We start from the raw sequence: 57,671 nt of genomic DNA on the forward strand, positions 1-57,671 counted from the left end.
ATCTTGGCTCAAGGGTGATGACAGGCAGCTCGGACTCAACGCCGACAATGCTTTGCACGATAGCGCGACACAATCCGACGCGCACCACCGCCACCAATGCGGCGGTATCTTGACTCTTGGCCGGGTTGTTGGCGATAGCCTCGGCAATGCTGCGAATATCGCGTACCGGAACCTGCTCGGCGAGCAATGCCTGCAGGACCTTGAGCAGCCCCGACAATGAAATGACGCTCGGCACCAATTCTTCGGCGAGCTTGGGCGAGGCCTTGGCCAGCACCTGCAGCAACTGCTGCACTTCTTCGTGACCGATCAGCTCGTGGCAGTGCTTGTGCAGGATCTGGTTGAGGTGGGTAGCGACCACGGTACTGGCGTCCACCACCGTGTAGCCCAGCGACTGCGCCTGGCTGCGCTGGTTGATGTCGATCCACACCGCTTCCAGGCCAAAGGCCGGGTCGCGAGCGGCAATGCCGTTGAGGGTACCGAACACCTGCCCCGGGTTGATCGCAAGCTCGCGGTCCGGGTAAATCTCGGCCTCCGCCAGGATCACCCCCATCAGGGTCAGGCGGTAAGCGCTGGGTGCCAGGTCGAGGTTGTCGCGAATGTGCACCGTAGGCATGAGAAAACCCAGGTCCTGGGAGAGCTTTTTGCGCACCCCCTTGATCCGCGCCAGCAACTGCCCACCCTGGTTGCGATCGACCAGCGGAATCAGCCGATAGCCGACCTCCAGGCCGATCATGTCGATCGGGGTGACGTCATCCCAGCCCAGCTCTTTGGTTTCCATGGCGCGCTGTGGCGACGGCAGCAGGTCCTGCTGGCGCTGCACCTCTTCCAGGGCCTTGACCTTGGCCTGGTTCTGCTTGCGCCAGACCAGGTAGGCGCCACCGCCGGCCAGCAGGCCCAGGCTCAAGAAGGCGACGTGCGGCATGCCCGGGACCAGGCCCATGACGATCATCAGGCCGGCGGAGACCGCCAGGGCCTTGGGCGAGTCGAACATTTGCCGGTTGATCTGCTTGCCCATGTCCTCGGAGCCCGAGGCGCGGGTGACCATGATCGCGGCCGCAGTGGACAGCAACAGCGATGGCAACTGCGCCACCAAACCGTCACCAATGGTCAGCAAGGCGTAGACCTTGCCGGCATCGGCAAAGGTCATGTTGTGCTGGAACATACCGACGGCCATGCCGCCGATCAGGTTGATGAACAGGATCAGCAGGCCGGCGATGGCGTCACCGCGGACAAACTTGCTGGCACCGTCCATCGAACCGTAGAACTCGGCCTCCCCGGCCACTTCCGCTCGGCGCGCCTTGGCCTGGGCCTGGTCGATCAGACCGGCGTTGAGGTCGGCGTCGATGGCCATCTGCTTGCCGGGCATGGCGTCGAGGGTAAAGCGCGCGCTCACCTCGGAAATACGCCCGGCACCCTTGGTGACCACCACGAAGTTGATGATCATCAGGATCGCGAAGACCACGATACCGACCACGTAGTTGCCGCCGATCACCACCTCGCCGAAGGCCTGGATCACCTTACCGGCGGCTTCGTGGCCATCGTGACCGTGGAGCATCACCACCCGCGTGGACGCCACGTTGAGCGCCAGGCGCAGCAAGGTTGCCACCAGCAGGATGGTCGGGAACGCGGCGAAGTCCAGCGGACGCAAGGCGTAGACGCAGACCAGCAGGACCACGATCGACAGGGCGATGTTGAAGGTGAAGAACACGTCGAGCAAAAACGGCGGGATCGGCAACATCATCATTGCCAGCATCACCAGCAGCAACAGCGGCACACCCAGGTTGCCCCGGCCTAGACCGACCAGGTTGCTACGGGCACTGTTGATTAACTGAGAGCGATCCACCGGTATTCCTCGTTAGCTCAAGCAAAACTTTGACGCCTTTGAGGCGCGCTGCGCTGCCTTTGCAAGAAGCTTTCCAACTTTGCTGAACGAGGTGGCTTGAGTGGCTCGGGGCTGCTGCGCAGCCGTCGCCGGCTCCCACAATGAGCCTGCATGCACAACCCCTGTGGGAGCTGGCCTTGCCAGCGATGAGGCCAGCAATGTCGATCAGGAATCGCGCCGCAGGTCTGGCGGGATCGGCAGGTCCTTGAGCGGCTCCGGCGCCTTGCCCTTGCCGGCGCGGTGCTGGCGGATCTGGTAGACATAAGCCAATACCTGGGCCACCGCCAGGTACAAGCCGGCGGGAATCTCTTCCTCAAGCTCGGTGGAGTAGTAGATCGAGCGCGCCAGCGCCGGCGATTCGAGCACCTGGATCTTGTGCTCGTTGGCGATCTCGCGAATCTTCAGGGCAATGAAGTCGGCCCCCTTGGCCAGCAACAGCGGCGCCGAGCCCTTCTCCGGGTCGTACTTGAGCGCCACCGCATAGTGGGTCGGGTTGGTGATGATCACGTCGGCCTCGGGGATCGCCGCCATCATCCGCCGCTGCGAAGCTTCGCGCTGCAACTGGCGAATACGCTGCTTGACCTCGGGCTTGCCCTCGGAGTCCTTGTACTCGTCACGCACTTCCTGCTTGGTCATCAGCAGTTTCTTGTGCGCCTGCCAGAGCTGGATCGGCACATCGACGGCGGCAATGATCAACAGGCCGGCGGCCATCCACAGGGCACTCCAGCCCACCACCTGCACGCTATGAATGATGGCCTGCTCCAGCGGTTCGTTGGCAATCGCCAGCAGGTCATCGCGATCGGCCGAGAGCACCGCCAGGGCGACGATGAGAATCATGAAGAACTTGGCCAGGGCCTTGAGCAGCTCGGACAAGGCGTTGACCGAGAACATCCGCTTGATCCCCGAGAGCGGGTTCATGCGGCTGAACTTCGGCGCCAGCGAGCTGCTGGAAAACAGAAAGCCGCCCAGCGACACCGGGCCGATGATCGCGGCAATCAACAACACCAACAGCACCGGCTGGGTTGCCAGCAGGGCCATCTTGCCGGACGCCATGAGAAAGATCCCCATGGAGCGCTCATCGATGAGCACCTCGCGCGACAGCGTGAAGTTGATGCGCATCAACTCCATCAGGGTTTGCGCCAGACCACCGCCAAACGCCAGCAATGCACCCGCCCCGGCAAGGGTCACCGTGACAGTGTTGAGTTCCTTGGAGCGGGCGATCTCACCCTTCTCGCGGGCGTCCTTCTTGCGCTTCTCGGTGGGGTCTTCTGTCTTGTCCTGACCGCTTTCGCTCTCTGCCATGCTCAGCGCGCCCGTGCCAGCTCACGCAGCCATTGCAAGGCCTCGGAGGCCAGCGAATGGTAGTGAGGAATGATATCGGCCAGGGTAATCCAGAAGATCACCAACCCCAGCACCAGGGTCAGCGGAAAGCCGATGGAAAAGATGTTCAGTTGCGGTGCTGCACGCGTCATCACACCAAAAGCAATGTTGACCACCAGCAGCGCGGTAATCGCCGGCAACACCAGCAGCATCGCCGCACCCAGCACCCACCCCAGGCGCCCGGCCAGGTCCCAGAAATGATTGACCAGCAAGCCGCCGCCCACCGGCAAGGTGGTAAAGCTTTCGGTCAACACCTCGAAGACCACCAGATGGCCGTTGATAGCGAGGAACAGCAAGGTCACCAGCATGGTCAGGAACTGGCTGACCACCGCGACGTTGACACCGTTGGCCGGGTCGACCATGGAGGCGAAGGCCATGCCCATCTGGATCGCGACGATCTGCCCGGCAATCACGAAAATCTGGAAGAACAACTGCAGCGCCATGCCGAACAGGGCGCCGATGATGATCTGCTCGGCAATCAGCAGCAGGGCCTTGAGGTCCAGCGCATTGACCTCAGGCATGGGCGGCAGCCCAGGGACGATCACCACGGTAATCGCCAGGGCGAAATACAGGCGTATGCGCGCCGGCACCAGGGTGGTGCCGAAGATCGGCATGGTCATCAGCACAGCGGTGACGCGAAACAGCGGCAGGATGAAGCTGGCCACCCAGGTACTGATCTGCGCATCGGTGAGCTCGAGCACGGCCAGGTCAACCAATCAGCTGCGGAATACTGCCGTACAACGACAGGATGTACTCCATGAACTTCTGCACCAGCCAGGGCCCGACCACGATCAGGGTGATCAGCATGACCAACAGGCGCGGCAGAAAGCTCAGGGTCTGTTCGTTGATCTGCGTGGCGGCCTGGAACATGGCCACCACCAGCCCCACCAGCAGGCTCGGCACCACCAGGATGGCCACCATCAGGGTGGTCAGCCACAGCGCGTCACGAAACAGGTCGACAGCCACTTCAGGGGTCATGGACTACTTCTCCTCGCGGCGTCAGACGCCGCCGAAACTGCCGGCCAGGGTACCCATGATCAGCGCCCAGCCATCGACCAGGACGAACAGCATGATCTTGAACGGCAACGAGATGATCAGCGGCGAGAGCATCATCATACCCATGGCCATCAGCACACTGGCGACCACCAGGTCGATGATCAGGAACGGGATGAAAATCATGAAACCGATCTGGAACGCGGTCTTGAGCTCCGAGGTGACGAAGGCCGGTACCAGGATGGTCAGTGGCGCCTGATCAGGGCTGGCGATGTCGGTGCGCTTGGACAGGCGCATGAACAGGTCCAGATCACTCTCGCGGGTTTGCGCCAGCATGAAGTCCTTGAGCGGCACCTGGGCCTTGCTGATGGCATCCTGGGCGCTGAGCTTTTCGCTCAGGTACGGCTGCAGGGCATCCTGGTTCACCCGGTCGAACACCGGCGCCATGATGAACATCGTCAGGAACAGCGCCATGCCGGTCAGGATCTGGTTCGACGGGGTCTGCTGCAGGCCCAGGGCCTGGCGCAGAATGGAGAAGACGATGATGATGCGGGTGAAGCTGGTCATCAGCACGACGAACGCCGGGATGAAGCTCAGCGCCGTCATGATCAGCAGGATCTGCAGGCTGACCGAATACTCCTGCTGCCCGTCTGCCCCACTGGACAGGGTGATCGCCGGGATCGACAACGGATCAGCCGCCAAAGCCATTGGCGCCGCCAGCAACAGCGCCAGCGTCAACATCATGCGCAACGCGCCCATCACGACCTTCCCTTCTGATCCTTGCCCATCAGCTCCATCAAGCGCTGGGCGAATTCTGGTGTTGCCTGACGCGCGCTGACGGGCACTTCGACTGGCTCGGCCAATACATGCAAGGCCTCGATTGTGCCTGGCGAATGACCGATGAGGATCTGCTCCTTGCCAACCTGCACCAGCAGCAAGCGATCACGCGGCCCCAGCGAACGGCTGCCAAGGATCTCGATGACCTGACCACTGCCCGGTGCGGCGTTCTGCACCCGGCGCAGCAGCCAGGCCAGGAAAAAGATCAACCCCAGCACCAGCAGCAGGCCAAGCACCAGCTGCGTCAGCTGCCCAGCCGCGCTGCCGCTCGCCGCCGGCGCCACCACGGCAGCGGCCGGCTGCGTGACGGCGGCCAGGGCGACATCCACATACAGGCCACCACACAGGGCCAGGCCGTTGCGCAGGAGCCTGCTCACTCAGCGCAACTTCTTGATGCGTTCGCTTGGGCTGATCACGTCAGTCAGGCGGATACCGAACTTTTCGTTGACCACGACCACCTCGCCGTGGGCGATCAGGGTGCCGTTGACCAGCACGTCCAGCGGTTCGCCGGCCAGGCGGTCGAGTTCGATCACCGACCCCTGGTTGAGCTGCAGCAGGTTGCGGATGTTGATTTCGGTACTGCCCACTTCCATGGAAATGCTCACCGGGATATCCAGGATCACGTCCAGGTTCGGGCCATCAAGGGTCACCGGCTCGTTGCTGCGCGGCGAGCTGCCGAACTCTTCCATGGCCAGGCGATTGGTCGCCGATCCGTTGCCGGCATCGGCAGCCAGCAAGGCGTCGATATCGGACTGCCCAGCGTCGCCGGTTTCTTCCAGGGCCGCAGCCCACTCATCGGCCAGGGCCTGCTCCTCCGGGGAGGTGATATCGTTTTCGTTAGCCATTTTGTCCTCGACGGGCAATCAATTCGGAGTTGGAACCACAAGCGCCTCAGCGGCGCTCGATCGGATCGATAATCTGCAGGGCCAGGTTGCCCTTGTGCGAACCCAGCTTGGCCTTGAACGACGGCACGCCGTTGGCCCGCAGGATCAGCTCTTCCGGCAGCTCGACCGGAATCACGTCGCCCGGCTGCATGTGCAGGATGTCGCGCAGCTTGAGCTGGCGACGGGCAACCGTGGCACTGAGCGGCACGCTGACGTCCAGCACGTCTTCGCGCAGGGCCTTGATCCAGCGCTCGTCCTGGTCGTCCAGGTCGGACTGGAAACCGGCGTCGAGCATCTCGCGCACCGGCTCGATCATCGAGTACGGCATGGTCACGTGCAGGTCACCGCCGCCGCCGTCGAGCTCGATGTGGAAGGTCGAGACCACCACCGCCTCGCTCGGCCCGACAATGTTGGCCATGGCCGGGTTGACCTCGGAGTTGATGTACTCGAAGTTGACCGGCATGATCGCCTGCCAGGCCTCCTTGAGGTCGACGAAAGCCTGGTCCAGGACCATGCGCACCACGCGCAGCTCGGTCGGGGTGAACTCACGCCCTTCGATCTTGGCGTGACGACCGTCGCCACCAAAGAAGTTGTCCACCAGCTTGAACACCAGCTTGGCGTCGAGGATGAACAGCGAGGTACCCCGCAGCGGCTTGATCTTCACCAGGTTGAGGCTGGTGGGCACGTACAGCGAATGCACGTATTCGCCGAACTTCATCACCTGCACGCCGCCCACCGCCACGTCGGCGGAGCGACGCAGCAGGTTGAACATGCTGATGCGGGTATAGCGGGCGAAGCGCTCGTTGATCATTTCCAGGGTCGGCATGCGTCCGCGGACAATCCGATCCTGACTGGTCAGGTCATAACTTTTGACACTGCCGGGCTCGGCATTGCTTTCGGTTTGCACCAGCCCATCGTCGACGCCATGCAGCAAGGCATCGATTTCATCCTGGGACAGCAGGTCCTGCACGGCCATCTGGGGCTCCTACTGCAATACGAAATTGGTGAACAGCAGCTGGTCGACGACCGGCTTGCCGACTTCCTTCTGCGCCACTTCCTGGACACTGGCAGTGGCTTTCTGACGCAGCATCTCCTGACCGACCGGGCTGGCCAGGGTGTCGAACCCCTGCCCCGAGAACAGCATGACCAGGTTGTTGCGAATCACCGGCATGTGCACCTTGAGGGCATCCAGTGCAGCCTGGTCGCGGCCTTGCATGGTGATGCTCACCTGCATGAAACGCTGGCGGCCGTTCTGGTTGAAGTTGACCACGAATGCTGGCGCCAGGGGCTCGTAGATGGCCGCAGGCTTAAGGTTGGCCAGGGCCGGGTCGACGGCCGGCTTGCTCTCGGACTGGTGCAGGAAGAACCAGGTGGCACCAACCGACAGACCGACGGCCAGCAACAACGCCAGTACCAACAGCAGGATCAGCTTGAGTTTGCCTTTTGCGGCGGGGTCTTTCTCTGCTTCGCTCTTCGCCATGCCAATAATCCGTCATTCATCGGAGATTTCAGTCACATGGCGAGGGTTGAGCAAGTGTTATGCCAGATTTGCCTGGAGGGTGATTGATCGCGAATCAAGCCCGCTCCTACAGACCCTGTGGGAGCGGACCTGACCCGCGATGAGGCCAGTACGGTCAGCGCATCAGGCGTAGTAATCCACGGCGCTAGAACCGACAACGTTCTGCTGCTCGACGGGCATTGCACCCGGGGCGATATCGCCGGATTCGCCAGCCTCATTGCGCCGCGCCGCCACGCCACTGAACTTCGGTGCATCCTGGGCGCCCTGCTGCTGCCCGCCACGAGACTGATCGGCGACGTTGACGTCCGGCTGCCCCAACCCCTGCTGGGCGAACATTTCCTTGAGCCGGTGCACCTGGTTCTCCAGCGCTTCGCGCACCCCGGCATGACCACTGACAAAGGTCACCTGGGCCTGCTGTTCCGGCGCCAGGTTGACGCGGATGTCCAGGCGCCCCAACTCGGCGGGCTCAAGTTTGATATCCGCCGACTTGAGGTTCTGGCTGGACAGGTACATGACCCGGTTGACCAGGCCTTCGGTCCAGCCGCCCTGGTTCATCGCCAACGGCTGGTTGAGCGGCGTCGCCACCGGCACGGCATTGGCAGTCTTGGCCGTGGCCGCCTGGGTCAGGCTGCTCAGGCGCTCGGCAAAGTTGTCGACGCGGGTATCGCTCGAAGCACTTTTCAGGTCCTTGAGCCCATCATCGATCAGGCCACTGAAGGCTTTTTCGCCCGGCTCACCCTGTTCGGTATCGGCACCCGGCTTGTCCAGCAGGGCCGCCAGGGTATTGACGGCAGGCTGGGCAGGAGACGCCTCAGACTGGGCAGCAGCAGGCTTGGCCGCGTGAGTGGAGGTGGTTCCCTGGGCCTGGGCACTCTGCTCCAGGGCCAGGCGCAAGGCCGGCAGGTCGGCCAGAGGGTCTGCCTCCGGATCAAAAGCAGCCTGCGGATCAAGCACAGCTTCTGCTGCCGGCGACGCCACGACCGCAGGCTGCACCTGAAGCTGCGCAGCAGCCTGCACCACTGGCGCCACCGCTTCGGCCTGGGCCTGAATCAGTTGGGCGCCCGGCTGCGCATCGGTCACCTGGCCAGCTACCAGGCTGGAGTCGAGCAAGGTCGGATCTGTGCTCAGCGCCGGATCCGTTTCAGCGCCATCCTGCTCCTCAGGCAACTTTTTGCCGCTATCGGCAACCTTCGCGTCATCCCCGGTGGTTTGCTTGCCGTCGTTGACGGAGGCAGGCGTGGCGCTGGCGTTTTCGCGCAGCGGCGGGTCGCCAGCCGTAGCGTTCGCCTCGCGAGACTCCTTGGCGTACACCTGAGAAAAGCCGCCAGCCTTGTCGTTGGAGGCCTGCGGCGATTTTTCCGGCGCGCCGGAAGCGACGCGCGATGGCTTTGCCGGCGCACTGGCTTGCAGCAGGGAATTGGAAGCGACGGGCATGTAGGCGTCTCCACTACAGGGGTCGAAAGCGTAAGTTGGCGAAATTCACGCAAAAGTCGCGCCAGGTTCCATTACTGACGCCACAATTTGCTCAGCCGATCAATACGCGCCGACGCTCTTCGCGATACAACTGACGCACTGCCGAATACTCGCGGTCGATCTGATTGATCAGATCCTCGATCCCCTGCAGTGGCCCATTATTGACCCGGTCTTCCAACTGCCGGCACAACTCGGCCAACGCCAAGGCGCCCATGTTGCTGCTACTGCCCTTGAAGCTGTGCGCGGCATGCGCCAGCTCGTCGGCGTTTTTCGCTTCATGCAACTGGCTGAGGCGTTTTTCGGAATCGTCAAGAAAGGTTTCCAGCAAGTACAGGTAGCCATCTTCCATGACCTCCTGCAAGTCGCTAAGCACCTTGCGATCGATGTGAATGTCGGACACTTGCTCACTCCTTGATCAAGTTGGATTATGCCTGAGCCTCCCAGGCGAACTCCACGCATGCGCGGCGCCCCTCGTCGGCCCATTCGGCACGCCGACTCAAGCGGCGCACGAGATTCAGCCCGCGCCCGCACAACCCTTGCTCGGACACAGGCCTGGCCAGCACTTTACTCACATTGAAGCCCTTGCCGCTATCTTCGACCTCGATAATCAGACGCCCGCCCTGGCCAAGAGGTTCAACCCGCAGGTGCACGCGGATGAAGCCTGCGCTCAGCGCCTGTAGACGCTCGTTGCGCATCTGGTAATAGATGGCAAAGCTGCGCGCATCGCGTTTGAGCGCAGAATCCAGGCCCAGCACCCCGTGCTCCAGGGCATTGGAATACAGTTCGGTCAACACGCTGTGCAGCGCCCCGCCCTGAGCCCGCAGGCCGTGAATTTCCTGCAGCAACTGCTGCAGGTAAGGCAAGGGGTTGAAGCGCTTGAGCGTCTCGGCACGAAACTCGAACTGCAATGACCAGTCCAGCGGGCTGGACTGGCCACTATCAGAATAGATCACAGGCAACGGCGACGACAGTTGCGGCTCCACCACCTCGATATCCAGCAGGCTGACGTCGTCGCGCGAGCGCCCGCGAAAGCCGTCGAGCGCCTGCAGCACCTCTTCGAACAACAGCGCCGGCTGACGATTGGCCGCCAGCACCCGGCGCAAGCGCTCGACGCCGAACAACTGGTCGTTTTCATCACTGGTATCGACCACCCCGTCCGACAGCAAGAACAACCGCTCTCCCAACGCCAGCGGCAGCACCTCGGTGGTTTCGTCGAACTGCTCAGGCGCCAGGATGCCCAGCGGCAGGTGCCGCGACACCAGCGGCTGCGGCTCACCCCCGCTGGCCGGCAACAGGTAGCCGTCGGGCATGCCGCCATTCCACACTTCGACCATCCGCCTCTGGAAGCTCAGGTTCAGCAGCAGCGCACAACAGAACATGTCCACCGGCAGTATGCGCTTGAGCTTGGCGTTCATCTCCCGCAGGGTTTCGGCCAGACCGTAGCCCTTGGCCGTCATGCCATAGAACACTTCGGCCAGGGGCATGGCGCCGACCGCGGCCGGCAAACCATGTCCGGTAAAATCTCCCAGCAACACATGCATGTCGCCAGCCGGTGTGTAGGCGGCCAACAGCAAATCACCGTTGAACAAGGCATAGGGCGATTGCAGGTAGCGGATGTTCGGCGCACTCAGGCAGCCGGCATGGGCCACCTGATCAAATACCGCCTTGGCTACCCGCTGCTCGTTGAGCAGGTGATTGTGATGCCGGGCAATCTGGTCACGTTGCTCAAGCACCGTTGCCTGCAGCCGGCGCAAGCGGTCCATGGCCTTGATTTTGGCGGCCAGGATCACCGGGCTGTAAGGCTTTGCCAGAAAATCGTCGCCACCCGCCTCCAGGCAGCGCACCAGCGCCTGCTCTTCGCTCAACGAAGTCAGAAAGATGATCGGCACCAGCGCCTCACCCGCCAGGGCCTTGATTTGCCGGGCCGCCTCGAAGCCGTCCATCACCGGCATCATGGCATCGAGCAGGACGACATGCGGGCGCCGCTCGGCGAACAGGGCAACCGCCTGCTCGCCGTTCTCGGCAGTGAGCACCTGGTGCCCCTGCTTGCGCACGATGGTGGCGAGCAGCAAGCGATCGGCCGCACCATCTTCGGCGATCAGTACGCTGAGCGCCTCGACATCAGCACAGACCTGGTTCAACTGATGTCAAACAACTTGTCAAAGTTGGAGATAGCCAGGATTTTGCGCACGTCGGAACTGGCATTGACCACCCGCACATCCGACTCGTCACCCCCGGCATGATCACGCAGCAACAGCAGCATGCCCAGCGCTGAACTGTCGAGGTAGGTCGCCTCCTTGAGGTCTACCACTACCGAGTCCGGCCTGGCTGGCTTGTGCTCATAGGCATTGCGAAACTCCTGATGCTTGCCAAAGTCAAAACGCCCTTTGACCTTGATCGTCAGCTTTTTCCCATCCTGGGACACCACAGATTCAACTGCCATGTAGGCGATTCCTTCCGTTACGACGATTACAGACAACTAGAAGGTTTAGCAGCCCGGCCGCCCAGCGGCAACCCTTGGCGACCAATACCAGCCTCAGTAGCGGTCGTGACGCGGCAAACGCTGGGACAGTTCGTCGAGCAGCTTCTGCTCACGTTTGTCTTCGACCATTCGCGCTTCATCGATATAGCGCTGCACCAGCTTGCGCAAGCCCTCGACCCGGGCGTAAGCCTGCTGCCAGGTGCCCCGGGCGTTCTTCAGGTTGCTCTGGTGCCAGGCCAGGCTTTGGCGCTGCTGGGTCATGGCAGCTTCCAACTGACCAAGGAAGCTCTGGTAGTTGACCAGCCAGCTACCGGACACGCCCTGCCCGCCACGGTTGATCCACTGCAACTGGTAATCTTCGCGAAAGCGGTCGAGCTCACTGAGCTTGGCCTGGGCCATGTTCACCTGCTGCTGGAACTGCCCCAGGCGCTGGGCAGCCTGACGCTCGGCGTTTTCGGCCATTTCCACCACCGGCGCCAGGCGCGCGGCACGACTGGGCTGGGCCATGGCCTATCAGCCGCCAGTCGCAGGCTGGGCGAACACGCTGGCCAGATGCTCGCGGCTCTGTTGCATACCAACGTTTTCGTTCAGGCCCTGGCGCAGGAAATGCACCAGGCGTGGCTGCAGGGCAATGGCCAGGTCGGTCTCGGCATCGCCGCCGGCCACATAGGCACCGACACTGATCAGGTCGCGGCTTTGCGACAGGCGCGACCACAGCTGCTTGAACTGCTGCGCCTCGGTCATCTGCTCGGGGCTGACCACCTGCGGCATGACCCGGCTGATCGAAGCCTCGATATCAATGGCCGGGTAGTGCCCCTCCTCGGCCAGACGCCGGGACAGCACGATGTGGCCATCGAGGACACCCCGCGCCGAGTCGGCAATCGGGTCTTGCTGGTCATCGCCTTCGGACAACACGGTATAGAAGGCGGTGATCGAGCCACCTCCGGCCTCGCCGTTACCGGCGCGCTCCACCAGCTTGGGCAGCTTGGCGAACACCGATGGCGGGTAACCCTTGGTGGCTGGCGGCTCGCCGATGGCCAGGGCGATTTCCCGCTGGGCCTGGGCAAAACGGGTGAGTGAATCCATCAGCAACAGGACGTTCTTGCCCTTGTCGCGAAAATACTCGGCGATGCGCGTGCAGTACATGGCCGCGCGCAAGCGCATCAATGGCGCGTCATCAGCAGGCGATGCCACCACTACCGAGCGCTTGAGGCCTTCCTCACCCAGAATGTGCTCGATGAACTCCTTGACCTCACGCCCGCGCTCACCGATCAGGCCGACGACGATGATGTCCGCCTCGGTGAAGCGGGTCATCATGCCCAGCAGCACACTCTTACCCACGCCGGTACCGGCAAACAGGCCCAGGCGCTGACCGCGGCCAACCGTCAACAAACCGTTGATGCTGCGAATACCGACATCCAGCGGCTGGCTGATCGGGTCGCGATTGAGCGGGTTGATGGTCGGACCGTCCATTGGCACCCAGTCTTCAGCCTTCATTCCGCCCTTGCCATCCAGCGCCCGCCCGGCGCCATCGAGCACCCGCCCGAGCATGCTCATGCCCATGGGCAGGCGGCCACTGTCGGCCAGCGGTACCACGCGAGCACCGGGTGCGATGCCGGCAACGCTGCCAACCGGCATGAGAAATACCTTGCCGCCGGCAAAGCCCATGACTTCGGCCTCGACCCGCACCGGGTGATAGCTGTCGTCGTTGATCACGACACAGCGGCTGCCAACGGCCGCACGCAGGCCCTCGGCTTCCAGGGTCAGGCCGACCATGCGCAGCAGGCGGCCTTCGACCACTGGCTGGGACGGTAAATTGACGGCATCGGCGTAGGCGCCAAGGCGCTTGCCAAAACTGGTTCGCTCAAGGCGCATCGGCGTTGCCCAGGTCAACCTGCAGGTCTGGCGCGGCCGGGTGCAGGCCTTGGTCATGGAGCTGATCAAAGAGTTGCGCGATGGCTTTCTCGATACGGGTTTCCATGGTCGCGTCGATGCGGCTGTGATCGGTTTCAATGCGGCAGCCGCCCGGCAGCAACGCCTCGTCTTCGAGCAGCTTCCAGCGCTCTTCGTGGCGCTCGCGCAGGGCCTTGGCCAACTCGAAGTCCTGCGGGTTGATATGGATGCGGATGTTCTCGGCGCCCATTGGCAGCAGTTTCAGCGCCTCACGCAGCACCTGGCTGATCTGGCTGGAATCGCTGTGCAGTTCGCGGCCAATGACCTCGCGGGCGATATGCCCGACCAGGTGCACAACGGCCTTTTCGATCTGGCTGTCCTGTTCGGCGATGGGTTCGAGCAAATGCCCCATGAGCTGTTCAAGGCTGGCCAGCTTGGCGCCCAGGGCCTCTTCGGCTTCCTGGCGGACCTTGAGCTGGGTGCTGTGAAAGCCCTCGCGCTCCCCCGTGGCAAAACCTTCGTTGTAGGCTTCCTGGCGGATGCTTTCGAGCTCTTCGAGGGTCAGTGGCTGGACTTCTTCCAGCGGCACTTCTTCGATTTCTTCCTGAACCTCTTCAGGTTCCGGCTCTGGCGCAGGTTCTGGCTCGGGATCGAAGCTAGGCAGCGCCCAGCGATCGAAGCCATCGAGATCGTTGGCGCGAATCAGCTCACTGAGGTGCTCGTTGGTTGACATGATTTCACGCACTCGTAAAACAGTTCTGTGGGAGCTGGCTTGCCAGCGATGCGGACACCTCGCCCCCAGGGTTACTGCGTCGATTCCATCGCCGGCAAGGCCAGCTCCCACAGGGGCTGGTGCCAGCAACGAGATCCGCTTAGATCATCTCTTCGCCGCCCTTGCCACCGAGGACGATTTCTCCGGCTTCGGCCATACGGCGGGCGATGGTGAGGATTTCCTTCTGTGCCGTCTCGACATCGCTGACCCGCACCGGGCCCTTGGCCTCGAGGTCGTCGCGCAGCAGCTCGGACGCACGCTTGGACATGTTTTTGAAGATCTTCTCCTTGACCTTCTCGTCGGCGCCCTTGAGCGATACCACCAGCACGTCGGAAGACACTTCGCGCAACAGCGCCTGGATACCACGATCGTCGACATCGGCCAGGTTGTTGAAGACGAACATCAGGTCTTCGATCTGCTCGGAGAGTTCGCCGTCGATGTCGCGGATAGCGTCCATCAACTGGCCTTCGACGGAGCTGTCGAGGAAGTTCATGATGTCCGCTGCCCGCTTGATACCACCCAGGGTGGTGCGCGCGGCATTGGAGTTGCCGGCGAACTGCTTCTCGAGGATCTGGTTCAGCTCCTTGAGCGCCGCCGGCTGCACGGTGTTCAGCGACGACACGCGCAGGATGATGTCCAGGCGTACCTTGTGGTCGAAGTTGCCCAGCACTTCACCGGCCTGATCCGGGTCCAGGTAGGCGACTACGATGGCCTGGATCTGCGGGTGCTCGTAGCGGATGACATCGGCCACGGCGCGCGGCTCCATCCATTTGAGGCTGTCCAGGCCGCTGGTGTTGCCACCCAGCAGGATGCGGTCGATCAGGCCGTTGGCCTTGTCCTCGCCCAGGGCCTGGGTGAGCATCTTGCGGATGTAGCCGTCGGAGCCAACGCCCAGGCTGGTCTGGTCGCCGACGATCTCGACGAACTCGCTCATCACCTGCTCGACCTGCTCGCGATGGACGTTGCCCATCTGCGCCATGGCCACGCCGACCCTCTGCACTTCCTTGGGGCCCATGTGCCGCAGCACTTGCGCGGCATCGGTTTCACCCAGCGACAGCAGCAGGATCGCGGCCTTGTCGACGCGGGTCAGTTTGGCGGTAAGGGCTCGGTTATCACTCATCGGCGTTGATCCACTCTTTCACGACCTGGGCCACACGACCCGGGTCTTCGGCCACCAGGCTCTTGATTGCATTGAGCTGTGCGTCATAACCCTCGCTCGGGCTTGGCAGCAGAATGCTTTGCGGACCACCCAGGCTGACGCGGTCGTTGGCCAGATCGCCATCCAGACCGAGCATGCCGCCCAGTTCCATGTCGCCATCGGCACCGGCGCCTTGCTTGCCATTGCCGGTGATGTTGTTGAGGACCGGACGCAGCACGCCGAACACCAGGACCAGGATGAACAGCACACCCATGACCTGCTTGATGATGTCCCAGAACCATGGCTGCGAGTAGAACGGAATTTCGCTGATCACCTCGCCACGGTCGGCGGCGAACGGCACGTTGATCACGCTGACGCTGTCACCGCGGCTGGCGTCGAAGCCCACCGCGTCCTGCACCAGGCGGGTAAAGCGCGCCAGGTCCTCGGCAGCCCACGGCGTGCGGGCGGCATCGCCGGTGGCCGGGTCGACCTTGAGCTGGTCATCGACCACCACGGCCACCGACAGGCGGGTCAGACGCCCCTGCTGCTGGCGGGTATGGCTGATGGAGCGGTCCAGCTCGAAGTTCTTGGTCGACTGCTGACGCTTGTCGGCCGGGTACGGCGCGAGCATCGGCTGGCCGGTGGCCGGGTCCATGATCTGCTGGCCGTTGGCATCGAGCAGCGGCTGACCCGACTGAATGGCGCTGGCAGCGGTTTGCGCGCCGCCGGTGGTCTGCGGCGCCGAGGCCGGGCCGGGTGGCTGGTTGCTCAGGGCACCGGGCACACCTTGCGGCCCCATGCTGCTGGAGCGTTGTTCGTTGACCGACTGCTCGCTGCGCAGCGCCGGCTGGTCAGGGTTGAACTGCTCGGAGGTCGACTCGACCGCGCTGAAGTCAACATCGGCCGACACTTCAGCCTTGTAGCGATCGTTGCCCAGCACCGGCTGGAGGATGTTGTGCACACGCTGAGTCAGCAGGCCTTCCATGCGGCGGCTGTAATCGAACTGCTTGCCTGCCATGGTCAGCTCGGAGCTTTCCGCCTGATCGGACAGCAGGTTGCCCTTCTGGTCGACCACGGTGACCTGGGACTTGTTCAGCTCCGGCACGCTGGTCGCCACCAGGTTGACGATGGCCATCACCTGACCGGCTTCCAGGGCGCGGCCCTGGTACAGCTCGACCAGTACCGAAGCGCTGGGCTTGCGCTCGTCACGTACGAACACCGAACTTTTTGGAATCGCCAGGTGCACGCGGGCACCCTTGACGTTGTTGAGGCTGGAGATGGTCCGCGCCAGTTCGCCTTCCAGGCCACGACGGTAACGGGTGGCCTCCATGAACTGGCTGGTGCCCAGGCCCTGCTCCTTGTCGAGGATCTCGAAGCCGACATTGCCATCGCTCGGCGCCACGCCGGCGGCTGCCAGTTTCAGGCGGGCACGGGAAATATCGTCGGCCTTGACCAACAGGGCCCCGGAATTGGGTTCGACGTTGTAGGGGATGTCGGCAGCGGCCAGGGTGTCCATGACCTGCTTGGTGTCCATGCCGGCCAGGCTGCCGTACAGCGGCCGGTAGTCCGGCTGCTGCGACCACAGCACCACGGCAAAGCCGATCGCCACGCTCGCGGCCAGACCGACCAGCAGGCCGACCTGACGCAGCATCGGCATCTGCGAGATGTTTTCCAGGAACGACATGCCGAACAACGGCGGTTTGGGCGCTGACCCGCTGCTTTTGGCGGGCACGTTATCGACGACTGCTTCGGCCATGACTCAATCTCGCCCTTATACCGGCATCTGCATGATGTCTTGATAGGCCTGCACCAGCTTGTTGCGCACCTGGGTCAAGGCCTGGAACGACACACTGGCTTTTTGCGAAGCGATCATCACGTCGGTGAGGTCTACGCCGCTTTTACCAATTTCGAAAGCATTGGCCAACTGCGTGGAGGCCTGCTGGGTATCGCTGACCTTGTTGATGGCCTGCCCCAGCATGTCGGCAAAATTGCTCGAACCGAGCTCTGGCGCAGCCGCAGCCTTCGGCATCGACATGGCGTCCATTTGCATGGCCCGCATGTCCAACATCAATCGATTAAATTCAACACCTTGGCTCATGGACTTCTCTCTCCGACGGCCCGCATTTTTTTGACACTCACGCAGCGGATAGGCAGGACATAGCAACAAGAGTGCCAGCTCTGCCCGCGGCCCGAACAAAAACTCTAATTCAACACCCTGTCAGCTCGCGTACAGGCTGGCCTCGACATCCATGCCGGCATCACGCATCTGCGCCAGCTTGTAACGCAGGGTGCGCGGGCTGATACCCAGGCGCTCGGCAGCCTCCTTGCGGCGGCCCCGCTCGGCGCGCAGGGTGTCGACGATCATCTGGAATTCGTGGCGGCGCATGTCATCGCCCAACCCGCCTGCGGCCTCGACCTCAACCTCGACCGGCGCAACCGCCATGACGGGCGTTGCGGCAAATACCGGCAAGGCACCGGCAAGACAGAAATCCGCCGCTTCGATCACCCCGCCCTGCTGCAGGATCAAGGCCCGCTGGATGGCGTTGTCCAGCTCGCGCACATTGCCCGGCCAGGCATAGCCCTGCAGGCAGGCCTGCGCCTCGGCCGACAGGCGCACCGGCGCGTGCTTCATTTTATTGACGTGGCGCGCCAGCAAGCGTTCGGCCAGCGGCAGAATATCGGCGCTGCGCTCGCGCAACGGCTTCCAGGCCAGCGGGAACACCGACAGGCGATAGAACAGGTCCTCACGAAAGCGCCCCGCCGCCACTTCGCCCGCCAGGTCGCGGTTGGTGGTGGCGACCACGCGAATGTCCAGGGCAATCGGTTTGCGCCCACCGACCCGTTCCACTTCACGCTCCTGCAGCACCCGCAGCAGCTTGGCCTGCAGCCCCAGGGGCATCTCGGAAATCTCGTCGAGCAGCAAGGTGCCACCGTCGGCCTGCTCGAACTTGCCGGCCTGGGCGGCAATCGCGCCCGTGAACGAGCCTTTCTCATGACCGAACAGGGTCGCTTCGAGCATGTTGTCGGGGATGGCTGCGCAGTTAATGGCCACGAACGGCTGATTGGCCCGTGGCGACTGCTGGTGAATGTAGCGTGCCAACACCTCTTTGCCGGTTCCGGACTCGCCCGAGATCAATACGGTCGACTCACTGCGCGCCACTCGCGCCGCCAGCTCCAGCAACTGCGCACTGGCCGGCTCGCGAGCCACCGGCCCTTCGCCGTCAGCGGCACCGGCCACCCCCAGGGCGTGACGCGCCACCAGCTCAAGCAATGCCTTGGGTTCGAACGGCTTGACCAGGTAATCCGCCGCCCCTTGGCGCATGGCCTCGACCGCACGCTCGACGGCGGCATGAGCGGTCATCAACAGCACCGGCAAGTACGGCTGGCGAGCACGCAACAGGGCGAGCAACTGATGCCCGTCCATCCCCGGCATGTTGACATCACTGACCACCAGGCTGAACGCCTCGTTGGCGACCACTTCCAGCGCCTCCTCGGCCGAGCCCACAGCCTGGTGGGCAAAGCCGCCCAGCTCAAGCGTATCGGCCAATGCCTGACGCAGGGCGCGGTCGTCTTCGACCAGCAGCACCTTGATTGCTTTCATGACTCTGTCTCCGCCTGCTGCGCGCCGATCAGCGGCAGGCTGATCCGGGCACAGGTGCCGCGACCCGGTCGCGAACGTAATTGCAAACTGCCCTGATGGGCGCGCACCACCGCCTTGACCACCGCCAGGCCCAGCCCGGTACCGGTGGCCTTGGTGGTCAGGAACGGTTCGCCCAGGCGCGCCAGCAAGGCGCTGTCGATACCGCCACCGGCATCGCTGATGCACAGGTGCAACACCTGCTCGCGCCGGTACAGGTGAACCTTGAGCCGCGCAGGCTCGCCACTGGCCTGCACCGCGTTTTCGACCAGGTTGAGCAGGGCGCCGACCAGGGTGTCGCGATTACACAGCAACTCGCCCAGGTGGCCGTCGCACTGCCAGCGCACGGCATGCCCCTGGACATGGGTCTGCGCCGCCTGCTGCAGCGCCTGGAACAGGGCCTTGGGTGTCAGCCGATCGGTCAGCGGCAACTCGCCACGGGCAAACACCAGCATGTCACGCACCTGGTGCTCCAGCTCATGCAGGCGCTCCTTGAGGCTGCCGGCAAACCGCTGCTGGGTTTCAACCGGCAGGCTTTGCTCGGCCAGATGGCTGGCATAGAGCATGGCCGCCGACAACGGCGTGCGAATCTGATGGGCCAGGGAGGCAACCATGCGCCCCAGGGACGACAGGCGCTCGTGCCGGGACAGTTGATCTTGCAGGCGACGGGTTTCGGTCAGGTCGTTGAGCAGTACCAGTTGCCCAGGCTCGGCATCCAGCGAGCGCGTGGCGATCGACAGGCGCCGGCCATCACGCAGCGACACCTCGTGACCGTCATCCTCGCGCGGGGCAAAACTGCGGGCAATCACCTGGCGCCACAGCTCGCCCACCAGCGGCTCGCCGAGCAGGTCACAGGCCGCTGGATTGGCCTCGCGCACACGACCCAGGCCATCGATGACAATGACCCCGCCCGGCAACAGGTCGAGCAGGTTCTGCAAACGGTTGGCCAGGCGCTCCTTCTCGGCAAGCTCGGCCATGCGCTGGGCACTGACCACTGCCAGCTCACCCTTGAGTTCGGTGACCCGGGCTTCGAGCAGGTTATAAGACTCACTGAGCCGGGTGGACACCTGATCGAACAAGGCAAAGGCCTGCTCAAGGCCGAGGCGGCTTTCCTGCTCGGCGGCGTTCGGCCCCTTCGGTTCAGGGACACAGGAGATGGTGGCGACCTGGGGCATCGTGCTCTCTCGCGTGACTGACCGTCATAAAACGGTATGGTGTCAGCGATATAGCAATAGCCGTGCCGGATAGTTTCAGAGTGGCTGCGAGCAACGCTGCAGGGCGCTGGCAAAAGCCGATGGGGCGGGCGTTACAGCCCTTCGAAAGATAGGGTTATTGGCCATGATGAGCGCGCTACGCGACTCATCATGGCGACACAGGCGTCAATCCTCCGCCTGTTCATCTCCCTCGCGACGGCTCATGCCGTACTTGCGCATCTTCTCCACCAGGGTCGTGCGGCGAATGCGCAGGCGCTCGGCGGCGCGGGCGACGATACCGTTGGCATCATCCAGCGCCTGCTGGATCAAGCCCTGCTCAAGCCCACCGAGGTAGTCCTTGAGGTCCAGGCCTTCAGGCGGGAGCATGGCGTGGCTGGCGAAGTTCGGCGTATGGCCATTGATAGCCACGCGCTCTTCCAGGTCCGAGCGCAGGCTGTCGACCAGTTGCTCGTCTTCGTCGTCGACGTAGCGGAACTTCTTCGGTAGCTCCGACACACCGATGACCCCGTACGGATGCATGATCGCCATGCGCTCGACCAGGTTGGCCAGCTCACGGACGTTGCCCGGCCAGCCATGACGGCACAGCGACATGATCGCCGCCGAGTTGAAACGGATCGAACCGCGCTTCTCGTGCTCCATGCGCGAGATCAGCTCGTTCATCAGCAACGGAATGTCCTCGACGCGCTCGCGCAGCGGGGCCATCTCGATGGGGAAGACATTGAGGCGGTAATACAGGTCTTCGCGGAAGGTACCCACCTCGATCATGCTTTCGAGGTTCTTGTGGGTCGCGGCGATGATGCGCACATCGATGCTCTGGGTCTTGTTGCTGCCCACGCGCTCGAAGGTGCGCTCCTGCAGCACGCGCAACAGCTTGACCTGCATCGGCAACGGCATGTCGCCGATCTCGTCGAGGAACAGGGTACCGCCATTGGCCAGCTCGAAACGCCCGGCACGGCTGGTGATCGCCCCGGTAAAGGCGCCCTTCTCGTGGCCGAACAGTTCGCTTTCAAGCAGCTCGGCTGGAATCGCGCCGCAGTTGACCGGCACGAACGGCGCTTCGCGGCGCTTGGAATGGTAGTGCAGATTGCGCGCGACCACTTCCTTGCCGGTCCCCGACTCGCCGAGGATCAGCACGCTGGCGTCGGTGTCCGCCACCTGCTGCATCATCTGCCGGACGTGCTGAATGGCCCGACTGGTACCAACCAGGCTGCGGAACAGATTGGGTTCGCGCTGGCGACCGCGCTCGCGGGCCTGGTCGTACATCTCGCGATAGACCTGGGCACGGTGCAGCGAATCGAGCAATTTGCTGTAGCTCGGCGGCATTTCAAGGTTGGAGAGAACGCGACGGCGCAGGTCTTCCGGCAACTCGGCAGAAGAAATTTCGCCCAAAAGCAGAACCGGAAGGAACTCATCCCACCCAGCCACTGTCTTAAGCAAGCCCATCAGACTTGCCGGAGCATTTACGGCCCCGATCAGGACACAGAGCACTTCACGACTGGATGACAACGACTCGACAACCTGCTGCCAATCATGGCTCGAGCAGGGCAAATTTTCTTCACCAAGAAAATTCAACACTACTGCCAGATCACGGCGGCGAGCGCTATCGTCATCGATCAGGAGAATTTTGGTTTCACGCCACATGCAATAACAACTTCCCTAGTCATCTCGGCGCCCTTGTAAGGGCAAGCTCGACATCATTCCGACTGAACGGTCAGTGTTCGGACGTCTGAAATTAGAAAACAGCCACTAGTTAAGTCAAAAAACCGTACATAGTCAAATTTATGGCGCACTGCTTTTTGTTTTGCCCAGTTTCAGCTGAACAAATGGTATACCTTTGCCGCGTTTTTGGCTTGTCGGATCTGCATCATCTCATCGACTATTGATTGACGCTCCCCACTTGCAACCTCGATTAATTCCTTGTAAACGCCCAGCAACTCTTCAAGCTTGCTGCGCAGCGTCAGCTCATCGACCGACGCCTCGGCCAGCACGTCATCGACACACAGACGGCAACTGACGTCGAGCTCGCTGATCGCCTCCCAGTCGCGACTGGCCAGGGCCCCGAGCAATGCCTCGCGGGTTTGTTCGATACGTTCGAGCACGACACTCATGGCAATCTCCTGTTCAGACGTCGGCGGGCTGCTCGCCGATAGCGTCCCAACCTTCCTTGACAGTAATCAACAACCGGGCCACCTCGTTGAGGATCTCCGGGTCGTTCTGCACGTTCGCCTCGACCAGGCGCTTGCTCATGTACGAATACAGATTATCCAGGTCGGTCAGCGAGTCGGCATGGTTTTCCAGGTCCAGGCCTTCGCGCAGGCCACCAACGATACCTATGGCCTTGCCGATCAGGATGCCGCGCTGGGCCACATCGTTGCGCGCCATGGCACCCTTGGCCTGGGCGATTCGATCCAGACCACCCTGCATCAACATCTGTACCAGACGGTGCGGGCTGGCCACGGAGGTCTGCGCCACGCCGTTGACTTTCTGGTACTGCCGAAGGGCCAACATCGGATTCATGCTCTACCTCGTCACCACAAAAAAGGTTTCATATACCGCTTGTATCGCCTGCGCGTCAAAAAACTTTAGCGCGTGTACGGCAAAAAGCCCGGAGTCCCCCTAGGGATACTGCCGGGCTTGTGCGACCGCGCTGAATCAGGAGTTTTTCTGCTGCGCCTCGATCGAGGCGAACATCGAGGTGATGTTCTTGCGCTGCGCCTCGAGTTTGCCGACCAGGGTATCCATGGCCACATAGCGCTTGGTCAGCGACTCGGTGAGCGAGGTGATACGACGGTCAAGCGCCAGTTGCTGATCGGACAAGTCCTTTTGCAGCTTGTCCAGGCCGGCCTTGCGGGAGTCGAGGATGCCGCCCGTCTGCAGGTACGGCTCGACAGCCTTGGTCATGTTCGCGAACACGCCATTGGTGCCGGTGAACAGCTCCTGCACGTCAGGGCCGAGCTTTTTATCCTTCATCGCCGCGTCGTACTTGGTGGAGTTGAACTCCAGGGTACCGTCCTTGGCCGTATTGATACCCAGCTGACTGAGCGTGGTCAGGCGACCACCCCCCGACGGGGTAGACAGCTGCTTGCGCAGTTCGGACAGCAGCGAGCGAGTGGTCGGATCGCTGGTCAGCGGCCCGAGTACGGTTTTGCCGTCTGCATCCTTGGACACCGCGCTCAGCGCATTGGCGGCCTTGACCAGCGTATTGTAGGCATCGACAAAAGCCTTGACCGATGTCTTCAGGCCTTCGGTGTTTTCACCGACAGTAACCTTGATTGCCTTGTCCTTATCAAGCCCGGTGACCTGGAGCAGCTCCAGGCTGATGCCGCTGATTGCACCATCAACGGTATTGGTCTTGCTGGTAACCGGCAGACCATCGATGGTCAGCTTGGCGCTCTGGGCAACGCCGTCGATATAGCCGGCACCGTTACTCGCCATCGAGACAGTGCCGTCGATCTTCAGCTCGGCAATGCCATCGACCGAGATGTCGGTACCCTCACCGGTCTTGGTCGAACTGAACACCAGGCGCGAGCCGTCCTTGCCGTTGACGATGTTGGCACTGATGCCCTTCTCGGCCAACGAGGTGTTGATCGAGTCACGTACCGTCTGCAAGGTCGCCCCTGGGCCAACCTTCACGGTATGGGTCACGCCATCCTGGGTGATGGTCAGGTCACCTTCAGGTATCGACGTGCTGGCACCGCCGGTAAAGTTCTGACTGGCCACCTTGGACGAGGTGGCGAGTTTTTCGACCAGGACCGAGTAGGTACCCGGTACCGCGGTATTGTTCGAGGTCGCCTTGACCGTGGCGTCGCTACTGGAGGTCGCGGTATAGGCGTTGAAGGACGGAGCCTTCGGATCGTTGAGCTTTTTCATCGCTTCCTGGTACACAGAAAGCGCACTCTTGAGCGACGCTACCCCGGAAAGCATGGCCGTGTTGTTGGCGGTCTGGCGCTTGATCTGATTCGCCTTGGGATTGGTTTCCGCCTTGACGAGCACATCAACGATCTTGTTGATGTCTACGCCGGAACCCAGACCGACACTCGGTAAAATTGTACTCGCCATAACTACTCCCTCATGGTTACGCGCCGCCCCAGCCTTGCCAGGCTAGCGAACTTGCTGCTCAACTGCCAGGTCAGCTTCAGACCTTGACGTTGAACAGCAGGCTGTTTACATCGCTCAGACTGTGAGCGATCTTCAACGCCTCTTCCGAAGGAAGTTGGCGGATCAGCTCTCCGGTCTCACTGGCGATGACTTTAACTACAATTCGGCCGGACTCTTCATCCGTAGAAAATTCAAGGTTACGTCGCGATGAAGCAAGGAACTTCTCGATATCCTTGACCGCGCTCTTCACCTTCTCAGCTTCGGACAAGCCTTTGTCGGCAGCATCCTTGGCCGGCGTGATGGCTTCAACGCCCGCTACGGGCTTCGCCGCAGGGCGTTCGGTGGTCGCTTCGACCGGCTTCACCGTCGGGTACGACAGGTTCAGCTTGACACTCATATCCATGTCACCACCTCTCAATGCAAAAGGCGGAGGAGTGCCATAGTTGCACTCCTCCGCCGATAACCACTAGGAGATTAGCCCAGCAGCTTCAGTACCGCCGACGGCAGTTGGTTGGCCTGGGCCAGAACCGAAGTCGAAGCTTGTTGCAGAGTTTGCTGCTTGGTCATCTGAGCAGTTTCAGCGGCGAAGTCGGTATCTTGTACACGGCTACGAGCAGCTTCGGCGTTCTCGTTGATGTTTTGCAGGTTGTTGATGGTGCTGGTCATACGGTTTTGAATAGCACCCAATGCAGCGCGGGAGTCACCAATGGTGCCGATGGCCTTGTCGATTGCAACCATGGCAGCCGAGAAGTTGGTTTCGGCAGTGGCGCTGTCGCTACCGGCGATGGTGATGGCGCTGGTGATACCCAGGTCGCTGGCCAGGAACTTGCCGGTCAGGTCCATCTTGATCTGGTTTTCGCCACCAGTGTTGGAACCGACCTGGAAGGTCATGACGCTAGCCGAACCGTCCAGCAGGTTCTTGCCGTTCAGCTGGGTGGACTGGGCGATACGAGTCAGTTCCGCAGTCAGCTGCTTGAACTCGCCGTCCAGCGAGGTACGGTTGGTCGCGTCGTTCGAGTCGTTTCGCGACTGTTGAGCCAGTTCACGCATACGCTGCAGGATGTTGACCTGCTCTTGCATCGCGCCTTCAGCGGTCTGGGCGATCGAGATACCGTCGTTGGCGTTTTTGATTGCCATGGTCTGACCGCGGATCTGCGAGGTCATACGGGTAGAGATCTGCAGGCCGGCGGCGTCGTCTTTGGCGCTGTTGATTTTCAGGCCGGAGGACAGACGGCTCATCGAGGTGCTCAGAGCGTCGGAAGCGCGGTTCAGGTTCTTCTGAACGCCCAGGGAGGTAGTGTTGGTGTTAACGGTTAATGCCATGACGAATTCCTCGTGTTTGGGATACTGCGGCTTCCGGCCCTGGCATCCGCCGGGTGTGGCCTAGAGAACCTTCGTAATAGTTATCGTCGTCTGGCGCGGTTGCTTTAGGGCTTTTTATAAATTTTTTAGTGGCACCCTGCCACCCCAATGAAATCAAGGGTTTGACGCCAGAAAAATCGCTTACTGGCCAACACCTGGTTTGAAAAAAAGGTTCTTCACGGAATTTCGGGGACTATGATTTTGGGGATGAGATGGGATGTTGAGGTTGCGGGCTTATCCATTTTGGATGGCGCTGCTGCCGGCCCCTTCCAGAATGGATAAGTCCACAGCCTGAACAACCCAACCCAAGGATCATGGTCCCCAGGATTCCGTAAAGCCCCCCCCAAAAAAAAGCGCCACCGGTGAAACCGGCAGCGCTTTTTTACCGCAAGGCTCTATATCAACCCTTGCGCTCGATGATCGCCGAACCCCATGACAGGCCAACACCAAAACCGCTCAGGGCAACGCGCTGGTGTTGCGAACCCAGCACATGCTTCTCCAGCAGCAGCGGAATGCTCGACGACACGGTATTACCGGTTTCGACCATGTCCTTGACGAATTTGTCCGGGTCATCCTCGAACCGACGCGCCACCGCATCGACAATTGCCGCACTGCCCTGGTGAATGCAGAACAGGTCGATATCCGCCGGTGCCAACTGGCTTTCGCCCAGCAACTCATGCAGGTGCGCCGGCACCTTGAGCAAGGCGAAGTTGAACACCTGGCGGCCATTCATGAAGAACACCCCGTCGCTGACCTTCAGATGCGCGGCGCCACCACCATCGGTACCGAACTTGGCCTTGCCCAGCTGCCAAGGGGCGCCCTCGCCCATCCAGGTCACGGTCGCCGCATCACCAAAGAGCATGGTGGTGTTGCGATCTTCCGGATCGACGATCTTGGAGTACGGGTCAGCAGTGATCAGCAGGCCGTTTTTCAGCCCTGCTGCTTCCATGAAGCCTTTCATGGCGTAGAGGCCATAGACATAGCCCGAGCAGCCCAGGGAAATATCGAAGGCAGCGACATGGGTCGGCAGGCCGAGCTTGTCCTGAACGATGGCAGCGGTGTGCGGCAACCCTTCTTCGTCGCCATTCTGGGTAACGACGATCAAGGCATCGATGGACTCAGGCGCCAGGCTCGGATTGGCAGCGAACAGGGCCTTGACCGCCTCCACACACAGGTCGGAGGTTTCCTGGCCTGCTTCTTTGCGCGGCAGGAAGGTCGAACCGATCTTGCCGAGAATGAACTCTTGGTCCTTGGCGAACTTCGCACCCTGGGCGTAGTTGTCCACACCCTCGACAGGTACGTAACTCGCAATGCTTTTGATGCCAATCATTGTGGCTTCCCGATAGATATGCGGATTTTCACGGGCACTGGAACCGGATAACCCGGGGTGTTGCGAGCCTGCGCAGACCCCGCTCGCCAGTACCGCCCGACGACTCAATAGATTAAAGATGCCCGTTTCGACTGCCAAGTCACTGTTGCGCAATCATTACTCAATACAAAGCGACGGCCAACCGGAAAAACCAGGCCAAACAGCAGGGAAAGGTGAGGTGTCGCGCAGAAGTCCAAGGCGTATGTGCAACATTGTCAGCCAGCATGTGCGCGGGGCATTGCACCCCGACTGCCTGCTGCTGCGAACAGCAAAAAAAAAGCCGGGTCTATGACCCGGCTCCTGTACACGGTGTTCAGGCCAGTTCGGCCAACCACTCCAGCTCAGCCGGCTTGCCGACCGTTGGCGAACGCGAGATATCGACCGCGTTGCGCACATCGACCACTACCCGAGTGCTGAACGCGGCGGGCCAGCGTGCGCTCAGCGCCTGTGCGTCCAGGGTCGGCACACCCGCATTGAGCATTTGCGCTTGCGGTGTCCACAGTACCAGCTGACCGGCCTGGCCGACCTTCAGGCACAGATCGACATCGGCCCCTTCAATGGCATCCAGGCCAGCGCACTGCTCAAGCAACGCCTTGCCGATCATCAGGCAATCATCGGATACCGCCTGGCAACTGCGCACCGCCGCCAGCCCCAGCGCCGCCACAGCGGCCTGGCGCGCCACGCCTTGCCAGGCCCCACGCACCTGCCGGCTGGCCAACAGCTCATAGCCGCCATGGGTGATCAAGCCATCGGCATCATGCATCTGGCAACCCACGACCCCCACTTCAGGGCGCTGCGCCTGGTTGAGCAAGGCTTCAATCCAGGCCGGCGTCACCACCTGGCAGCGGCTGGACATCAGCACCAGGTACTCACCCTGGGCCTGCTTGGCCGCCATCTTGACCATTTGCGCGCGGGTGCCGGCGAACTCACTGGCCATCAACTTCACCCGGCCACCCAGCCCCTGGAGGCTGCCAAGGCTTGCCGCCGTCGCTTCAGCGCTGGCTGCATCGGTCATTACGATCACTTCGTAGCGGGCATAGCGGGTCCGCTGGACGATGCTCGCCAAGCTGCGCTTGAGCTGCTCAAGGTCAGAGTCGATCGACAGCAGAATGCTGACCTGAGGGGTGGTCGGGTGACGGAAATCGATCTGCAAGGCGCCATCTCGCCCCTCACTGACCTGCCCCCGGTAACCGAGCACGCTCAAGTGGCGCTTGAGCGTTGCCTGCGCGTCGGCCTGCATCGCCTCGCCCGCCTGCTGGCCGATGACCAGGTACTCATCCAGATGGGCCAGGCCTGCAACGCCATTGCGCTCAATCAGGCGCAGCAGGACATCGAACTCCAGCGCCGCCTGGCAGGTTTCGCTGTAGCCACCCAGCTCGACAAGGCTTTGCCGACGCACCAGCCAGTGGCGAGACATCAAGTCCGGACGCGCGCGCAACAGGTCCAGGTTGGCCCCCGGACGCACCACACTGAGCAAGCGGCCCTGCTCATCGCGCTGGACTTCATTGGCACAGATGGCCTGGCAGGCTTGCGCCGCAGACAACTCCACCTGCAGACGCAACAGCCCGCCTGGCGCCAGTACATCACCCGCCTGCAGTTGCAGCAGCCAGGCACTGGACAACTGCTCCACCACCTGATTGAGGTGAGCGACCAGGTTGCTGGCAGTGACGCGGATGAAATGCAGCGTATCCTTGGCAGTGGTAATGGCGGGCAACGCACCGGCCTTGAACACCACTATCTTGAAATCACGCAAACCGCTGGCCAGCAAGCTGTCGAAGGTGGCTTGCAGGGCCGTGTCGTTGTTCTCCAGATCCACCACCAGGAAGGCGATCTGTGGCGACTGGATCGAGCCCAGGTGGGCCTCAATACGCTGACGAGCGTCGCTGTCCGGGGTTGCAGCAGCAATGGCCGCGAGCACTTGCCCCGAAGGTGATGCCGCCAGCCGTGCTTGCAGATCGGTCGCCGGCAACTCATCGAGCTGCGCCACCCAGTGGTGCAGATGGGGGACGAAGTCCTGCTCTTCGTCACTGCCCAATGCACCGAGCAGGTTGTGGCAGACGCCCGGATTGAAAACGCCCAGCTCAAAGGCCTGCCAATAACGCGCCTTGAGACTTTCAGCGCTGTCATTCGGATGCCGGACCATCAGCGCCTGCTGCTGGACCCAGACCCCCTCCAGCGCCTCAGTGTGAACCTTGCCAGCCGGCCAGGCGTGGAGGAAAAACTCCAGCTGACGCAACTGCTCGAACAGCGGCGCGGTGTAGTACGGCATCTCGACATACTGCACAGGTTCGAATACGCACTGCGGCGCAGCCACTATGCTGATCCAGCGCGAGGTGACCACACGCGGCGCCTCGAGCCCCGCCCAGGTGCTGGCGACGAATGCCGTCAGCGCCTCAAAGCCCTTGGCATCGGCGCACACCGTGCCCTGCTGGGCATCCCACTGACGAATCTGGCGCACGGCCAGGGCCTGCCGCTCTTCGCGTGCAAGCTGCGAAAGCGCAGAGGGACTGTACTCGGCGACCAGGGTGGTTTGCTCGACGAGCTTGGCCACACCTTGGGCCAGCAGGCCAAAGGACACCGCCACACACCAGGCTTCGAAGCCCAGGTCCACCGGCACACTGCGCAGCAACGCTTTCAAGGCCTCGACCCTGACGACCGAGCGCCAGGCCTGCAGCCCGTTGTCACCGTACAGGGCAATACGCTCGCATGCGTCGCCGACCACCGCCGCCGGCGCAATCGCGCCACCCAGCTTGTGGTAGGCAACTTCACTGTTACCAGGCCGGTAACCCAGCGCGTAGCCGTGGGCCATCAGGCAGTGCGGGGCATCGCGCAGAGACTGCACCAGCGATGCAGTGGCATCGGCCAGGAGAAAGTCGCTGTCTGGCGTCAATACCACGAACGGTGTGCTCAAGCGCTCCAGGGTATCGAGCAGTTGCGCCTGCCAGCCCTCGGCATCGACGCCTTGCACCGCAACCTCGAACAGCGCATGGCCCGGGAAGTTCTGCCGGTAGTAGTAGCCGGCGCGCTCACGGTAAATGGCGTCGCCTTGGCCCAGCAGTACGATACTGAGGTCTTGCGCCCCGGCAGTCGAATCGATCATTTTTTCGCCCATAGCGCACCCAATACTCTCGTTGTTCTGGTTCGGGCCGGCACAATTGCCGGCCGCATTCATCAATCGGCCAACCAGGCGTTGGCCCAATGCTGCAGGTTGTCCTGGGTCAACACGTAGTCGCGCAACACGACCTCGCGCAGTTCATCCCCCATGCGATAGCTGGCCTGCGGATCGGCCAGGTGCATGCGTATCGCCTCCAGCCACGCCTGCGGCGAATTACCCAACACCCGGGTGCAAGGCAGGTAGCCCTGGTACGCCTTGGTATCGGCACACACCACCGGAAAACCGCAGGCGCCATATTCAAGCAGGCGCAAGTTGCTCTTGCAGTCGTTGAACAGGTTCGACTCCAGCGGCGCCACTGCCAGGTCCAGGTTGAGGCCGGCAAGTTTTTGCGGGTAATAGGCCAGCGCGATACCGCTATGAAACTCTTTGATATAGGGCCGCAGCAGGTCCGGACACATGCCGAAGAACACCCAGTCCACCTCGTCGGCCAGCGCCTTGACCACGTCGGCGATCAGTTCCAGGTCGCCGCGGTGACTGGTGCCGCCGGCCCAGCCCACGCGCGGCTTGATCGAGGTCTGCCGGCGACTTTTCAGTCCGCTCCACAGGTGCGAGGCGAGCATGTTCGGCACCACGCGAATATCGTGGTGCATGCTCGACAAGGCATCGGCCAGCGGCGCGGTCGACACCACCACCCGATCGCACAGGGCAATCCCGCGGCTGACCATTTCACGCATGTTGCCCGGCATGTGGCGGGCGTGCGCGTTCTTCTTCGGCACATCAATGATGTAATCGTCGATCTCGTAGATGCGCCGCGCATTGGAGAAGCGCTTGATTCGCTCAAAATCCTCAAGTGAGCGCGGCATGTAGCGACACTGCAGAATCATTACGTCGGGTTGATGACGCCCCAGCGCAATCGTGTTTGGCGTTCCGTAGTCCATCTGCCCCTGGATCCAGCCAGCGTTCTCCAGCTCGGTAAAGGGCTGCGCGACGCGGTAATGGCCAACGGCAGTGTTGTTGATCGGCAGTGCCATCACATACGGCAGGATGCGTTTGCTGAACGGATCCCAACCGCTGCGTAACCCAGGGTCGAGGTTGTAGCTGGACATTCTCAGGCTGAGGTTGCGGTTGTAGGCGCTGTCATTGGCCACTTTCGGCAACCAGCGCTCATAGAAGGCGTCTTGGTCATGTTCCTTGCGCACCGGGCTCGACAGCCCAGCAACAGGCAGCCGGGCGATCAGTGCATACGGGGTCCAGACCACCAGATAGCCATGGTTGCGAACCCGCAGGCACAAGTCGGCGTCGAACAGCGTGGACTCGAACGCCGCGGCATCCAGCCCCCCAAGCTCAGCGAAGATTTCCCGACGCACCAGCAGGCAATCGGCACTCACCGCACTCAGGTTCTGCACGGCAATCAGCCGATTCATGTAGCCACTGGAATCGGACGACTGACCAACGAATGGCGTGCTGGCCGCCCCATACAAACCGAGCACCAGCCCGGCATTCGCTACAAAGCCTGCCGTGCTGACCTGCTTGGGCCCTACCACCCCCACTTCCGGGCGCTGGGCCTGGGCAAGCATTTCATTCAGCCAGTACTTGTCGAAGAACACGCTACCGACATCGGTCAGCAACAGATAACTGCCCTGGGCGTGCTCACTGGCTTGGTTGAACATCTGCGGGCCAGCTTTGGCGACCACCGGCACGATCCGCAACTGATCGCTACCAAGGTGACGCATGGCCTCGAGCCATCCCTGGACATCCGCAGGCTCATCACCAGTGACTGCCAGTAACACTTCATAATTCGCGTAGGCGGTATGTTCGAATATCGATTCGACGCAGCGTATCAGGGCACGCAAATCCTGCCCGGCAGCGATGAGGACTGACACCAGAGGGGTCTGCTCATGCAGATACTGAACCCGGGCAAGCATCGAGCCCTCGGCACTGATCACCTCGGCAGCTACCCCCAGGCGCTGCAGATGCGCCTTGAGGACCTTGGGTGCCTGGTCTATGCAGCCTGGATCGACCTGCCACTGGGCATAACCGTCACGGCATTGCACCAGCAGCTCGGCGACATGCTCGACAACGTGCAAGCCATGGGCTTCGACCAGCCGCCAGAGCATGTCTTGAGGTGCCAAACCTTCGAATTCGGTGGCAAACCCGCCCACTTCAAGCAAGCGGTTTCGCTCGAAAGCCAGCATGCGCCCGACATAGGGGAAGGTGCGCATCAGGTCGAGGTTGAAGTCCGGCTTGAAAATGGGCTGGCCAGCCTGCAGGCCATCGTCGGTACCCTCATCGGTGTACAGGCAATAGCGGTCAGCATGCAGGGCCATGCGCTCGGCCATGATCACCAGGGCATGCGGATGCAGGCGATCACCCGCTTGCAGCAGGAAGATCCAGTCAACGCCATTGGCCTGCACAAGGCGCTGGTTGAGTTGCTCGAAAGCGTTGCCGCGCAAGGCAATATGTTCGACCCCGGGGTGCGCCAGGCCAGTACCGAAAACCCAGACCTGGCTGGCGGCATAAGACTGCTCGCCAACGCTGGCCAAGGTCGCTTTCAGCGCCGATGCATTATCCTGGGGATCGAAGACCACCACGGCGATGCGCGGCTGCAGTGGCCATTGCTCGATACGCTTGGGCAACAAACGGGTCTGAGCCGGCGACAGCGTGCGGCAACTCAGCCACTCGCTATAGAGCTCGGCAAAGCTCGTACTGTACGTACCCACCTGCTGCTGGAACCCGGCAATCTGCCCGGCATAGAACCGCGTCAGCTCGAACTCTTCCCAGTCCTGTTCTTCACCAGCCTGGTATTCCTCGATCGGCTTGAAGCGCAACCAGCCGGCCGCTGGCGCCGGCTCGCTGGTGCGCGAGAGCAGCATCTGCGAAAGCCATTCGGTTTCACTCTTGAACGCCAGGGTCATGCTCGCATGGTTGCTCAAACGCCCTGGATGCATCCGCTCCATGCTGAGTAACGAGACCAGATACCCCAGGTGACCGCGGCGCAACAAGCAGATGAACAGGGCGAAATCCAGGCGCGCCTGGAAACCACCCTCCTCGACCAGCATTGGCAAGAGCTCTTGCACCTGATCACGACGCATCAGGGCATGACTGATACCCCCGAACAGGTTCGACACGTTGGCCTCGATGGCCTCAAGCAAGTCCCCACCCTTGATCACCGCGCTGCACTGCGACAGCAGACAGTTGGCCGGACGCGGCGGCAGCAGCGTTTCATCAGCGGCGCAGATCAGCCGATGGTTGACCACCAGGCTGACTTGCGGGCAATCGATCAGCGTCTGTGCCTGCTGGCTGATACAGCCGTCGACCAGCCAGTCATCATCGCAAAGAAACTTGATGAAGGCCCCGCGCGCCTGCGCCAGGCCGCTCAGCAAGTTACGGGCAAACCCCAGGGTGCGCGGGTTGCGTACATAGCGCAGCTCACAGCTCGCCTGCCCGGCCCACTCATCGAAAATGGCCTTGATCTCGTCGCCCTGACTGTCATCACAGACAATCACCTCAAGATTGGAGTAACGCTGGGAGATGGCACTGATCAGGGTGCGGGTCAGGAATTCGGGATTGAAGGCGGGAATGACGATGCTGACGAGAGGCAGTTGGTTCATGAGGACAGACCTGGAGAAGGCCCCGGGTGACGGCTGGCGTCACCCGGGTGAATACAACGCGAAAGGATCAATCAGAGGCGGTTGAACAAGCCAAGTCCGGCAAGCTTGCTGAAGGCCAACTGCGAGGCTTGCAGCATGTTCTGCTGAAGGTTCAGACGAATCAGCACTTCAGCCGGATCGGCTTCACGGATCGAACTCTGCGTGATGGTATTGGCCGATTGCAGCGCTTCGTTGGTCTCCGCCTGGACGTCCAGCGCCGCGCCGCGCCCACCGACCGAACTGATCGATTCAGCGACCTTGTCCGCTGCACTGGCCAGGTTGGCAATGGCCGAGTCCATCGACGCGAGGAAGTTCTGACGCGCGACCGGATCCTTGTCGACCGGGCTTTCCAGCGCGGTACGCAACTGCTTGATGGTGTCCAGGACGTTCTGGTTCTGGTGGTTGTTGACCTGCACCGAGAACTGGTCGCCCGTTGCCGGTGCGCCGCTGAACGAGAAGTCGACACCCATGACCCGCGTCGGGCTGACCGTTGTATCGCCGCTGCCCAAGGGCCGGCTGTCGGCGGTCATCGGCTGAGCGTAGACATCAAAGGTGGTGGCGGTCTTGAACTTGATGACCGCGCCACCGCCTGGGAATGCGGCGTCATACTTGGCCTTGTCGCCAATCACCACGTTGCCCAGCTGGGCCATGGAGGTGTTACCCGGGCTGCGCGAGCCGCCGATCTCGTCCGGCTTCGAGCCCAGGGTGAAGGTATGCCCGGCGATGGCGGCATCCGGGTTGGCTTCATCGCCCGGCTTGAAGGTAATGCCCAGGCGCAGGTCGACACCGCGGAAGCTGATGTAGTCGTCGTCACCCTTGGGATCAAAGGTACCGCCCTTGCTGGCTTCCAGCGTCACGTCGTTACCACCGGCGTCAGTGACTTTGAACTGGGTGCTGCTGGTGAATTCGATCGTGTACGGTTCACCACTGCGGAAGCGGTCGTTATAGATGGTGCTGCCCGACACCTGGCCATTGGACAGGCTCACGCGTCCGTCATTCGGGGTCGGCGCGGTCATCGTAGTCTGGCTGCGACTGGTATTGAGCGCTTGTTCGAAGACGCTGTAGCCGCTCTCATTGGAAGCAACGCTGAGCATGTCGCCAACCTGCAGGCTGGTGGTGCCCTGGTCACCCTTGTACGAGTACGTGCCATCGGCGTTGCGTTCGAACGGCTTGGTATCGCCACGGGAGCCGGAGAAGATGTACTTGCCGTTCTCGTCGCGGCTGTTCATCAGGCTGAACAGCTGCTCTTCGAGCTGGGTCAGCTCTTGCGCGTTGGCCAGGCGATCCTTGTCGGTCATGCTGCCGCTGCCGGAGCTGATCGCCAGCTCCTTTACCCGCGCCAGCACGTTGGTAACGCTGTTGAGGGTGGTTTCAGAGGTGCTCAGGCTGCTGCGAAGGCTGGCGATGTTGCCGCTGTACTGGTCGATCATGTTGCTTTGCTGCTCGAGTTGCAGCAGGCGAGCAGCGCCGACCGGATCATCGGCGGCAGTGCGGATGCGCAGCATGTCACTGGCTTGCTGCTGGGATTCGACAGCCTTGGCGAAGTTACGCTGATAGTTCGAAGTACTGTTGTTATAGAACTGGGCGGTAGAGATACGCACGGTCTACGTCTCCTTAAAGGCTGTTGATCAGCGTGCTGAAAGTTTCCTGGGCGATCTTGATGATCTGCGACGAGGCCGTGTAGTACTGCTGGTACTTGATCAGGTTGCCGGTCTCTTCATCCAGGTCGACACCCGACACCGAGTTACTGGCTTCGCTGGCCGACTTGCGCAGGGCGCCGGTCGCATCGCTGTCGAGCTTGGCCTGGGCAGTCTTGCCGCCAACGTTCTCGACCAGCTTGCCGTAGGCATCGGTGAAACTGACGCCCCTGCCGTTATCGCCCAGGTCGATGGTCTGTTTGGTCTGCAGGTCGATGACCGCCTGGCCGTTGCGGTTGTCGGCAGAGCCGGCACCGGTCATGGCCACGGTGTAGTTGTCACCCTTCTTCGGCGCACCGGCCACGGTCATGTCGAAGCTGAAGGTCGCCGCCGGCGTGACGGCGTTGCCATTGGCATCGACGATTGGCACGTTGATCTGCAGCTTGTTTTCCTGCCCCGGAATGATGGTCCCGCTCGCGATCGGGTCACCCTTGGCGTTGTGCACGGTGTAGGTCTGCGGGACGGTCTTCTCATCGCCGAACACCAGCTTGACCGGCGTCGAGTACTTCAGACCGTTCTCCAGCGCCAGGCGCTGGGTCGAATCGTAGATATCCAGCTTGGACGTCAGGTTGGGCTGGCCGATGATCCCGGTCCCCTGGTTACCCGCGCCACTGGTGGCATTGAGCGACGCCGCCAGGGCAATGCGCTTGGGATCGGTGAGCACGGTATCGATGCTGCCGGCCGCCCCGCGGGTCGGGGTGATCTTGAACGAATCGCCGGCCTGCACCGCACCGCCATTGAGGTTCAGGCTAAAGCCATCGATCACCTTGGGCGGATTGTCGTTAAGGTCGAAGGTCCCCATGTCGGTACCGTCAGGCAGTTTCTTGACGCTGTAGCCGGTAGCGCTGGTGAAGGTCACCTGATAGTCGCTGGTGGTCAGCTTGCCGGTGTTCTTGATAGTCACATCAAGGTTGCCCGAGCCTGCACTGTTCCCGGCCTTGGCAATGCTACGCTGGCTGATCAGGGCCGCGCTGTTGATGTCATTGAACATCGACGCGCCGAAGTTGCCGTTCTTGTCGATACCCTGGGCCAACTGGCTGTTGATCTGATCGGCAACCACCAGCGCGACCCGACCCAGCTCGTTCAGGCTCGGGTCGAGCACATCGGTGCGGTAGCGCAGCACGCCGCCGATTTCACCACCGGTGACGCTGGCGGTGATGTCGATCTTGGTAGTACCGCGATTGAGCTGCAGGTTCATCCGCGTCGGATCGGTCGGGCTGGCGACCGTGGACAGGGTATTGGTGCTCGTACCCAACACCAGAGACTGGCCATTTTTCAGGTAGACATCCAGGTTGCCTTCGCGCTCGGTCACATCCACGCCCACCAGCTCGCTGAGCTGGCGCACCGCTTCGTTGCGCTTGTCGAGCAGGTCGTTGGGGCTGCCCTGCACCACCGAGACCCGCGAGATCTGGTCGTTGTACTGGGCAATGGCCGAGGTCAGGTTGTTGACCTGGGTGCTCATCGACGACAGGTTGCCGTTGAGGTTGCTGTTTTGCTGGTTGAGCTGCGCGGCGATGGTATTGAAGCGCTTGCTCAGGGCCTGGGCACTGGTCAGCAGCAACTGCCGCGAAGCATCTTCTGTAGGTTTGGCCGCGGCATTTTGCAGCGACGAGAAGAAGCTTTTCAGGGCACCGGTAACACCGGTGTCCTTGTCCGACAGGAGTTTGTCGATCGGCCCGATCTGGTCCAGATAGGCATTGCTGTCGCTGCTCAGCGACGAAGTGGTCCGCAGTTGGTTTTCCAGGAAGTTGTTGTACACCCGGCGCACGTCCGCCAGGGTGGTACCGGTTCCGATGAACACATGGCCTTCGCGAATCGAGCCTTTTGCGCTCTGGATATTCTGCTGGCGCGAGTAACCGGCGGTATCGACGTTGGTGATGTTGTTACCCGTGGTGTGCATGCCGGATTGGGCATTGCTGGCACCGGATAAGCCGATATTGATCAAACTCGCCATGGTTCAAACCTTATAGTTTCGTTGTAGTACCGACAGCCGCATAGCTCTCGTACGACTTCATCTGTTTTGCGATCTGCGAAATCTTGCTGGCGTAGTCCGGGTCGGTTGCGTACCCGGCCTTCTGCAGCTCCCGCACAAACTGTTCTGGCTTATCGGCCGACTTCACCGCTTCTTTATAGCGCGCGTTGTTCTGCAGCAGGCTGACCAGGTCATGGAAGCTGTCCTGGTAGGAGTCGTAGGAACGGAACGCTGCGGTCTCCTTGACGAACTGGCCGTCGCGGAACTCGCTGGTGATCGCCCGCGCCTGGCCGCCCTGCCAGTTGCCGGTGGCCTTGATGCCGAACAGGTTGTGGCTGCTGCTGCCATCGGCCTGACGCATGACCGACTTGCCCCAGCCGGTTTCCAGCGCAGCCTGGGCCACCAGGTAGCGCGGATCGATACCGATGCGCTTGGCGGCTTGCTCGGCCATCGGCAGCATGGTGGCGACGAATTCATCGGAGGAGCCGAATGCGCGCTTGGCCGGCGCCAATGGCGGCTGGGCCACGGCACGACCATAGATGCGCATCGAGCCCGGCGCGGCAAAACTCTGCGCCGACTGCCAGTCACCCTTGACCACGGCATCGGTCATCGCCGTGGTGCGCTGCGGCAAGGCCGCGGTGTTGGTGGTGGCTGCGGCGGCACCGGCCGACGGCACGATGCCGGCCAGCAGGCGATCGGTCAGCTTGCCCGGCAGCGCCAGGCGCCGCGAATTGAGTGCGGCCATGTCGTTGCGTGCGGCTGTGGCGTGTTCACCGCGCTCAGGCTCGGCCACCTTGGCCGCCCACAACGGACGCTGCTGGATATCCACCCGCGGGAACGGGCTGTTGTTGCTCGCGGCACTGGCCTTCTGCTTGGACAGCTGACGCATCAGCACTTCCTGCAAGCCGATACCACCACCCTCGCGGGACATGCTCACCGCCAGTTGCTGGTCGTACATCTGCTGGTACTGCTTGGTGGTCTCGGTATTGAGCGGGTTGTCCTTGGCCAGCACATCGCTGGCCGAGCGCATCGACTTGAGCATCTCGTTGAGAAACAGCGACTCGAATTCCTGGGCCACCTTGCGCAGGTTGGCGTCGCTGTCGCGATCGCCGACCTTCAGCGAATTCAGGCGATTGAGGTCGGTGTAGGCGCCACTGTCGGCAGCATTGAAGGCGCTTTTCGGCATATCCATGGTCCGCCCCCTCAGATCACGATCAGGTCGGCTTGCAACGCGCCGGCCTGTTTCAGGGCTTCGAGGATCGCCATCAGGTCACCGGGCGCTGCGCCCACCTGATTCACCGCGCGGACGATTTCATCCAGGGTGGTACCCGGGCCGAACTTGAACATCGGCTTGGCTTCCTGCTCGGCATTGACCCGCGAGCGCGGCACTACGGCAGTCTCACCGTTGGAGAACGGCCCAGGCTGGCTGACGATCGGGTCTTCGGTGATGGTCACCGTCAGGCTGCCGTGAGTCACCGCCGCCGGCGAGACCTTGACGTTCTGGCCGATGACGATGGTGCCGGTGCGCGAGTTGATGATGACTTTGGCCACGGCCTGGCCCGGATCGATTTCGAGGTTCTCGAGAATCGACAGGTAGTCGACCCGCTGGCTTGGATCGAGCGGCGCAGTGACTCGCACCGAGCCACCGTCCAAGGCCTGGGCCACACCCGGGCCGAGCAGCTCGTTGACCTTGTCGACGATGCGCTTGGCGGTGGTGAAGTCCGGGCGATTGAGGTTCAGGGTCAGGCTGTTGCCCTGGTTGAAACCGCTGGGCACGGCACGCTCCACCGAGGCACCGCCTGGAATGCGGCCAGCCGACGGGACGTTGACGGTGATCTTCGAGCCATCGCGGCCTTCGGCATCGAAACCGCCAACCACCAGGTTGCCCTGAGCGATGGCGTAGACGTTACCGTCGATACCCTTGAGCGGGGTCATCAACAGGCTGCCGCCGCGCAGGCTCTTGGAGTTACCGATCGACGACACGGTGATGTCCACCACCTGCCCCGGCTTGGCGAACGCCGGCAGGTCGGCATGCACCGACACCGCAGCGACGTTTTTCAGCTGCACGTTACCCGACCCCGGCGGCACCTTGATGCCGAACTGCGAAAGCATGTTGTTGAAGGTCTGCAGGGTGAACGGCGTTTGCGTGGTCTGGTCACCCGTACCATTGAGCCCCACCACCAGGCCGTAGCCGATCAGCTGGTTGGTGCGCACGCCGGAAATGCTGGCGATGTCCTTCAGACGCTCGGCCTGCACGGCGAACGCAGTGGACAGCAGAATCGTAGCGGCAATCAGCTGCTTGAAGTTGAACATGGTCATCCGAACCTAGAAAGGCCAAAGCGGGCTGATGAAGAACCGGTCAAGCCAACCCGGCTGGCTGGCATCGGCGAACGAGCCGGTGCCCGAGTAGGTAATGCGCGCATCGGCAACACGGGTCGAAGGCACGGTGTTGTCGGTGGCAATGTCATCGGCACGGATCATCCCGGCGATGCGCACCAGCTCGTCGCCGGTGTTGAGGGTCAGCCACTTCTCGCCGCGCACGGCAATGATGCCGTTGGGCAGCACGTCGGCAACGGTGACGGTGATCGAACCGGTCAGGGTGTTGCCCTGGGCCGCCTTGCTATCACCCTTGGTTGAGCGGTCGCCGCTGTAGCCGGCGCTGAGGCTCAAGTCGCCATCACCAAACGGATTGTTGGTGGTCACGCTGCTGCCGAACAACGAGGTCAGGCCGAGTTCGGCCTTGCTGTTCTTGCCTATCTGCGAGTTGGCGTTCTTGCTCGCCTGGGTGCGCTCGTTGAGGGTGATGGTGATGATGTCACCGACCCGGAAAGCCTTGCGGTCGCTGTACAGGTTCTGTTCGAAACCGGCCTGGTAGATCGAGCCGTTGTTGGCCGCCGCCGGCAATGGCGTGCGCGGCAATACCGGCGCGTAGTAGGGATCGTTGGGCTTGGGCGTCGGCGCGACGCAACCGGCCAGCAAGGCGACCCCACTCAGGGCTAGTACGCAAAACAAACGACTCATGACTCTGACCTCACGGTGTAACAGGCGCCGTTCAAGCGACCTCGAAGACTTCACTTACAGGTTCTGGGTAACGAACGAGAGCATCTGGTCGGCAGTGGAGATGACCTTGGAGTTCATTTCGTAGGCACGCTGGGTAGTGATCATGTTGACCAGCTCTTCCACGGTGCTGACGTTGGAGTTTTCCAGGGTCTGCTGCTGCACCACGCCAAAACCGTTGAGGCCCGGGGTACCGATTTGCGGCGCGCCGCTGGCGGCGGTTTCCAGGAACAGGTTGCTGCCCATGGCCTGCAGGCCGGCCGGGTTGATGAAGTCGGCGGTCTGGATGTTGCCGATGATCTGCGCCGCCGGGTTGCCGGCAGTGGTGATCGACACGGTGCCGTCCTGGCCGACGGTGAAGGTCTGCGCCTCAGGCGGCACGACGACCGCAGGCTCCAGGGCAAAGCCGTTGGCAGTGACGATCTGGCCATCGGAGTTCAGGTGGAAGGTACCGTCACGGGTGTACGAAACAGTGCCGTCCGGTTGCAAAATCTGGAAGAAGCCACGGCCATTGACCGCCATGTCCAGCGGGTTCTCGGTGGTCTGCAGGCTACCGGTGCTGAAGTTCTTCTGGGTGCCGACGATGCGCACACCGGTACCGACTTGCAGGCCCGACGGCAGTTCGCTGTCCTGGGTCGACTGGGCACCCGGCTGACGCTTGATCTGGTAGAGCAGATCCTGGAACTCGGCGCGATCACGCTTGAAGCCGGTGGTCGAAACGTTGGCCAGGTTGTTGGAAATGGTGGTCAGGTTGGTGTCCTGGGCGGACAAACCGGTTTTACTGACCCAAAGAGCCGGAAGCATGCTGTTCTCCTCGCGCGCCTGTTTTACGGCGCTACGTCTGTGTAATTAGCCGATTTGCAAAACCCGAGCCATGGCTTCGTCGCCTTCCTTGGCCGTGGTCATCATCTTGACGTGCAATTCGAATTGACGGGACAGCGCCAGTACCGAGGTCATTTCCTCGACTGCATTGACGTTGCTTGACTCCAGGAAACCGGAGACCACCTGGACGTTGGCATCGGCAGCGGCAGGCTGGCCGTTCTTGGTATGGATCATGCCGTCCAGGCCCTTGGTCATGTTCTTCAGGTCCGGGTTGACCAGCTTGATGCGGTCCACCTCGGCCATCACCCGCGGGCCTTCGCCCATGGCGCGAATACTGATGGTGCCGTCCTGGCCGATCTCGACCTTCTGCTCTGGCGGCACGGCAATCGGACCGCCGTTGCCCATCACCGGCATGCCGTTGCCGGCCCGCAGCACACCCAGGCCGTCAATGTTCAGGCTGGCGGTGCGCACATAGGCTTCACTGCCATCCGGGGCCTGCACGGCGATAAAACCGTCACCGCCGATGGCGATATCCAGGTCACGGCCGGTCTCCTGCATCGAGCCCGGGCTAAAATCGGTGGCCGGGCGCTCGGTCATGGCATAGGCCCGCGCCGGAAAGCTGTCACCAAACACCGGCATCGAACGCGCCTGCTCCAGGTCGCGCTGAAAACCGCTGGTGGAAATGTTCGCCAGGTTGTTGGCATGGGCCTTTTGCGCCAGCGCGTTCTGGCTGGCGCCGGTCATGGCCACGTATAGCATCTTGTCCACAGTCATCCTCCGCTGCGCTGGCGAACACTTGCCGTCCGCCGCTGCTCTGCAGTGCCTGTAGCAAGTTTCAAACCAACTTTTACAAACAACGGCAAACGCCCGGCAGGCAAGGGCTTGAGCGGTGCGCAAAGAGAACCGCAAGAGAAGCGCCGTCGAAAATACGGCGCCGGTTTGCCGCTAGCGGCAAGTTTCAGTAGTCACGGCAACCGGCATTGTTGAACGGCCCGGCGAACAGCTTCCAGCCCGGACCCGGGGAAAACTGCGCGCACACCAGGCGACCGTCGGCCTGGCTTTCCCAGCGATACCAGGGCGCCATGTCGGCCCAAGCCTGAGCGCCCAGCAACCCCGCAACCAGCAAGGCAACACTTAAACGTCGCAGCATGATCCTTACCCTTGAAACGACAGACCCCTTCCGAGAAAGGGGTCTGTCCACACTCAATTCACGCCACCCGAATCAGGTCATCTGAATGATGGTCTGCATGATGGTGCTCTGGGTGGAGATGGTTTTGGCGTTGGCCTGGTAGTTGCTCTGCGCCTTGATCAGCTCGACCAGCTCGTTGGTCAGGTTGACGTTCGAGGCCTCCAGCGCGTTGGACTTGATCGCGCCCAGGGTGCCAGTGGTCGGCGTATCGATACCCGGAATGCCCGAGGCGAAGGTTTCTTTCCAGCGCGTACCGCCCATCTGCTCCAGGCCCTGCTCGTTGGCGAAGCTGGCGATGGCCACCTGGCCAATGGCGCGAGACTGCTGGTTGCTGAAGCTGGCGAACATTACACCAGTGGAGTCGATGCTCAGGCTGGAGAGAATGCCGGTGGCATAGCCGTCCTGGGACTGGGACATCCGCGCCGTCTCAGTGTTGTAGGAGGTGGTGCTGTTCATCGACAGACGCATGCCATCCGGGTTGCCGCTCGAACCGTTAGGACCCCAAGTATTGGTGGTCTTGTTATACACCGCCGGAATCCAGCCCTTCATGGTGAAGGTGTTGTTGGACACACTGAACTCGTACTGACCTGGCGGCGTGGTCGGCACACCGGCGGCACTGGTGGACATGGCCTTGATGCTGCCATCGGAGTTGAAGCTCATGGTGCCGGTCAGTGGCGTGGCGCTGGTCGGATCGTAGGGGTTGCGACCGTCGACCAGGGTGTACATGGTCCACTCGTTGGTGTCGGTCTTGCGGTAGTACTGCTCCATGACGTGCTCGTTACCCTGACTGTCGTAGACCTTGGTCGGGAACGACTTGGTGTAGGTGCTTTCGTCAGTCGGGCTGAACGGCGCGTTGGGGATAGTGGCAGCCGGGTTGCTCGGATCAGGCTTGGTCAACGGAATCGGCGATGCCGACGAGTTCAGGTTGATACCCTGGTCGATCAGCGTGGTCGACTTCGGCGCCAGCGCCGAGGTGTCGATCTTCAGATCGGTCAGCACGCCCTTGGCAATCTTGCCGGTGGAGTCAGCGGCGTAACCCTGCAGGCGGATACCGTCCGCGGTGACAACGTAGTTGTCCTTGTTGGTCTGGAACGCACCGGCACGGGTGTAGCTCAGCGAGCCATTGTCGCTGAGGACGAAAAAGCCCTGCCCCTGGATACCCATGTCCAGCACGTTGCCGGTGTTGTTGACATCACCCTGGCCAAACTGCTGCGACACCGCTGCCAGGGTCACGCCGTTACCGACGGTCTTGCTGCCGACGCCGAGCTTGCTCGCCGAATAGGCGTCAGCGAACTCTGCACGGGACGATTTGAAACCAGTGGTGGCAACGTTGGCGATGTTGTTGCCGGTCACGTCCAGTTGCTTGTTGGCTGCATAGAGACCGCTAAGGCCGATATTGAAAGACATCTTTCCACTCCTTGTGCCGCGTTAGCCGGCTCTATATACCGATGGTTTGGACTTTGGACAGGGCAACGCTGCCCAGGCCGGCGAGGTTGAGCATCAGCTCGCCGCCCGTCTGGCTGATAGTGACGCTGCTGACCGTGGCCGGCAGCAAGGTGTACATCTCCACCTGCTTGCCCTCGACCTTGGTCTTGGCGGCAAAGCTGTAGGTGCCCGGGTCGACTTTCTGGCCCGCATCGTTGGTACCGTCCCAGATGAACTCGGCGTTGCCCGCCTTGGTTTCGCCCATCTGCAGGGTCTTGACCACCTTGCCATCCTTGTCGGTGATGGTGATGGTGGCGGCACTGATGCTCTGCGGCACCACCACGGAGCCGGTGAAGCTCTTGGTGGTGTCGACCACCGCCTTCTCGCTCTGGGTGATGACCGAGCGACCGACCAGCGACGAGGCCTGCAGGGCTTGGGACGACTTGTAGTTGCCGGTGATCGCGTTGACCGACTCGTTCAGGCTGGTAATACCTTCCAGGCTACTGAACTGCGCCAGCTGGGCGACGAATTCACTGTTGTCCTGCGGGTCGAGCGGGTTCTGGTGCTGCATCTGGGTAACCAGCAGCTGCAGGAACGCATCCTTGCCCAGGGCTTGCTTGTTGCCGGCCTTGGCGGCGACGGTGCTGCCCAGGGAACTGGTCTCGGTAGTCTTCTTGCCGGAAGACTTGATGACGTCGTTCAGGCTGAGCGTGCTGTCTTTGACGGTAGTAGCCATTGGCTTAGTCCTTTATCACTGACCCAGGGTCAGGACCTTCTGCATCATGGTTTTAGCCGTGTTCATCAGCTCGGCGTTGGTCTGGAACGAGCGGCTGGCGGAGATCATGTCAGCCATTTCTTCCACCACGTTGACGTTCGGGTAGTAGACATAGCCGTCCTTGTTCGCCGCCGGATGATTCGGCTCGTAGCGCGCCTCGAGGTTGCTCTGATCTTCGACCACGCCAAGCACCTGCACGCCCTGCCCTGCGGCGTCCTGGTCCTGGAACAGCGACTGGCTGACACCGGCCTGGGCCTGCTGGAAGGTGGTGGCGAATACCGGATGACGGGCGCGGTAGGTCTGGTCGATGCTCGACGAGACGGTCTCGGCGTTGGCGATGTTCGAAGCGACGGTGTTCAGACGCGTGGTCTGGGCGCTCATGCCGCTACCGGCAATGTTGAAGACACTGGCGAGGGACATGACTTACTCTCCGCGCAGGGCCGATACCAGCCCTTTGAATTTACTGTTGAGCAGCGTGAAGCTGGCCTGGAAGCCCACGGCGTTTTCCGCGTAGCTCGATTGCTCGAGCTGGGCATCGACGGTGTTCTGGTCGATCGACGGCTGCATCGGCGTGCGGTACTGCAGGGACTCGTCACCCATGCTCAGGCCTTCGGCCTCGATGTGCCGGGCGTTGGTACGATCCAGCGAGAAATGGCCCTTGCTGGTCTGCTCGGCCTGGGCCGCCAGGACCGAAGCGAAGTCCATGTCACGCGCCTTGTAGTTCGGCGTGTCGGCGTTGGCGATGTTATTGGCCAGCACCTCGGCGCGCTGGGCGCGAAAGCCCAATGCCTTTTCGTGGATGCCGAGCGCTTTGTCGAAGCTGATGCTCATGTCGGGGAAACCTTCGAAGGTTTTTCGTTGACTGAGCTAGAGCAAGAGCCATGCCAAAAAACAAAACCCCGTAAATACGGGGCTTTGAGGCGTTTGCCGGTGGCGGCAATGCCAGAAAAGCGGCAAAGGATTTCCGCTTGGCGTCAGCAAAGCGGCAAAAAGAAAGCGGCAAGTTACACGCTGCAAGCCGCAAGAAAAAGCGAAAGCGGTTCGCGATCAGCCTGTAACTTGCCGCTTTCAGCGTGCGGCTTGTAGCTCATTTGGCCTGGTAAATGATCCCCGGGCTGCACTGGACCATCTGGTAATGATCCGGCAAGCCATTGAGCGCCTCGGAAGCGCCAAGGAACAGGTAGCCACCCGGCTTGAGCGTGCCGTGAATGCGCAGGAGGATGTCCTTCTTGACCTGGGCCGAGAAGTAGATCAGCACGTTGCGGCAGAACACGATGTCGAATTTGCCCAGGCTCGCGTAGCTGTCGAGCAGGTTGAACGAGCGAAACTCGACACGGCTGCGGATCGGCGCCTTGATCGCCCAGCGCCCCGCCCCCTTGACGTCGAAGTAGCGCTGCAGGCGCTCCTGGGACAGGCCGCGGGCAATCGCCAGGCTGTCGTACTCGCCGGTCTTGCAGTTGGTCAGCATCGAGCCGGACAGGTCGGTGGCAACGATCTGCGCCCCCATCTTCAACTGGCCGATATTGCTGCGCTCGAACTCGTCGATGGCCATGGAAATGGAGTACGGCTCCTGCCCCGACGAGCAGGCCGCCGACCAGATGCGCAAGCGCTGACCGGGGTTGGCCTTGATCTGCTCGGGCAATACCTTGTTCTTGAGCACTTCGAACGGATAGGTGTCGCGAAACCAGAGGGTTTCGTTGGTGGTCATGGCATCGACCACCTGCTCGCGCAAGCCACTGCGCGGCTGGCTCTGGATCCGTTGCACCAGTTCGCTCAGGGACTTGATGCCCTGCTGCTCCATCAGCTTGTTGAGACGGCTGGAGACCAGGTATTGCTTATTTTCGCCCAGCAGGATGCCACAGGCTTTTTCCAGGAAGACCCGGAACTGTTCGAAATCCAAATTACCCGTAGACAATGATGCCGCCTCTTAAATCGTATGTACCGCCAGGGGCGATCGCCCCTGGCCGTTAGTGCGTGGCCTTGATCCGATCAACAACGCGCTGGGCGAGGTCGTCCGGCCGGAATTTGGCCAGGAAGTCATCGGCACCGACCTTCTTGACCATCGCCTGGTTGAACACCCCGGACAGCGAAGTATGCAGGATGATGTGCAATTTTTGCATGCGCGGGTCGCTGCGAATCTCGGCGGTCAGGGTGTAGCCGTCCATCTCCGGCATCTCGATATCGGAGATCATCATCAGGAACTCTTCTTCCGGACGCTTGCCCTCGTCGACCAGCTTGCGCAGGTAGTCGAGCGCCTGGCGGCCATCGTTGAGCGCCACCACCTCGACGCCGACGGTCTGCAGGCAACGGCTGACCTGCTTGCGCGCCACCGACGAATCATCGACCGTCAGCACCCGCAGCATTACCGCCTTGTCCTGCACCTCGGCATCGACCACACCAGCGGAAATCGCCTCGGAGGTCGGCGCCACTTCGGCGAGGATTTTCTCCACGTCGATGATTTCGACCATCTTGTTGTCGACCCGGGTCACTGCCGTCAGGTAGTGATCGCGCCCGGTGCCCTTGGGTGGCGGATGGATCTCCTCCCAGTTCATGTTGACGATGCGCTCCACCGAATGCACCAGAAACCCCTGGGTCTTGGTGTTGTACTCGGTGATGATGACGAAGCTCTTGCTTGTTTCTTCACTCAGACCGGGCATCCCGGTCGCCATCGCCAGATCCAGGATCGGGATGGTTGCCCCTCGAATATTCGCGACCCCGCGCACTACCGGGCTGGATTTGGGCATCACCGTCAGGTTCGGGCATTGCAACACTTCCCGCACCTTGAACACGTTGATGCCGTAGAGCTGCTCGCCATTGAGACGAAACAACAGCAGCTCCAGGCGGTTCTGCCCTACCAGTTGCGTGCGCTGGTTCACCGAATCCATTACACCAGCCATGCCAGACTCCTTCACCAAACGCTTCGAGCTTCGTACCCAGTCGGCACGCGCTTTGCTTTTTTTAATCGTATGAACACGAAAACGACATTTTTCCGACGCCTGACCCGCCACCTGCCCGGCTTCCTTGCTGCGCTGTGCCTGCTGGCCCCTGGCGTTCGAACTCTGGCTGACGCTTTCACCTTGCCTGAACAGCTTATCGGTGTCACCCAGGGGTTTCTTGAATTCACCGTAGAAGACTATCTGGCCACCAGCCAGACCGAGGGCCGCTACGAGATCCAGGTCAACAACCTCGACCCGCGCCTGCGCATGCCGCTGTGCGACCAGCAACTGGGCGCCTCGCTGGAGAGCCCGGCGCAGCCAATGGGCCGTGTCACCGTGCGGGTTCGCTGCGACGGCAGCTCACCGTGGACGGTGTTCGTGCCCGCCCAGGTACGCCTGTTTCGCAATGTGGTGACCGTGGTCCGCCCGCTCAAGCGCGACAGCATTGTCGGCGAACAGGACGTAGCCCTGCGCGAGCGCGATGTAGGCATGCTCAACCAGGGTTTTCTCGGCAACCTCGACCAGGCGGTCGGGCTCAAGGTTATCCGACCAACGGTCATGGACCAGGTACTCACCCCCCAGCACCTGGAGCAGGCCGAGGTGGTGCGCAAGGGTGATCAGGTGGTGATTACCGCGCGCAGCGGCAGCCTGGCCGTGCGCATGCCCGGCGAAGCCCTGAGCAAGGGCGGCCTGAGCGAACAGATCCGGGTGCGCAACCTCAACTCCAAGCGGGTGGTCAAGGCCAGGGTGACCGGCCCGGGCCAGGTGGAAGTGGCCATGTAAGTACTTGAATCAGGAACAACACTGGCGATCAGGAACTGCTTTTCCTAAACTGTGTCCCATTGGGTGCCCAGAACTGGCCGCGCAGGCCGCTGTGCAATTGCGCCTAAAGTTTCTTTCGGGTTGGCCGAAAACAAGGCAAGCGTCCAAATACCCAGAGGTTTTCTGATCATGGTCATCGACTTCAGTCGTTTGAATAACTCCCCGTCGGTTGCCGGCGGCGTGCGCACTGGCAGCAGCCAGGAAAGCACTGCCAGCACGGCTTCGGCCAAGGCCGGCAGCGCCGTTGAGCACAGCGCCAGCGGGGAAACCGTACACCTGAGCCACGAGGCCCAGCAGTTGCAAAAGGTCAGCGACAAGCTGCGCGACCAGCCGATTGTCAACAGCGCCCGGGTGGCCGAGTTGAAACAGGCTATCGCCGACGGCAGCTACCAGATCGACAGCAACCGCGTCGCCAGCAAACTGCTTAATTTCGAAGCCCAGCGCTAGCCCCTGGCGCGCTGACTTCAGGACGCTTGAACCAAAGAGCCAGCCATGCACGACACCACTCTGCTGCAACTGATCGAGAGCGATATTGCTCCAGCGCAAGATCTGCTCGAGTTACTGCAAACCGAAGCAGCTGCTCTGCACGGTCGCGACATGCCGCTGCTGGAAAACATCCTGGCGCGCAAACAGTCGCTGGTGATCCAGCTCGATCAGCAAGGCCGCCGACGCAGCGAGCTGCTGGCCAGCCTGGGCCTTTCCCAGGACCGCGAGGGTGTTGCCCAACTGGCCAGCCAGTCGCCTCTGGGTGAGCTGCTGCTGCAACAATTGGACGCACTGGGCAAATTGCTGGCCGACTGCCAGGCAGTCAATGAGCGCAACGGCCGCGCCATCCAGCTCCAGCAGAGCACCACGGCCAACCAGATCAAAATCCTCATGGGCGGCGAAACACCGTCGCTTTACGACAGCCGTGGGTCGACCTCTCCCCTTGCCAAGCCGCAGGCACTCAGCCAGGCTTGATTCCCTGTATCAAGGCACGGAACATACTGGCAAAATGCCGTAACTTGCGTGTGACGTTTTTGCCTGGAGATTGATTAACCGTGTTCAATGAAGCAGAAGCTCCGCAGCCTCCGAAGGTGCTGACTACCCCTTTGGAAATTGCCGCCAACTTGCGGTCGCTGCAAGAGAGCCATGACCCGCTGATCATCACCTTCCACGAACGCAGCCAGCGTTTTCAAAGCTATGTGGTCGAAGTCGACCGCGAAGGCAATCGCCTGGCCCTTGATGAAATGATCCCCCGTGACGGCGAACGCTACCTGCAGAATGGCGAACCGTTTCGCGTTGAAGGCTTTCATGATGGTGTGCGCATCGCCTGGGAGTGCAACACCCCACTGAGCATTGTCGAGGCCGACGGCCATCGCAGCTACCGCGGCACCCTGCCCAGCGAAGTGGCCTACCACCAGCGCCGCAATGCCTTTCGCGCAGCGCTCAAGCTTACCCAGCTAGTGGATGTTGTCCTCGACGGCGACAAGCTCAAGGGCAATGGCGCCCTGCGCGGCAAACTGCTGGATATTTCCGCCACCGGCTGCAAGTTGCGCTTCGAAGGCAATGTCGAAGAGCGCCTGCAACTGGGCCAGGTCTACGAAAAGTTCGCCACCGGTGCACCGCTGGGCCTGTCTCAGGTTGAGGTGGAACTGCGCCACTTGCACTTCGAAGAGCGTATCAACGCCACCTTCGCTGGCGTACGCTTTCACAACCTCAACGGGCAGATGCAGCGCAAGATTGAAACCTTTGTCTATCAGCTGCAGCGTGAAGCGCGGCGTTTCGATAAAGACGACTACTGAGTCGCAACCAATCGCTGGCAACGCCAGCTCCCACAGGTGCGCTGCATACGTGGGAGCCGGCCTTGCCGGCGATGGGCCGCAACGCGGCCCCGACCACTCCATCACACGTGCGTCGGCTTGACCTCTTCAGCCACAACCTCAGCTTCAGCCCCTTCCTCCGCCTCGGTATCCTCAGCTGCCACCGGCGTCTGCATCTGATCCTGCACCACCTGCTCGTCAACCCGTGGGTCCAGCGCTGCCGACAATGGCGAACCGGCCGCCGGCATGGCCACGTGATGCAGCGGCGCGTCGTCGACCTGGTGCAGGCCGGTAACCGCTTTCGGGCGGATGCGCCAGACCAGCACCAGGGCGAAGAAGACGAAGAAGGCATAGAGCATCTGGTTGCCCAGCACCTTCATCAGCACCCCGGCCACCAGCGGCCCAATACTTGCGCCTACGCCATAGGTCACCAGCAGCATTGCCGTCAGCGAAACCCGTCGCTCGCTCTCGACGTGGTCGTTGGAGAACGCCACCGCCAGCGGGTACAGGCAGAACTGCAGCAATGACACGGCAAAGCCGACTACGAACAGCACCTCCAGCGGCACGCTGGGCATGATCGCCAGCGGCAAGGCGACAAACGCCAGGCCCACCGCAACACTGCGAATCAGCACAGCGCGGTCGTAGCGATCGGACAACCAGCCCAGCGGCCACTGCACCAGCAGCCCGGCAAAAATACAGCAGCCCATGAACAGACCGACCTGCTCGGTACTCAACCCCTGCTTGGCTGCATACAACGGTGCCAGGCCATAGAAGGAACCGACAATCAGCCCGGCACCGAGCACCGTACTCAGCGACTGCGGCACACGCTTGATAAAGAAGCGCGGCTCCATCGGCGCAGGCCGTAGCGGCGCCGGGTGAATCCGCCGAGTGAGCGCCACCGGCACCAGGCACAGGGCAAAACACATGGCCACCAGCATCAGCAGCTCAAGGCCCAGCTGCGGGTGCGCCACCAGAATCAACTGGCCGAGCACCAGCCCCAGATACGAGGCGATCATGTAGCCACTGAATACCGCACCACGCTGTTTGGCGTCAGCCTGCTCGTTAAGCCAGCTTTCGATGACCATGTACTGGCACATCATCCCCAGGCCGACGATGACCCGCAGTACCACCCAGGCCGGCAACCAGCTGACCAGGCCATGGCCGAGCACCGCCGCCCCGACGATACCGGCACAGGTAGCGTAGGCACGGATATGCCCGACCCGGGCAATCAGCCGGTGGCCGATCTTGCCGCCCAGGGCCAGGCCGAAATAGTTGGCGGCCATCAGTGCACCGACCCAGAGGCTGTCGACATGATCGGCAGCCAGGCGCAAGGCCAGGTAGGTACTCAACAAGCCGGAGCCGATCAACATCATCAGCGCCGCGAAATACAGCGCGCGAAAAGACTTCCAGATCTGTCGCATCAGCGTCCCGATTGGCTCCTTGAGCGGATGGAAAAACTGCTTGAAAGCATAAGTGAAAAAAACCGCCTTGCCGTCGGCGAGCATAAAAAAACAGGTGGCAGAGCGTTTTCGAAAAATGTCCGCCACCTGCCTTGACGCTGTGCGCTCGTGGCACCGTCAACGTCTTGCAAGCTATGCCTGGGCGGCCAGTACGCGGCGCTCCCACGGGGTGATTTCATCAAGGAAACTGCTCAACTCCAGCGTCTTGGTGGCGATGTAGCCTTCGATGAACTCCTTGCCGAACAGTTCCCGCGCCAAGTCGCTACGCTTCAGACGCTCCAGGGCCGCATGCAAGGTACATGGCAGGCTCAATTGATCCGGCACCTCGAACTCGCCCTGAATAGCCGGGGCGGGTTCGAGCTGCCGCTCGATACCGTGCAGGCCCGCCGCCAGGCTTGCGGCGATCGCCAGGTACGGGTTGGCGTCAGCGCCCGGCAAGCGATTCTCGACCCGCCGCGCCTCCGCCGAGCTGGCCGGGATGCGCAGGCCGGCAGCGCGGTTGTCTTCGGACCAGCAGGCATTGTTGGGCGAGGCATAGGGGTGACACAGGCGCTGATAGGAGTTCACGTTCGGCGCGAACAAGGCGGTGAAATCCGCCAGGCACGCCTGCTGGCCACCGATGAAGTGATAGAAGGTCGGCGTCGGTTTGCCCTGTGCATCGCTGAACACATTACCGCCGCCAGCCACCTCGACCACGCTCTGGTGAATGTGCATGGAACTGCCCGGCGTGTGCGCCAGCGGCTTGGCCATGCACACCACGGTCAGGCCATGCTTGAGCGCAACTTCCTTGAGCAGGTGCTTGAACAGCAGGGTCTGGTCGGCCAGCAGCAGCGGGTCGCCGTGCAGCAGGTTGATCTCGAACTGACTGACGCCCATCTCGTGCATGAAGGTATCGCGCGGCAGGCCCAGGGCGGCCATGCAGCGATAGACCTCGTTGAAGAACGGTCGCAAGCCGTTGTTGGAACTGACGCTGAACGCCGAATGGCCTTGCTCGCGGCGACCATCCTTGCCCAGCGGCGGCTGGAACGGCTGGTTGGGATCGCTGTTGGGGGCGAAGACAAAGAACTCGAGCTCCGTCGCCACCACTGGCGCCAGGCCACGGGCAGCGTAACGGGCGAGCACGGCCTTGAGCAGGCCGCGAGTGGACAGGCCCGAGCTTTCACCACTGAGCTCTAGCGCATCACAAATCGCCAGGGCCCGGGGCTCATCGCTCCAGGGCAGGCGATAAATATGGTGTGGATCGGCCACCAGCGCCAGGTCGCCGTCGTCGCTGCCATAGAAGCGCGCCGCCGGGTAACCGCCCATGATGCATTGCAGCAGAACGCCGCGGGCCATCTGCAGGCGGCGACCTTCAAGAAAGCCTTCGGCGGTCATCACCTTGCCGCGAGCAACGCCGTTGAGGTCCGGGGTAATGCACTCGATTTCATCAATGCCCGTCAATCGCTCGGCGAGAGAACGTTGGCCATTGCTCGTCATGACTTGGTCCTTGTTATCTTTAACAAGCCGCGAACGGCGACCCCTCAACATAATCTCGGGGTGTTAAAAATATCAAGCACTCACACCAGGGCAATGCCATTGGCATTGCCCTGTAGAGACAAGCCTCAGTCGCCGAGCCAGGCGCTGCGCCATGCATCCAAAGTACCCTGGTCAAGCATCCACTCACGCTGCACCGCCGCCCGCAACTGCAGACCCGCCTGGCGCAGCGCGCAGCGGTCGGCCAACTGCGCACGGATGGCCTGCACCCAGTCAGCGGGAGTGTTGTTGACGCGAGTGACCGGCAATGTCGTGCGATAGCCAGGCATGTCACTGCAGACCACCGGGAAGCCGCAGGCACCATATTCCAAGAGACGCTCAGGCCCCTTGAACTCGCTGCCCAGGCTCGCCCGCAAAGGTGCCAGGGCCAGATCCAGATTGAGGCGGGCCAGCGCCTGGGCACGCTGTGCTGGCGCAACAACGGGATGAAGTTCCTTGATATGTGCACGCAGCGCGGGCGGACAGCAGCCATACATGACCCAGTCGACTTCTGCCGACAGGGCCTCGATCACCTCGGCAATCGAGGCAAGATCGTCCGCCTCCGCCGGCGCCCCAAACCAACCCACCCGCGGCCGCGCCGGACGCTGCGCCGCAGGTTCCGGCAGCAGCCACTGCTCAGGGTCCAGACGACTTTCGATCAAGCGCACATCAGCATGCAGATGCCGCCCGACCTCGGCCATCATCGAAGTCGCCACCACCACCCGGTCGACCTCAGCCAGCATTTCGCGCAGCAGTTGCATGTCTTCACGGGACTCGGGCAGCACATCCAGCTCGTAGACCCGGGCAGCGCTGGAGTACGCCTTGATGCTGCGCAGTGCCTGGAGCTTGGCCGGCTCTGCACGCCCGTGCATGACGATCACCTGGGCACCAAAGCGTTCGAGCTCGACAGCCCCGGGCAGGTTTCCAACCTGAGCGGTCTGAATCGTTGCCAGTTGTTGATGGCGGTGCAGCGGCTGGCCCAGACGATCCCAGGCGCTGTAGCTTTGCTGATCGACATGGGCCAGAACGACCGGCGCGCCGAGGCTGAACAACGGCCGCCAGTTCAAGGCCAGCGAGCCGAGCATGTTGGCGCTGCGATCATCCAGCGAAACATTGCCGTTACAGGCCGGGTCGCGGGCAAGCTTCGCCAGCCAGCGCTCGCACAGTGCACGTTGGGTCGTGCCGGCAAACGGCGCGAGCTCGGCAGTGTTCATGTACAGGCAGCGCGCCGCCCACACCGTCAGATAGCCATGCTGCCCCAGGCGCAGGCACAGGTCGACATCGGCGCCTTCGTCGGCGAAAGCCGCCGCATCGAAGCCGCCCGCCTCGGCAAACAAGGCCGCACGCACCAACAGGCAATCCTGTGTCACCGCGCTGTAGTTCTGGTCCAGCTGCAGACGACCGAGGTAACCGGACGCTTCGCCGCTGTCACCGGCAAACACCCGACCGGCACCGGAAAACACCCCGGGAAGCAAACCGGCGTGGGAAATTTTGCCGTCCGCCGAAAAACCCTTGCCGCCGACCACTGCCACTTCCGGGCGCAAACCGTGATTGAGCAGGTGCTGCAACCATTGCCCCTCGATCACCGCCGATTGGCTGGAGAAGAACAACAGCAACTCGCCCGAGGCGTGCTCGGCACCGAGGTTCCTTGCCGCACTGGCAGTGCACAGGCTTTCGGCACGCACGATGCGCAATTGCCCCGGGGTGAACTGTTCGACATCCTGCAACCACTGGCTGACCTCCTGCGGCGCGTCACCGCACTCAACCACCAGCAATTCGTAATGCGGGTACTGCGTATGCTCCAGCACGCTGGTGAGGCAGCGCTCCAGTGCCGCCAGATCGCTGTTGGCCACGACCACGATCGAGACCAGGGGCTGATGCGCATGCCCATAATCAATGGCAAAGCGGCCCTCACCGAACGCCGACACCTGTGCCTCACTGTAGCCACGCGCATCCAGGTGCTGCGTGATTGCCAAGTGCCCGGTATTGGCCTCAATAACGGGCGGCCGGCTGAACAACAGCGGTTCTGGAATGTGCCCGAAACCATTGATGCCATGCTGGTTGACCAGGCGCAGAATCAGCTCGAACTCCATCGCCCCAGCGAAGCCTTCGCTAAAGCCGCCACAAGCCAGCAGTGCCTCTCGGCTGAACAGCCAGTGGCCGGCCATCACCGAAGGATTGCTGAGCAAAAAGTCCAGGTTGAAGCCCGGCCGCAACCCTACGCTGACCTGCCCCTTGGCATCACGCGTGGCGTAATCTGCGAACACCGCCGCACAGGCTGCAGCGCCCGGCAGCTCGAGGGCGACGCAAGTGAGGCCGGCGGCGGTAAATTCCTCCCCTGCCCGGGCCAGCAGTACCCAATCACAGTGGCTTTGCTCAAGTAACTGGTTGAGCTGGGCAGCCAGTGCGTGCGGCTGCAGTGGCATCAACGTGCAAGGCGAAGGGCCAGCCTGCACTTGCGGGTCGGCACTGAGCACCATGACCTGCGGGGTATAGGCCGAATCCCGGCGGTCCAGGCTGTCAAGCGTAAGCTGCAGCGCCTGGCGGTCAGCGTCAGGGTCGAGGACAATAATGCCGATGTTCGGCTGCTGTGCCCGGCCCTGCAAATGCTCGGCAAGCAACCGGCGGTGTTCAGCACCCAGCACACGCCCGTCCATCCAGTGGGCAGTGAACAGCGCCGTTTGCACACGGATCGAGTTATCGATGATCATCTTCATGAGGTTGACCGGCTGGAACAGCGAGCCGGGTTGCAGCGGTGCCACATCAACCATCACACCGCCTGAAGGATCAGCCCAGCCCAGCTCATAGACGCTGCGGGTAAAGTCCTTCTGCCCCTGGCCAGCCTCCAATTGGGCCCAATTGACCCGACTGAACTGCTGTTGCGACACCCGATAGCGGGTCAATGGCCGCTCCAGCAAGGCCAGGTTGCCCCGCTGGAACAAGCGCGCCGCCATCGCCATGTCACCGAAGCCGACGATCAGTTTCCCCTGCAGCGACATCACCTGGTCGCCGAATGCCAGCAGATCCTCGCGTCGGCACAGCATGCAGCTCGGCTCACCGATGAAGTTGAGCGGGTAGCGCGCCAGGAACGCGACCAGTTGCGGCCCATCGATCACCACATCGTCAGCGAAGGGGAACATGTAAGGCAATTTCGGCGGGGTGATTTCACCTTTCTCGTTGATCACCAGCCGTCGCGAGGATGCCAGGGCGATCGAGGGATCGCGCTCCATGACCTCGACCAGCGTGGCAACGCTATCGGGCAACAGCTCGTCGTCATCGTGCAGGGTCTTGATGTACTTGCCACGCGCCGCCTCGACACAGGCGACGGCATTGGGGATCTCACCAAGCGGCTGCTCGTTGTAGATGTAATGAATCGGCACCCGGCTGCTGTCGCGATAACGCTCGACGATCGCCGCGATCGCACCGCTGCGATTATCGTCGCAGATCACGATCTCGAGATTTTCGTACGTCTGGTTACAGGCGCTCTGCAGCGCTACCTCGAAGTAGTCAGACTTATAGGCGGGAATAACAACGCTGACCAGCGGGTTCGACGTAAGCATAGGAATTCAGGCACCACCGACAAATAGACAGGACACCCGCGCCGAACAGCCAAAAAGCCGACACCGCGAGCCGCGCCTAGCGCCAAAGCAAGTTCCAAGCCAGCACATTATGGGCGCCTGGCTACACGGTCCCCGGCAGGGTCAGGCCATTCGCGGGTAGCGGCAAGGCGGTCTTGTAGCGCACCTGCTTCAAGGCAAAACTCGAACGGATATTGGCCACCCCCGGCAAACGGGTGAGGTAATCGAGAAAGCGCTCCAGGGCCTGGATGCTCGGCAGCAGAACACGCAGCAGGTAGTCCGGATCGCCGGTCATCAGGTAGCACTCCATGACCTCCGGGCGCTCGGCAATCTCCTCTTCGAAGCGGTGCAGGGATTGCTCGACCTGCTTCTCCAGGCTGACATGAATGAATACGTTCACATCCAGGCCCAATACCTCCGGCGCCAGCAAGGTCACCTGCTGGCGAATCACCCCCAGTTCTTCCATGGCCTTGACCCGGTTGAAGCAGGGGGTCGGCGAGAGGTTTACCGAGCGTGCCAGTTCGGCGTTGGTGATGCGGGCATTTTCCTGGAGGCTGTTGAGTATGCCGATGTCCGTACGATCCAGTTTACGCATGAGAGAAAATCACCTGTTTTTTGTCTTTATAAGGAATTTTTATCCGCAAGCCGCAGCAAAGGCAACGAACTTGAGAAAAATATTCTTCAGGCGCCGGAATATCATGTAGGACAAGACTGACTAGCTGGTCACAAGCCAGATGTCAGTAGCGACCGCTTCAAAGCTCAACAAAAACACAAGACAGAGCGAGCGTAAAAAAGCATGAACGAGTACGCCCCCCTGCGTTTGCATGTGCCCGAGCCTACAGGCCGGCCAGGCTGCCAGACTGATTTCTCCTACCTGCGTCTGAACGATGCCGGTCAGGTCCGTAAACCTCCCGTCGATGTAGACG

At 61.8% G+C, this 57,671-nt stretch carries 53 protein-coding genes (2 of these 53 only partly in view); 5 read left to right on the top strand and 48 right to left on the bottom strand.

All coding sequences use genetic code 11. The features are described from left to right. The 44 genes from flhA to NLX68_RS15045 all read right to left on the bottom strand — a co-directional run. Window positions 1-1,843, bottom strand: partial view of a flagellar biosynthesis protein FlhA gene (gene flhA, locus NLX68_RS14830; RefSeq protein WP_010225019.1) — the 5' portion only. 287 nt of this gene lie to the left of the window's left edge; the window shows 1,843 of its 2,130 coding nt (coding positions 1-1,843); the start codon lies at window positions 1,841-1,843; the stop codon falls past the left edge of the window. Window positions 1,844-2,047: 204 nt separating this feature from the next. Then, window positions 2,048-3,184 carry a flagellar biosynthesis protein FlhB gene (gene flhB / locus NLX68_RS14835; RefSeq protein ID WP_254284590.1) on the bottom strand — a complete coding sequence of 379 codons (1,137 nt, stop codon included), beginning with the start codon at window positions 3,182-3,184 and terminating at the stop codon, window positions 2,048-2,050. A 2-nt stretch (window positions 3,185-3,186) separates the two neighbouring features. Continuing rightward, a complete protein-coding gene (gene fliR / locus NLX68_RS14840; RefSeq protein WP_036994465.1) occupies window positions 3,187-3,969 on the bottom strand; it encodes a flagellar biosynthetic protein FliR in 783 nt (260 codons plus the stop codon). Window position 3,970: 1 nt separating this feature from the next. Continuing rightward, on the bottom strand, window positions 3,971-4,240 hold the full coding sequence (gene fliQ / locus NLX68_RS14845) for a flagellar biosynthesis protein FliQ (RefSeq protein ID WP_010225013.1): 270 nt from the start codon (window positions 4,238-4,240) through the stop codon (window positions 3,971-3,973). Window positions 4,241-4,261: 21 nt separating this feature from the next. Further along, on the bottom strand, window positions 4,262-5,014 hold the full coding sequence (gene fliP, locus NLX68_RS14850; RefSeq protein WP_010225011.1) for a flagellar type III secretion system pore protein FliP: 753 nt from the start codon (window positions 5,012-5,014) through the stop codon (window positions 4,262-4,264). Continuing rightward, complete coding sequence (gene fliO, locus NLX68_RS14855) at window positions 5,014-5,409, bottom strand: flagellar biosynthetic protein FliO (protein ID WP_254284635.1); 396 nt, start codon at window positions 5,407-5,409, stop codon at window positions 5,014-5,016. The genes fliP and fliO overlap by 1 nt, the downstream gene beginning before the upstream one ends. Window positions 5,410-5,469: 60 nt before the next feature. Further along, a complete protein-coding gene (gene fliN / locus NLX68_RS14860; protein ID WP_254284591.1) occupies window positions 5,470-5,937 on the bottom strand; it encodes a flagellar motor switch protein FliN in 468 nt (155 codons plus the stop codon). A 46-nt stretch (window positions 5,938-5,983) separates the two neighbouring features. After that, the gene (gene fliM, locus NLX68_RS14865) at window positions 5,984-6,952 is read right to left on the bottom strand and encodes a flagellar motor switch protein FliM (protein ID WP_010225006.1); all 969 of its coding nucleotides are present in this window, start codon (window positions 6,950-6,952) and stop codon (window positions 5,984-5,986) included. 9 nt (window positions 6,953-6,961) lie between these two features. After that, complete coding sequence (gene fliL, locus NLX68_RS14870; RefSeq protein ID WP_010225005.1) at window positions 6,962-7,456, bottom strand: flagellar basal body-associated protein FliL; 495 nt, start codon at window positions 7,454-7,456, stop codon at window positions 6,962-6,964. Between the two features lie 162 nt (window positions 7,457-7,618). Beyond that, a complete protein-coding gene (locus tag NLX68_RS14875) occupies window positions 7,619-8,929 on the bottom strand; it encodes a flagellar hook-length control protein FliK (RefSeq protein ID WP_254284592.1) in 1,311 nt (436 codons plus the stop codon). 91 nt (window positions 8,930-9,020) lie between these two features. Beyond that, window positions 9,021-9,368 carry an Hpt domain-containing protein gene (locus NLX68_RS14880; RefSeq protein ID WP_254284593.1) on the bottom strand — a complete coding sequence of 116 codons (348 nt, stop codon included), beginning with the start codon at window positions 9,366-9,368 and terminating at the stop codon, window positions 9,021-9,023. A gap of 25 nt (window positions 9,369-9,393) precedes the next feature. Continuing rightward, window positions 9,394-11,109 (bottom strand): fused response regulator/phosphatase, encoded by a 1,716-nt coding sequence (locus NLX68_RS14885; protein WP_254284594.1) that lies wholly within the window; start codon window positions 11,107-11,109, stop codon window positions 9,394-9,396. Beyond that, window positions 11,106-11,411 (bottom strand): STAS domain-containing protein, encoded by a 306-nt coding sequence (locus NLX68_RS14890; RefSeq protein ID WP_010225001.1) that lies wholly within the window; start codon window positions 11,409-11,411, stop codon window positions 11,106-11,108. Before NLX68_RS14890 ends, NLX68_RS14885 begins: the two co-directional genes overlap by 4 nt. Window positions 11,412-11,504: 93 nt before the next feature. Beyond that, window positions 11,505-11,957, bottom strand: coding sequence for a flagellar export protein FliJ (fliJ, locus tag NLX68_RS14895; RefSeq protein WP_254284595.1), 453 nt, complete (start codon window positions 11,955-11,957; stop codon window positions 11,505-11,507). Window positions 11,958-11,963: 6 nt separating this feature from the next. Continuing rightward, entirely contained in the window at window positions 11,964-13,325 is a 1,362-nt protein-coding gene (fliI, locus tag NLX68_RS14900) for a flagellar protein export ATPase FliI (RefSeq protein WP_036994320.1), read from the bottom strand. Further along, window positions 13,315-14,076: a flagellar assembly protein FliH gene (gene fliH, locus NLX68_RS14905; RefSeq protein WP_254284596.1), complete on the bottom strand. Its 762-nt coding sequence runs from the start codon at window positions 14,074-14,076 to the stop codon at window positions 13,315-13,317. The genes fliI and fliH overlap by 11 nt, the downstream gene beginning before the upstream one ends. A 139-nt stretch (window positions 14,077-14,215) precedes the next feature. After that, window positions 14,216-15,235, bottom strand: coding sequence for a flagellar motor switch protein FliG (gene fliG / locus NLX68_RS14910; protein WP_254284597.1), 1,020 nt, complete (start codon window positions 15,233-15,235; stop codon window positions 14,216-14,218). Continuing rightward, window positions 15,228-17,009, bottom strand: a complete 1,782-nt coding sequence (gene fliF / locus NLX68_RS14915; RefSeq protein WP_254284598.1) for a flagellar basal-body MS-ring/collar protein FliF — start codon at window positions 17,007-17,009, stop codon at window positions 15,228-15,230. Before fliF ends, fliG begins: the two co-directional genes overlap by 8 nt. Window positions 17,010-17,024: 15 nt before the next feature. Then, window positions 17,025-17,351 carry a flagellar hook-basal body complex protein FliE gene (fliE, locus tag NLX68_RS14920; protein ID WP_010224994.1) on the bottom strand — a complete coding sequence of 109 codons (327 nt, stop codon included), beginning with the start codon at window positions 17,349-17,351 and terminating at the stop codon, window positions 17,025-17,027. A 120-nt stretch (window positions 17,352-17,471) separates the two neighbouring features. Then, the gene (locus NLX68_RS14925) at window positions 17,472-18,854 is read right to left on the bottom strand and encodes a sigma-54 dependent transcriptional regulator (protein WP_254284599.1); all 1,383 of its coding nucleotides are present in this window, start codon (window positions 18,852-18,854) and stop codon (window positions 17,472-17,474) included. After that, on the bottom strand, window positions 18,851-20,065 hold the full coding sequence (locus NLX68_RS14930; protein WP_254284600.1) for a PAS domain-containing sensor histidine kinase: 1,215 nt from the start codon (window positions 20,063-20,065) through the stop codon (window positions 18,851-18,853). Before NLX68_RS14930 ends, NLX68_RS14925 begins: the two co-directional genes overlap by 4 nt. Before the next feature lie 204 nt (window positions 20,066-20,269). After that, entirely contained in the window at window positions 20,270-21,745 is a 1,476-nt protein-coding gene (gene fleQ, locus NLX68_RS14935; protein ID WP_254284601.1) for a transcriptional regulator FleQ, read from the bottom strand. A 170-nt stretch (window positions 21,746-21,915) separates the two neighbouring features. Continuing rightward, complete coding sequence (locus tag NLX68_RS14940; RefSeq protein WP_010224989.1) at window positions 21,916-22,212, bottom strand: flagellar assembly protein FliT; 297 nt, start codon at window positions 22,210-22,212, stop codon at window positions 21,916-21,918. A 13-nt stretch (window positions 22,213-22,225) separates the two neighbouring features. Then, the gene (gene fliS / locus NLX68_RS14945; protein WP_010224988.1) at window positions 22,226-22,621 is read right to left on the bottom strand and encodes a flagellar export chaperone FliS; all 396 of its coding nucleotides are present in this window, start codon (window positions 22,619-22,621) and stop codon (window positions 22,226-22,228) included. Between the two features lie 135 nt (window positions 22,622-22,756). Further along, window positions 22,757-24,163 carry a flagellar filament capping protein FliD gene (gene fliD, locus NLX68_RS14950; RefSeq protein ID WP_254284602.1) on the bottom strand — a complete coding sequence of 469 codons (1,407 nt, stop codon included), beginning with the start codon at window positions 24,161-24,163 and terminating at the stop codon, window positions 22,757-22,759. A gap of 76 nt (window positions 24,164-24,239) precedes the next feature. Beyond that, window positions 24,240-24,605 (bottom strand): flagellar protein FlaG, encoded by a 366-nt coding sequence (locus NLX68_RS14955; RefSeq protein WP_254284603.1) that lies wholly within the window; start codon window positions 24,603-24,605, stop codon window positions 24,240-24,242. 71 nt (window positions 24,606-24,676) lie between these two features. Next, on the bottom strand, window positions 24,677-25,525 hold the full coding sequence (locus tag NLX68_RS14960; RefSeq protein WP_254284604.1) for a flagellin domain-containing protein: 849 nt from the start codon (window positions 25,523-25,525) through the stop codon (window positions 24,677-24,679). A gap of 439 nt (window positions 25,526-25,964) precedes the next feature. Then, entirely contained in the window at window positions 25,965-26,894 is a 930-nt protein-coding gene (locus tag NLX68_RS14965; RefSeq protein ID WP_010224984.1) for a ketoacyl-ACP synthase III, read from the bottom strand. 352 nt (window positions 26,895-27,246) lie between these two features. Next, complete coding sequence (locus NLX68_RS14970; protein ID WP_254284605.1) at window positions 27,247-30,033, bottom strand: glycosyltransferase; 2,787 nt, start codon at window positions 30,031-30,033, stop codon at window positions 27,247-27,249. Between the two features lie 71 nt (window positions 30,034-30,104). Next, window positions 30,105-33,659, bottom strand: a complete 3,555-nt coding sequence (locus tag NLX68_RS14975; protein WP_254284606.1) for a glycosyltransferase — start codon at window positions 33,657-33,659, stop codon at window positions 30,105-30,107. A gap of 71 nt (window positions 33,660-33,730) precedes the next feature. Next, complete coding sequence (locus NLX68_RS14980; protein WP_254284607.1) at window positions 33,731-35,299, bottom strand: flagellar hook-associated protein 3; 1,569 nt, start codon at window positions 35,297-35,299, stop codon at window positions 33,731-33,733. 13 nt (window positions 35,300-35,312) lie between these two features. Next, the gene (gene flgK, locus NLX68_RS14985) at window positions 35,313-37,349 is read right to left on the bottom strand and encodes a flagellar hook-associated protein FlgK (protein ID WP_254284608.1); all 2,037 of its coding nucleotides are present in this window, start codon (window positions 37,347-37,349) and stop codon (window positions 35,313-35,315) included. Between the two features lie 10 nt (window positions 37,350-37,359). Beyond that, window positions 37,360-38,559, bottom strand: coding sequence for a flagellar assembly peptidoglycan hydrolase FlgJ (gene flgJ / locus NLX68_RS14990; RefSeq protein WP_036994312.1), 1,200 nt, complete (start codon window positions 38,557-38,559; stop codon window positions 37,360-37,362). 11 nt (window positions 38,560-38,570) lie between these two features. Beyond that, window positions 38,571-39,680 (bottom strand): flagellar basal body P-ring protein FlgI, encoded by a 1,110-nt coding sequence (locus NLX68_RS14995; protein WP_010224970.1) that lies wholly within the window; start codon window positions 39,678-39,680, stop codon window positions 38,571-38,573. A 12-nt stretch (window positions 39,681-39,692) separates the two neighbouring features. Then, a complete protein-coding gene (gene flgH / locus NLX68_RS15000) occupies window positions 39,693-40,388 on the bottom strand; it encodes a flagellar basal body L-ring protein FlgH (RefSeq protein WP_254284609.1) in 696 nt (231 codons plus the stop codon). 54 nt (window positions 40,389-40,442) lie between these two features. Continuing rightward, complete coding sequence (flgG, locus tag NLX68_RS15005; protein ID WP_254284610.1) at window positions 40,443-41,228, bottom strand: flagellar basal-body rod protein FlgG; 786 nt, start codon at window positions 41,226-41,228, stop codon at window positions 40,443-40,445. 45 nt (window positions 41,229-41,273) lie between these two features. Then, a complete protein-coding gene (locus tag NLX68_RS15010; protein ID WP_254284611.1) occupies window positions 41,274-42,014 on the bottom strand; it encodes a flagellar basal body rod protein FlgF in 741 nt (246 codons plus the stop codon). A 190-nt stretch (window positions 42,015-42,204) separates the two neighbouring features. Then, window positions 42,205-42,393, bottom strand: coding sequence for a hypothetical protein (locus NLX68_RS15015; protein WP_254284636.1), 189 nt, complete (start codon window positions 42,391-42,393; stop codon window positions 42,205-42,207). A gap of 75 nt (window positions 42,394-42,468) precedes the next feature. Next, entirely contained in the window at window positions 42,469-43,842 is a 1,374-nt protein-coding gene (gene flgE / locus NLX68_RS15020) for a flagellar hook protein FlgE (protein ID WP_254284612.1), read from the bottom strand. A 31-nt stretch (window positions 43,843-43,873) separates the two neighbouring features. After that, on the bottom strand, window positions 43,874-44,596 hold the full coding sequence (gene flgD / locus NLX68_RS15025) for a flagellar hook assembly protein FlgD (RefSeq protein ID WP_254284613.1): 723 nt from the start codon (window positions 44,594-44,596) through the stop codon (window positions 43,874-43,876). Window positions 44,597-44,611: 15 nt separating this feature from the next. Further along, window positions 44,612-45,055, bottom strand: coding sequence for a flagellar basal body rod protein FlgC (gene flgC / locus NLX68_RS15030; protein WP_010224960.1), 444 nt, complete (start codon window positions 45,053-45,055; stop codon window positions 44,612-44,614). A gap of 3 nt (window positions 45,056-45,058) precedes the next feature. Then, the gene (gene flgB / locus NLX68_RS15035) at window positions 45,059-45,466 is read right to left on the bottom strand and encodes a flagellar basal body rod protein FlgB (RefSeq protein WP_010224959.1); all 408 of its coding nucleotides are present in this window, start codon (window positions 45,464-45,466) and stop codon (window positions 45,059-45,061) included. A gap of 256 nt (window positions 45,467-45,722) precedes the next feature. Next, a complete protein-coding gene (cheR, locus tag NLX68_RS15040; protein WP_254284614.1) occupies window positions 45,723-46,550 on the bottom strand; it encodes a protein-glutamate O-methyltransferase CheR in 828 nt (275 codons plus the stop codon). Between the two features lie 52 nt (window positions 46,551-46,602). Then, window positions 46,603-47,532: a chemotaxis protein CheV gene (locus tag NLX68_RS15045; RefSeq protein ID WP_010224956.1), complete on the bottom strand. Its 930-nt coding sequence runs from the start codon at window positions 47,530-47,532 to the stop codon at window positions 46,603-46,605. Between the two features lie 69 nt (window positions 47,533-47,601). On the opposite strand from NLX68_RS15045, the gene flgA reads away from it, so the two are divergent. From flgA to NLX68_RS15065, 4 genes are all read left to right on the top strand, one after another. After that, window positions 47,602-48,354, top strand: coding sequence for a flagellar basal body P-ring formation chaperone FlgA (gene flgA, locus NLX68_RS15050; RefSeq protein WP_254284615.1), 753 nt, complete (start codon window positions 47,602-47,604; stop codon window positions 48,352-48,354). A 168-nt stretch (window positions 48,355-48,522) separates the two neighbouring features. Next, window positions 48,523-48,840, top strand: coding sequence for a flagellar biosynthesis anti-sigma factor FlgM (flgM, locus tag NLX68_RS15055; protein ID WP_254284616.1), 318 nt, complete (start codon window positions 48,523-48,525; stop codon window positions 48,838-48,840). Window positions 48,841-48,885: 45 nt separating this feature from the next. Then, entirely contained in the window at window positions 48,886-49,353 is a 468-nt protein-coding gene (locus tag NLX68_RS15060) for a flagella synthesis protein FlgN (protein WP_254284617.1), read from the top strand. A gap of 80 nt (window positions 49,354-49,433) precedes the next feature. Next, on the top strand, window positions 49,434-50,177 hold the full coding sequence (locus tag NLX68_RS15065; RefSeq protein ID WP_254284618.1) for a flagellar brake protein: 744 nt from the start codon (window positions 49,434-49,436) through the stop codon (window positions 50,175-50,177). A 101-nt stretch (window positions 50,178-50,278) separates the two neighbouring features. On the opposite strand, the gene NLX68_RS15070 is transcribed toward NLX68_RS15065, so the two are convergent. The 4 genes from NLX68_RS15070 to bkdR form a co-directional block, all read right to left on the bottom strand. Further along, window positions 50,279-51,616 carry an MFS transporter gene (locus tag NLX68_RS15070; RefSeq protein WP_254284619.1) on the bottom strand — a complete coding sequence of 446 codons (1,338 nt, stop codon included), beginning with the start codon at window positions 51,614-51,616 and terminating at the stop codon, window positions 50,279-50,281. A gap of 171 nt (window positions 51,617-51,787) precedes the next feature. Further along, entirely contained in the window at window positions 51,788-53,029 is a 1,242-nt protein-coding gene (locus tag NLX68_RS15075; RefSeq protein ID WP_193384796.1) for a glutamine synthetase family protein, read from the bottom strand. 227 nt (window positions 53,030-53,256) lie between these two features. Beyond that, on the bottom strand, window positions 53,257-56,727 hold the full coding sequence (locus NLX68_RS15080; protein ID WP_254284620.1) for a glycosyltransferase: 3,471 nt from the start codon (window positions 56,725-56,727) through the stop codon (window positions 53,257-53,259). Window positions 56,728-56,848: 121 nt separating this feature from the next. Continuing rightward, the gene (gene bkdR, locus NLX68_RS15085) at window positions 56,849-57,340 is read right to left on the bottom strand and encodes a Bkd operon transcriptional regulator BkdR (RefSeq protein WP_010224946.1); all 492 of its coding nucleotides are present in this window, start codon (window positions 57,338-57,340) and stop codon (window positions 56,849-56,851) included. Window positions 57,341-57,541: 201 nt separating this feature from the next. Between bkdR and NLX68_RS15090 the strand changes: the two genes are divergently transcribed. Continuing rightward, window positions 57,542-57,671: the 5' end (the start) of a 3-methyl-2-oxobutanoate dehydrogenase (2-methylpropanoyl-transferring) subunit alpha gene (locus NLX68_RS15090; protein ID WP_254284621.1), read on the top strand. The gene runs 1,103 nt beyond the window's last position; 130 of the gene's 1,233 nt are visible here — the first part of the coding sequence; the start codon lies at window positions 57,542-57,544; the stop codon falls past the right edge of the window.

Origin of the sequence: Pseudomonas sp. SBB6 (genome assembly GCF_024213215.1) — a bacterium.
Lineage (GTDB): Bacteria > Pseudomonadota > Gammaproteobacteria > Pseudomonadales > Pseudomonadaceae > Aquipseudomonas > Aquipseudomonas donghuensis.

What these genes read in the sequence shown, in the direction of transcription:
- NLX68_RS15080 (WP_254284620.1), bottom strand. Translation starts at nt 56,727, where the DNA reads ATGCTTACGTCGAACCCGCTGGTCAGCGTTGTTATTCCCGCCTATAAG.
- fliL (WP_010225005.1), bottom strand. Translation starts at nt 7,456, where the DNA reads ATGGCGAAGAGCGAAGCAGAGAAAGACCCCGCCGCAAAAGGCAAACTC.
- fliI (WP_036994320.1), bottom strand. Translation starts at nt 13,325, where the DNA reads ATGCGCCTTGAGCGAACCAGTTTTGGCAAGCGCCTTGGCGCCTACGCC.
- flgM (WP_254284616.1), top strand. Translation starts at nt 48,523, where the DNA reads ATGGTCATCGACTTCAGTCGTTTGAATAACTCCCCGTCGGTTGCCGGC.
- NLX68_RS15045 (WP_010224956.1), bottom strand. Translation starts at nt 47,532, where the DNA reads ATGGCTGGTGTAATGGATTCGGTGAACCAGCGCACGCAACTGGTAGGG.
- fleQ (WP_254284601.1), bottom strand. Translation starts at nt 21,745, where the DNA reads ATGTGGCGTGAAACCAAAATTCTCCTGATCGATGACGATAGCGCTCGC.
- fliM (WP_010225006.1), bottom strand. Translation starts at nt 6,952, where the DNA reads ATGGCCGTGCAGGACCTGCTGTCCCAGGATGAAATCGATGCCTTGCTG.
- NLX68_RS15075 (WP_193384796.1), bottom strand. Translation starts at nt 53,029, where the DNA reads ATGACCGCCGAAGGCTTTCTTGAAGGTCGCCGCCTGCAGATGGCCCGC.
- fliP (WP_010225011.1), bottom strand. Translation starts at nt 5,014, where the DNA reads ATGGGCGCGTTGCGCATGATGTTGACGCTGGCGCTGTTGCTGGCGGCG.
- fliS (WP_010224988.1), bottom strand. Translation starts at nt 22,621, where the DNA reads ATGAATCCGATGTTGGCCCTTCGGCAGTACCAGAAAGTCAACGGCGTG.
- fliH (WP_254284596.1), bottom strand. Translation starts at nt 14,076, where the DNA reads ATGTCAACCAACGAGCACCTCAGTGAGCTGATTCGCGCCAACGATCTC.
- NLX68_RS14940 (WP_010224989.1), bottom strand. Translation starts at nt 22,212, where the DNA reads ATGAGTGTCGTGCTCGAACGTATCGAACAAACCCGCGAGGCATTGCTC.
- NLX68_RS14930 (WP_254284600.1), bottom strand. Translation starts at nt 20,065, where the DNA reads ATGCCCCAGGTCGCCACCATCTCCTGTGTCCCTGAACCGAAGGGGCCG.
- fliG (WP_254284597.1), bottom strand. Translation starts at nt 15,235, where the DNA reads ATGAGTGATAACCGAGCCCTTACCGCCAAACTGACCCGCGTCGACAAG.
- fliN (WP_254284591.1), bottom strand. Translation starts at nt 5,937, where the DNA reads ATGGCTAACGAAAACGATATCACCTCCCCGGAGGAGCAGGCCCTGGCC.
- fliF (WP_254284598.1), bottom strand. Translation starts at nt 17,009, where the DNA reads ATGGCCGAAGCAGTCGTCGATAACGTGCCCGCCAAAAGCAGCGGGTCA.
- NLX68_RS14875 (WP_254284592.1), bottom strand. Translation starts at nt 8,929, where the DNA reads ATGCCCGTCGCTTCCAATTCCCTGCTGCAAGCCAGTGCGCCGGCAAAG.
- fliJ (WP_254284595.1), bottom strand. Translation starts at nt 11,957, where the DNA reads ATGGCCCAGCCCAGTCGTGCCGCGCGCCTGGCGCCGGTGGTGGAAATG.
- NLX68_RS14970 (WP_254284605.1), bottom strand. Translation starts at nt 30,033, where the DNA reads ATGATCGATTCGACTGCCGGGGCGCAAGACCTCAGTATCGTACTGCTG.
- flgC (WP_010224960.1), bottom strand. Translation starts at nt 45,055, where the DNA reads ATGTCCCTCGCCAGTGTCTTCAACATTGCCGGTAGCGGCATGAGCGCC.
- fliE (WP_010224994.1), bottom strand. Translation starts at nt 17,351, where the DNA reads ATGAGCCAAGGTGTTGAATTTAATCGATTGATGTTGGACATGCGGGCC.
- NLX68_RS14960 (WP_254284604.1), bottom strand. Translation starts at nt 25,525, where the DNA reads ATGGCATTAACCGTTAACACCAACACTACCTCCCTGGGCGTTCAGAAG.
- NLX68_RS14995 (WP_010224970.1), bottom strand. Translation starts at nt 39,680, where the DNA reads ATGTTCAACTTCAAGCAGCTGATTGCCGCTACGATTCTGCTGTCCACT.
- flgE (WP_254284612.1), bottom strand. Translation starts at nt 43,842, where the DNA reads ATGTCTTTCAATATCGGCCTTAGCGGTCTCTATGCAGCCAACAAGCAA.
- NLX68_RS15070 (WP_254284619.1), bottom strand. Translation starts at nt 51,616, where the DNA reads ATGCGACAGATCTGGAAGTCTTTTCGCGCGCTGTATTTCGCGGCGCTG.
- NLX68_RS14975 (WP_254284606.1), bottom strand. Translation starts at nt 33,659, where the DNA reads ATGAACCAACTGCCTCTCGTCAGCATCGTCATTCCCGCCTTCAATCCC.
- NLX68_RS14965 (WP_010224984.1), bottom strand. Translation starts at nt 26,894, where the DNA reads ATGATTGGCATCAAAAGCATTGCGAGTTACGTACCTGTCGAGGGTGTG.
- flhB (WP_254284590.1), bottom strand. Translation starts at nt 3,184, where the DNA reads ATGGCAGAGAGCGAAAGCGGTCAGGACAAGACAGAAGACCCCACCGAG.
- fliQ (WP_010225013.1), bottom strand. Translation starts at nt 4,240, where the DNA reads ATGACCCCTGAAGTGGCTGTCGACCTGTTTCGTGACGCGCTGTGGCTG.
- NLX68_RS14955 (WP_254284603.1), bottom strand. Translation starts at nt 24,605, where the DNA reads ATGGATATGAGTGTCAAGCTGAACCTGTCGTACCCGACGGTGAAGCCG.
- flgG (WP_254284610.1), bottom strand. Translation starts at nt 41,228, where the DNA reads ATGCTTCCGGCTCTTTGGGTCAGTAAAACCGGTTTGTCCGCCCAGGAC.
- bkdR (WP_010224946.1), bottom strand. Translation starts at nt 57,340, where the DNA reads ATGCGTAAACTGGATCGTACGGACATCGGCATACTCAACAGCCTCCAG.
- flgD (WP_254284613.1), bottom strand. Translation starts at nt 44,596, where the DNA reads ATGGCTACTACCGTCAAAGACAGCACGCTCAGCCTGAACGACGTCATC.
- flgK (WP_254284608.1), bottom strand. Translation starts at nt 37,349, where the DNA reads ATGGCGAGTTTGATCAATATCGGCTTATCCGGTGCCAGCAATGCCCAA.
- NLX68_RS15060 (WP_254284617.1), top strand. Translation starts at nt 48,886, where the DNA reads ATGCACGACACCACTCTGCTGCAACTGATCGAGAGCGATATTGCTCCA.
- NLX68_RS14925 (WP_254284599.1), bottom strand. Translation starts at nt 18,854, where the DNA reads ATGAAAGCAATCAAGGTGCTGCTGGTCGAAGACGACCGCGCCCTGCGT.
- flgJ (WP_036994312.1), bottom strand. Translation starts at nt 38,559, where the DNA reads ATGGATATGCCGAAAAGCGCCTTCAATGCTGCCGACAGTGGCGCCTAC.
- flgH (WP_254284609.1), bottom strand. Translation starts at nt 40,388, where the DNA reads ATGAGTCGTTTGTTTTGCGTACTAGCCCTGAGTGGGGTCGCCTTGCTG.
- flgA (WP_254284615.1), top strand. Translation starts at nt 47,602, where the DNA reads ATGAACACGAAAACGACATTTTTCCGACGCCTGACCCGCCACCTGCCC.
- NLX68_RS14890 (WP_010225001.1), bottom strand. Translation starts at nt 11,411, where the DNA reads ATGGCAGTTGAATCTGTGGTGTCCCAGGATGGGAAAAAGCTGACGATC.
- flgB (WP_010224959.1), bottom strand. Translation starts at nt 45,466, where the DNA reads ATGAGCATCAGCTTCGACAAAGCGCTCGGCATCCACGAAAAGGCATTG.
- fliD (WP_254284602.1), bottom strand. Translation starts at nt 24,163, where the DNA reads ATGGCGAGTACAATTTTACCGAGTGTCGGTCTGGGTTCCGGCGTAGAC.